Below are 57,671 nucleotides of genomic sequence, written 5' to 3' on the forward strand. Positions count from 1 at the left end.
GTCAGAGTAAAAACCCTGACCACCTGTCTTCAATTATGAATAAACCTTAAGCACCGGCCTTTTTAAGGGCAGCATCAACAATCTCAGTAGCCTCCTTCTCAATAGCCTCAAGATGCTCAGGATCTTTGAATGATTCCATATAAATCTTGTATATGTTCTCAGTGCCAGATGGACGGGCAGCAAACCAGCCGTTTTTGGTTACAACCTTAAGACCGCCAATCTCAGCACCGTTGCCAGAGGCGCAAGTCAGCTTCTCTACAATCTCCTCGCCGGCTAAGGTTGAGGCCTCAACTGCCTTTGGATCAAGCTTCTTGAGCACAGCCTTCTGCTTGGCATTGGCAGGGGCATCTACTCTGTTATATAAAGGTGCGCCATATTTATCTGTAAGTGCCTTATAGTGCTCGGCAGGATCCTTGCCAGTTACTGCAAGAATCTCGGCTGATAATAAAGCTGCAATAATACCGTCTTTATCAGTTGTCCAGACAGAACCATCCTTGCGCAGGAAGGAGGCACCGGCACTCTCCTCACAGCCAAAGGCCAGAGAGCCGTCAAACAGACCAGGTACAAACCACTTAAAGCCTACAGGTACTTCATAGGCTTTGCGGCCTAAACCTTCAGCCACCCTGTTCATCATGGAGGATGACACTACAGTCTTGCCGACCATGGCGCCTGCAGGCCAGTTGTCACGATGGGTATAGATATAGTTGATGGCAGCAGACAGATAATGATTTGGATTCATAAGACCTGAGTGGCAGACAATACCGTGACGGTCATAGTCAGGATCATTGCCAAAGGCAATATCAAAATTATCCTTAAGGGCAATAAGGCCTGCCATGGCATACGGACTTGAGCAGTCCATACGGATCTTGCCATCTTTATCAAGACACATGAAGGAGAAGGTTGGATCAACCTTGTAATTTACTACCTTGATATTAAGTTTGTACTTGTCGGCAATTCTGTCCCAGTAGAAAAGACCTGAGCCGCCAAGAGGATCAACTCCAATGCTTATGCCAGACTTACTTATAGCCTCAAGATCAAGTACGCTGCCAAGATCGTCAATATACTCACCTAGCATGTCATGTTCTTTGACATTGGAGAGTTTTACAGCCTTAGCATATGGAATTCTTTTTACGCCGTTTAAATTGTTTTTAATAAGCTCATTGGCTCTGTCCTGTACCCATGATGTAATCTCGGTACCGGCAGGACCGCCGTCGGTTGGATTGTATTTAAAGCCGCCGTCACATGGTGGATTGTGTGATGGGGTGATAACAATACCATCGGCAAGGCCAGCAGTACGGCCCCTGTTATAGGTTAAAATGGCATGGGAGATAGATGGGGTTGGGGTATAGCCATGATCCTTTTCAACGCGCAGCTCCACACCATTGGCACCTAAAACCTCGATGGCTGTGGCTAAGGCCGCCTCTGAGAGGGCGTGGGTATCCATACCGATAAATAAAGGACCTGTAATACCCTCTTTGGTTCTGTACTCGGCTATGGCCTGAGATATGGCAAGAATGTGGGTTTCAGTAAATGAGCCATTTAGTGAGGTACCACGGTGACCCGATGTACCAAAGCTTACCTGCTCTTCAGGATTTTCCATATCAGGACAATTTAAATAATAGGCAGCCATCAGACGTGGGATATTGGTCAGATCCTCATCACGGGCCTTTTTACCTGCAAATTCATGAAGTGCCATATGAAACCTCTAAAATTTTGTTTAAGTAATTTAAATTCAGATCTTTAATACCTAGATTGTACAAAATTTATCACTAAAAAATTATCTATTTTCATATCTTTTAAAAGATATGTGAACTGCCACTCTCAAAATGAAGGACACAGGATAGCCATGGATGTGGCTACTGTATTTAAAATGACTGGTCTTAGTAAGAATTTAGAGCGGTTTGACTGTAAAGCCTATTCTGAACAAAGGTGAAAAAAAAAAGATCCAGCAGACAGCTGGATCAGTTTAACTTAAAAGTGGCAGTTTATCTCAACTGCGCCTTTAATTTAAGTCAGGCTTAGCGGCCGTTTACAACCTTCTTTAATTCAGCGCCTGCTGTGAATGAAGGAGTCTTAGAGGCTGGAATCTGAATTACGTCACCGGTCTTAGGGTTACGGCCTTCACGTGACTTACGTTCTGTAACCTTGAAAGTACCAAAGCCAACTAATTGTACACGATCACCCTCGGTTAAAGCCTCGCCAATAGTCTCTAACAGCGCATCTAAAGCACGACGTGAGCCGGCCTGAGTTAAACCAGAACGCTTTGCGATCTCTTCAATTAACTGTGACTTATTCATAAAAATTTTCCTTTATTTTTGCAAATAACAAAACTGAAATTTTATAACTTATTGATTGCTGTAAATTTCATCACAACTTACCGTATTAATCAATACTTTAATGACAAAAGCGATTAAAAAAACTAACAGGAGCAGATTGTACAGAAAATTGTTATATTTTTACACCTAAAAACCAGCAAACTTGCAACAAATACCAATCTTATGCGCTTTATTATCGTGTTTACCGGACAAATATTATCTTTATTAAACTTTTTTTAAAAATCAGATGTGGATAAATATAGGCAAAAGGCTTAAAAAGTAGTCTTAATATAGTAAAATATAGGCCATCTTTTTTTATCGACTATCTACAGGAGAAAACCGGTCATGGTTGAGCCTCGCCCAATTAAAAGAGCTTTAATCAGTGTTTCAGACAAAACTGGCGTACTTGAATTTGCTAGAGCTTTAGCAGAACGCAATGTTGAGATTCTCTCAACAGGCGGTACTGCAAAACTGCTTGAAGAAAATGGCGTTGCTGTAACAGAGGTTTCAGATTACACCACATTCCCAGAGATGATGGATGGCAGATTAAAGACTCTGCATCCTATGATTCACGGTGGCATTCTTGGGCGTCGCGGTACAGATGAGGCCATTATGGCCGAGCATGGAATCAAGCCAATTGATCTGGTCTGCGTCAATCTCTATCCATTTGTAAAGACTGTTTCAGATCCTAACTGCTCACTTGAAAAGGCCATTGAGAATATTGATATTGGCGGTCCTACAATGGTCAGAGCCGCTGCCAAAAACCACAAGGATGTAGCTATTGTGGTCAATGCAGCAGATTATGGCAGCATCATTGAGTGCATGGATAAGAACAATATGTCCCTTACCTATGAGATGCGTTTTGATCTTGCCATCAAGGCCTATGAGCACACTGCAGCCTATGACGGTGCCATTGCCAACTACTTTGGTCTTAAAGCTCCTGATTATGGTATTGACGATGGTGCACAGCGTCACTTCCCACGTACTATAAATATGCAGTTTGTCAAACTGCAGAATATGCGCTATGGTGAAAACCCTCATCAGAATGCAGCCTTCTACAGGGATGTCAATGCCTCAGAGGCCTCCATTGCCACAGCCGTACAGCTGCAGGGCAAAGAGCTCTCTTACAACAATATTGCAGATACAGATGCTGCCATTGAGTGCGTCCGCGAATTTGACGCCCCATGCTGTGTTATTGTAAAACACGCCAATCCTTGCGGTGTAGCTATTGATAATGATCTGACCACTGCCTACAAAAAGGCATTTGCCTGTGACAGCGAGTCAGCCTTTGGCGGTATTATTGCCTTTAACAGAACCCTTGATGGCGCTACAGCCAAGGCCATTGTTGACAATCAGTTCTGTGAGGTTATTGTAGCTCCTGATGTAACAGATGAGGCCATTGAGGCTGTTGCTGTCAAAAAGAATATACGTCTTTTAAAGACAGGTTCACTTGATGAGCATCACAAGCGCATGGATATGAAGCGCGTCAACGGCGGTCTTTTGGTGCAGGATGCTGACATTGCCACTGTAGCCCTTGATGATCTTGAGGTAGTGACTGAGTGCAAACCTTCAAAGGATGAGCTTGATGAGCTGCTCTTTGCCTGGAAGGTATGCAAGTACACCAAATCCAATGCCATTGTCTACACCAAGGACAAGATGACTGTAGGTATTGGCTGCGGTCAGACCTCACGTGTCTTCTCTGCCCGTATTGCCAAGCTAAGAGCTGCAGATGCCTCCCTATCACTTGAGGGCGCCTGCCTGGCCTCTGATGCCTTCTTCCCGTTCAGAGACAGTATTGATGAGGCAGCCAAGGCCGGTATCAAGTGCATTATTCAGCCAGGCGGTTCAATACGCGATCAGGAAGTAATTGATGCTGCCAATGAGCATGGCATTGCCATGGTCTTTACCAGAATGCGTCACTTCCGCCACTAAATATTAATTAAAAACCTCTGATCTGTCAGAGGTTTTTACACTTTTTTAATATGCAGACACGTATATTGATTTATCCACCAGAGCTTTGGCTCTTGTCTTGATTTTAAAAGGAGATGGGCTGTATCTTGTGTAGTTTATATAAGATAGGCCTTATACAGATATGAAAGTTTTAGTAATCGGTAACGGCGGTCGCGAGCATGCTCTTGCCTACAGAGCCTCCATGTCAGAGCTTGCAGATATTGTATATGTAGCCCCTGGCAATCCAGGTACAGCACTTGAGAACAAGGTTGTAAATGTACCTATCAAGGCTACTGATATTGATGCCCTGCTTAAATTTGCCCTTGATGAGAAAATCGATCTTACCATTGTAGGCCCTGAGGCTCCTTTAGTTTTAGGTGTGGTTGATGCCTTTAAAGCCCATGGTCTTAAGATTTTCGGCCCATCCAAGGCTGCAGCTCAGCTTGAGGGGTCAAAATCCTTTACCAAGGACTTTTTAGCCCGTCACAATATCCCAACTGCAGCCTACAAGGTCTTTAATGACTGCAATGAGGCCAAGGAGTATATAAAGCAGCAGGGTGCCCCTATTGTCATCAAAGCTGACGGTCTTGCAGCAGGCAAAGGCGTTGTTGTAGCCATGAGCGAGCAGGAGGCACTTGATGCTGTTGAGCATATGCTTGAGGATAATGCCTTTGGTGATGCCGGCGCCTCTGTGGTGATTGAGGAGTTTATGGAAGGTGAGGAGGCATCATTTATTGTCATGTCAGACTCTATAAATGCCCTGCCAATGGCCACCTCACAGGATCACAAACGTGTAGGCGACAATGATACAGGTCCAAATACTGGAGGCATGGGAGCCTACTCACCTGCCCCATGTGTCACAGATGAGGTTTACAAGAAGGTAATGGAGCGCATCATCAACCCTACATTAAAGGGCATGAGAGATGATGGCATTCCATACTTTGGTTTCCTCTATGCGGGTTTAATGATTGACAAGAACGGCGATCCTAGAGTAGTTGAGTTTAACTGCCGCTTTGGCGATCCTGAGACACAGCCTATTATGCTGCGTATGCAATCAGATCTGGTCAAACTCTGTCTGTGCGGTACACAGGAGGGCGGTCTTGCCAATGAGGAAGTTAAATACGACCCACGCTTTGCCTTAGGTGTAGTACTTGCAGCCCAAAACTATCCTGAGTCTCCAAAGACAGGTGATGTAATCACAGGTCTTGATACTGTTGAGAGTGACACCAAGATCTTCCAGGCCGGTACTGCTCTAAAGGACAATCAGATTGTAACCTCAGGCGGCCGTGTGCTGTGTGTAACCGCCCTTGGCGAGAGTGTACAGCAGGCCCGTGACAGAGCCTACAGCCTTATTAACAAGGTTAAATTTGACGGTATGTTCTATAGAAGCGACATTGCCCACAGAGCCTTGAACAGAAAATAGGGCATAGCCAGTAAAGATACTCAAGATCCTGATTTTATCAGGATCTTTTTTTACCTGTACTTATATACTCGTCACACAGAGAGTGCAGCTCATCTGCAAGCTCAATACCAATATTTGACACAAAGCCATTGATACCAAGACGGATTAGGTTGTGCACCAGCTCACTGTCTCTTTTAGCCGCGGCAATTAGTTCAAACATGGCCACCTGAAAGTTGACCTCATTGTCAACACGCTCATCCTCGCGCAGTGTATCTTCATCCACATCATCCTCATAATCCATCTGCACCAGGCGCAGTACACCTGACATAGAGGTACGTGAGGCAATTTCAGCTTCATTGCCCTCGTGCATAATAATGGCATCAAAGGCGGCAGTTAGAGTCAGAGCGCTATCTAGAGCATACATATCGCCAAGTGAATAGTCATCATCATTTATATCTGGCGTAAAAGGTGTAAAGACATCAAGAGTCTGCTCTAAATCAATGTGATTGAATTTTTCCTGATGAAAGTGCCAGAGAGTTTTTAAACAGTAGTTGAACTCACTAAGGCCCCCCACGTTTTTCTGCTGGGCATACAGAGCAAAATTTGGCAGCATACGCTGGCAGAGCACCAGGGCAAAAAGAGACTGACGCCATGGACTCATTTTTTTTAATTTTGGATAGAACTTTTCCCCGAATATCACACTAATTTCCTCAATTAAAATTTTTTCGTAAATTTTACTTGAAAATTTTATCAAAAACGTTGATTATGTAACTAAAAATATTAATTATAATTCAGGCCAACCTGATAACTTTTAAAGATTACATTCTATGATGGAGCTTTCTTAACCTTGGGAAGGGCTATCGTGGTTTTTGTGCGCAATTTATACAGCAAAGATAATAAAAACTCCTATAATTCAATGAAATTTGAAGATTATATTTCAGGCCAGCATATTCAAAGCTCATCTCAGGCCTGGCTGATGCCAATCTCAAAAAAGCATACCTATGCTATCTTATCTACAGCTGTACTTGCCATCTGCTCATCTTTTTTTGTATCTAAAACTCAAAATTACAATCTTGCCTCACAGCAGAGTTATGAAGAGATTTTTGTCAATGAAAATGGTGAGATTGTAGAGCCTTCATCTGTAGACATTATCAATCCAACACAGTCGTTAGCCGAGGTGCTGTCAAGTCACTACACCAAGGATATAGATGGTCAGAGCAAGCACGCAATAAGCGAGATTGACAATCAGATTGTTATTGACACCAAGGGCGACGCTCTTGACAACTATGATGACAATATCTCAGATCAGCTTTTAGCCGATGCTGACACTGAGCTTGATAAAAAGATACGTGATAAGACAGGACGCTCGCAGAGCAGCTGGTTTGTCGAGGATATTGCCAGCGGCGATACACTCTCCTCTGTCTTTTCAGATTTGAACATACCTTATGCCACCCTTGAGGCTATAACCTCCAACAAGGATGCAGGAAAGGCTCTGTCCAATCTGCGTACAGGCTACTCACTGTCCTTCCTGCTTGATGAAAAGAACAATCTTTTAGCCTTTGTAAAGCAGATTGACAAGGACACACAGATTCGCTTTTACAGAGATAATATAAACTCCAGTGACTTTACAGCGGTAAAGGAAAGTATTGGGGCCCATCTTAAGAGCAAGACCTCAGATGTACAAGAGAGCGGTGGCGACATTGTAGCTCAGTCTGCAACTGGCAAGGACAGTATGGCCCCTGCCACACAGACAGAGGAAATTCCACTGTATAAAAAGCGTGGCCGTCTGGTGCTTGTCACCTTAGGCCCGGGTCAGGCCTTCTCCACTGCTGCCCATGAGAGCGGTCTTACCTACAATGAGATTGCCAAAATTACAGATCTGTTTAAAGGCCGCATACAGTTTACCCGCCACCTGCAGCCAGGTGACACCATGCGTGTGCTCTTTTCAGATGACAAAGGCGAGGGCAAGATCAATGCCATTGAGTTTAATCTGGCCCGTCTTGGCAAGCTTGCTACCTTCAGACATCTTGGCGATGACAAGTATTATGACGAAAAAGGCTATAACTCAGCCTCAGGTACCTTTAGACGTTTCCCTATCAACGGTAAGGTTATTATTTCATCACACTTTAATCCAAACCGCAGACATCCTGTAACAGGACAGTATCGTCCGCACAATGGCACTGACTTTGCCGTGCGCATAGGTACCCCAATTGTGGCTCCGGCCGATGGTGTGGTGGATATTGCCCGCTACAGCAAGGGTGCAGGCTACTATATTGTGCTGCGACACAGAGGCAATTACTCAACTGTGTATATGCATCTGTCCAAGATGAATGTCAAACCAGGACAGAGAGTCAAGGCTGGCAGCATCATAGCCCGCTCTGGCAATACAGGTATGTCCACAGGTCCGCATCTACACTATGAGCTGCGTATCAACAACAAGCCTGTCAATGCCATGCGCGTCAAATTACCAAGCAATTCAGATGCTACAGTGGTGGCCAAACAAAGACAACGTTTTGAGAGCAATGTGGCAACCTTTAAAAAGGATCTGCACAATGAAAAGCTCATAGCCAAACTTGAATAATTTATCTGCAGTGCCGGTCTGAGCCGGCACTTCTATCTGTGTCGACAAAATATTTACTTACGCATTATCACTTCCGTACTATATAACTTTTACAATTAAATTCTCATTAAAATAAAGTATTTATGATTTAAATAACACTTTTTTTATCACTCTTGCTTTATGCTAGGATCAGTTTCTATCCTCTGTAAAGGAGATCTTTTATGAGTGATAAAGAGCTTTGCGGCTTTAATACAACACTGCAACAAGTTGACAAGAACTATTCCTGGATCAATGACATGATTAAGCAGAGACAGGAGCTTGTTGTCTTGTATATGAAGCTTTTAAATCTCCCTTTACACAAAGAGATGAACGAGCTTGAGTATATTCCTTCCTATGAGCAGATAACCGAGTTCTGTGAGCATTTGATTGATTATGTCTCCCACGGTCATTTCGATCTCTATCCTAAAATAATTGAGCTTATGGAAAATGCCTCAGGGCGCTCCTTATCCATTGCCAACAGGGTTATGCCAAAAATTGAAGGCACAACTGAATATCTTATGCGTTTTAATGATAAATACGCAGAGGATCTTAATGAGCTTAAAATGGCCACACTCAAAAAAGATCTGTCACAGGTAGGTAAATGTCTTGAGCTTAGATTTAAAAGTGAAGACAGACTTATTATAGGTCTGAGACTGATTAACACCATTGTATCTTCAAGCTGACGTATATTAATAAATTAAGGGGTAACATGGAAAACAGAAGAAAATACTCACGCGTTTCAATGATGTTGCACGGAGTGTTAATTTCTGACTTCGTAGATACGCGTACTGAAATAAAGATAATTGATGTGTCTTTAAATGGTGCCCTTATAAAGCTTGTTCATGACTTTGATGTCTTTATAGCCCACAAGTATGACATCGAGTTCCGTCTTGGCGGCAGTAACAAAATACGCATGCAGTGCATCTGCCGTCATAAGCGTGGCAAAATGGTCGGTCTGCAGTGTCTGCATATAGATCTTGAGTCTATATCATCACTGCGCAGACTTATAGAGCTGAATATAGGCGAGAGTAGAATGCTGCACCGCGAGCTTGATGAGCTCATGCACTTTGATGTGGAGTCATAATACACGCTTAGTAAAGGCTGCAGTTACGTAAGCCTTTGCTGCAGTTAAGCTGTTGCTTTTAGCTTTGCAGTTTATGCCTGCCTATGCAGGATATTTTATATGTCCTGTCTTATCACAAATGACAATATAAGAAACGCGATATATCGTGATCTTTAATAATTAGTATATGGATCCCTGAGATCGCAGGTTAAAAATACCTAGTTTTTTTTATTTTTCTTTATCCTACCAAAAATTCCTTGTTATCAATCAAATTTTTTTTGAATTATTTTTCTAAATGCCTTGACTTTTTTCTTGTTTTATGGTACGATTTACCCAATAGGAGGACATCATGGCCAGTAAAGATAAGAATCAAAATCACCCAGTTTTCAAGAACGTTGTTGCCAGCAAGAGAACCTATGCCTATGCTCTCTTGCAGGGGAAATCTGTATGGAATGCTGAAAAAGGCTATTCAACCCGTGTGGCACCAACTCAGATTGGATCTATCAAAAGCAAAGATGGTATTGGTGAGTGTGTTTTTAGTATTAACTTTCTCTCTGAAAATCCTGAGTTTATTCCATGGAAGGTTATACGTGTGGGACAGGGAAAGTTTGAGTACGAAAGACGCTCAGAAGCTGAAATCAAGGAAATAAAACAAAAACTTGCCGACTCTCAGGATATTTTGGATGATATTAAAGCAAATCCATCTAAACCCGGCATACGCACCAAGGCCTCTGTTGCTAGAAATTCTGGCTCTGCCACCCACAAGACCTGCGGCACTGCTCGTAAGTTTGGCGATTATTATCTGCTCAAATCCTTTATGGATAAGATGCCATCATTTAATATCCTTAAAAAGATTATGCCTGATGACAAATACATCCTGCTGGTATACATGATAATGACCTGTCTGTCCAAGGGTATTAAATCTATATCTTATGAGATTGAGGCTTTTGTCAGAGAGCACGCTCTTGATTTAGATATAAACTCTTATAAAGATCATATACAGAGACTGTATAAATACATAGATGAAAACGGCGTTATAAATGAGTTTGCCAAATTTAAAACTCAGTATCATAAAAAGAAAAATGGCAATAAGCACATGCAGTTTCTGGCTCTTGATGGTACTAATGGAAAATCCGGTCTAAAATCTCATCTGATCCGGTAGTGCCTCAGTATTAGATCTTGAAAACGGACGACACCAATTCCTATTAAATCTCATCTGATCTTGAGCTAAAATTTGTCCTAAACTCTAGCAGTAGTTCCTGCCTACTTTTGTTCAATACTGTTTTTATACATCTGATCCTGACCTAAATCAGTATTTCCGCTCTTCTTACACATGATCTTTTGTCTATTAAATCCTTCTGGTAATCATGCCATCTTTAAAGGCATCGTCAGATCCTGAGGGTTATCAGAAGTTCCTATTGCACCAAAACAGTACTTCCGTTACATCATCTATTGATCTTGTATAGCACGTCAGATCTTTAGGCAGTTACTCTGTAAACTGACGCCATAAATATAGCTTTTATATAGGCTTATTAGAGATAAAACCCTGACACTAGGCCAGGGTTTTTGTGTTATAAAATGATATCGATTTTAACAACTCTGCCAAGATGAAGTTGCGGCCTCATTGGTTTACCTCCTAGAAACCATTCATGGCTGTTTAAATTAAAATCGACCATATGGGAGATCCATTTTGATTTGCCATGTCTATCCTTTTTTTTCAGATAGATGGTATCTCCTATATTTATTTCATAGTCATCAATATAAAGACAGTTACTGTCATTATTAAATGCAAGACGGCCTAATATTTTTAACTTATACACGACAAGCTCCTAGACAAAGTCATATGGCAGAAGTGTAATATCCTGTACACACTGATTAATGCGCCTAGTTACAGCATCTGTTATGGCTGCATCAATATTTACAAACCTTTTAGCCATACCTACAGATGTAAGCTGTGTTGCTATCAGTGTAGACGCAGTATTAATACGATCATTTAAAATATCATTAAGATATTTAGCATACCTGGCTTCATAAAAGTCGGTCAAAAATAAATCATCTATTATCAGCAGGTGCACCTTTTTAAGCTTTTCTCTGAATTTAAGTCTTTGCTCTACGTTAAATATAGAGAATTGCTCTAGGAGATCATTGGCTATTGTATATTGTACACTCATGCCTCTGAGGCAAGCTCTTCTACCGATATTGCATATGAGCTCTGTCTTACCTGTTCCAGATGCTCCTCGTACTATGACATTTTGTTTTTTAACTACAAAACTCAGCGAGGCAAGCTCTGCCATAGTTGTATTACTAAGCCCTCTCTTTTCACTCCTTAAAATAAAATCTAAATCTTGATTTCCTCTGAGTTTACTGCGCTTTAACAGCGTCTGACCTTTAACCTCATTAGCATAATCAATATGCTCTTGAAGCGCCATCAGCAGTCTTTCATTAAATGTCAAACCGCTAAATATGTCTGGCGTTGTAAACTGGCGATGAAAGGCCAGAGCAAGGCCTTTTAAACGAATGTCTTTAAAAGCTTTTATTATACGGCTTTCATCTTCAGTTAGAGTGTAAGTTTGTTCATTTGACATTATTTATTCTCCTGTGCTTTACCCAATTTTCTGGCCATAGCCACATCTCTAGAGTTGCGCAGAACACCATCGTCATCAACACTAAATGTTAAATTACCTTGCTCACTGGCTTTGTCAGATCTGGGCTCATTGATGACGGGATCTTCTGCAGTACAGGCTATATCGGCAATATCATCCTCACGCGGTTTTAAAGACTCTGATACCATCTGCTTATAAATTTGGACTAAATTTGTTATGTTTCTAACAGCTGGTTCCATCTGCATTATTTTCATGAATGTCTTATCAGCAAGCTCTGTGTTGGCAGATCCTTTATAGAAATTAATGGCCGCAACACATGCTTTGAGGGCATGTCCGTTTTTTTGCTTATTTTTCCATGAACAGTATGAGTGCAGATTTTTACTGAGATTAAAAGCTTCATCCAGCGCCTGTTCAATCTTTAAATACTTCCTTTCATCTTGAACGGCCTTGTGGTTCTCAGGCATATGTGCTCTAATCGTATTGACGCTGTTATTTTGTGCAAAATTAATAGGATGCGTGGCAATAAGGCGATCATCGCATGATATTGTTAATATATTTTCATACACTCTGACTGTTACCACCTGACCTATATAGGTATATGGGACAGAATATTTATTTGTACCAAATGTTATATGGTAGTTACGAGGCACTTTGAGGATATAGATATGGGCAAATTGAGGTATGGTAGAGATCATGGCGCGGGCTTTAGGTTTTTCACAATGCTCAAACAGATAGGCTCTGTTTTGCTCTAAATCTCCACGCAGCTGGGCCTGATTAATACGCTTTTCAATCAGATCCTGTAATAGGTGGTTATGTTCCTCCAGTGATCTTGGTGTGTCACTGTCATAATTGTTGATAACACGTTCAGTTATTAACCTTACAGCGTATTCAACCCTGGATTTATGAGTTGGCGCACGTGGTGATGTTGGATGTACAAATACATCAAAACGCGACATAAAGTCTTCAAATGATTTATTTATGATAGGCTCTGATATAATAGAGTGATCTTCTACCCATGCTTTGGCATTGTCAGGTATTATTTCCTGGGGTAGACAGTTAAAGTGCTTAAATGCAGCGCTTATAGCTATGCATGTAGCCTCTGTGGTCTGTCTTTCTACGAATCTTGCAAAAACGTAACAACTGGCAGACCACACAATTACAAATACATTAAAATCTGTCTTAACGCCTCCAGGAAGTGTCAGAGCACACTTTTTTCCGGCAAAATCAATTTCGCAGCTTAGTCCATATGTCTTGTCCATGATAAATACTGGATCAGCCGTTTTTGCAAAAAGCTCATCTTCTGCCTTTTTTAAATAATGATAAAACTGACTGCGAGATAAGTAGTGCCATTTATTGGCAATACAGTTTTCCATGTAATTAAAATAATAAAATTGCTTGCTCATATGCCTTTCCAGGCGGTCTACAGCCATCTCCAAAAAATCTGGCATAAACTCTGAGCGGGAGACATGCTCCTCCTGAGTACCATTATCTGTACCTGATGCCAGATAGCATATATCTACAAGTTGCTGATTACTAAGAAGCTCAAGAGAGTATCGGGAGCAGATGTCTGCTTTAAACAGCCTCTCTTTTATGTGCGATACAGTAAAACGGGAGACACCAACTCTAGCTCCAATCTGGGTATTATTCAGCCCTCCAAGAATAAGCTTGGCTATGTCTTTGAGCTTGTCTGCGCTCAAATGCTGTCTTTTTGTCATTAAAAGTTCCTTAAAAAAATATGACAAACCCCATGTTTGTCTTCAACAAAGGGTATTTTAAGGACTTTTAAAAATTAGTCGTTATTTGCTGTACGAAAGCGCATAAGTATGGCATTTTGTATATTTTCACTATTATGGAGCAACAGGCAGAACCTAGGGGCCGTCAGGCATGAAACCGTAATATCAAAAAATTTAAATACTCTATGCTTGAGAGAGTTAAACTGTTTTATATGATATTTCCATCTTTGTATCAGCTTTAATACTTTCTTACATTCTTGTTTAAATAGACTGAGATCACCGCAGCGAGCTTCTAAATCTTTATTTTGTACATTTTCTGATTCTGCTGCTATATAGTCTTCAATAACTTGTTTTAAATGACTTTGGCCAGGCTCAAAAATATCTGGCTGTACAAGATGGTAACGTGACACCTTATGCTTCTTGCAAGCACCACAATTACAATCTTTGTTTTCGCAAAACATCTGAGGAATAAGCACTGTAATTTTCACTCCATAGATCAGGCGTTTGGCCTTGCTAATATAAGCTTTAAATTTGAGTTTCTTATTACAGAGTGGACAGATTAAATATTGAAAAGCATCTTTATGTAAAAGCAATCTTATAGGCTTTGAAAGGCCATTATTGATGGCTTCATTGAGCTCATCAATATTAGAAAATAAATTTTGTGTTAAAATAAACATTCAAGTAGTGTGAGCTCTTTATTCTTGGCGGAAGTGAGCTCACCTCTCCTTCTAATATCCTAGCAAAACAACTTTTTAGTTGATTCTAACAATGTTCAATAGTTTACATAAAGTAGCCATAAAAAGAGCTGCGTTGTAGACGAGTGCATTAAAATAATGCAATAAGATCTGATGTATATGCTTAAGAATAAAGGTTTGCATAACATAAGATATGTGCAAAAGGCAGAACTGCGATTACAAGATCAGGATCAGGCGAGAAGATTAGGAATTCAAGAGCAAATTTAGGAATGATATAAAACGTCCCGGATCTATAGTTAAAACCAAGATTTAAAGATTAAAGATCAGATTCATTGATTGATATATATAGGATTTGGTGTTGGTTATTAATAAGATCAACCGAGATTGAAACCCGGAAATTTCATACTAACGTAGATAATGCCGGCAACTGCCTGACTAAGGCACAGTACGGCAAATCTAAAAGCGGTACAGACAACAAGGTTATTAATTTTATAACACTGGTTGACCAGAGCACACATGAGCTGTTTTCCACTGTTACATATGCAGGCAATATTACAGATGTGCTGACTGTGGAGTCAGTATGCAGGCAGCTTGTGGACAGAGGCGCCGGCGACAATATATCTTTAGTCTGTGACAGGGGATTCTGGTCTATCAACAATATCTCGGCCATGCTTGAGCATAATATATCCTTTGTGTGCAACTGTAATATAGCCAAGAGCAAACTTATCAAAGAGCAGGTAGATGCCATATCACGCGATCTGCTAAGAGACAGGGGTCTGGTTTTTAGCAGTAGCGCAGATATTACAGACACTGCTCCTAAACTGCTTGCAGGAAAGACTATACAGCTCCCATGGTCTTATACACAGAAGATTCTAAGTAAAATGGCAAGAGAAAATAATGAGTCTTACAAGCCTGTAAGGCAAAAGGAGAAAACTCTGTATGTACACTTTATTTTCTCCCGCGAGATATATGAAGAGAGCATGAATAAATATCGTGTTTTAGTAAAAGAGCTCAATGATGCCTATGATATAGCCAGCAACTGGCAGGAGGTTATTGCAGGTAAGGAGCCATCTGAGCTTACTGCCGCTCATACCAATCTTTTAAAAGACAAGCTCGTTGATTTATTTCAATATAGTGATGAGGTTGCAGACACTGACTCCTCTTTTGACAAAAAGGAGCAGCCTCAACAACGCTATTACCCAAGGTACTATGCCATATCAAGGCTATGCAGACAAATAGCCACCAGAGTTCTGGTTTCTGACTGTGTGGATAATGTTATTGAGGCAAATGAAATATATGCGCAGAGAAATAATGTAGAGGTGGGCTATAGTATAATTAAAGGCGAGCTTGGAGGCTCTACACTCAATGCCTCCACCGATAAGACAGTAAATGCCAAAGTATTCATACTGTCTCTTGCATCAGAGGTGCAAAGACAAATGCTCGAGGCTAATAAAGTCTTTAATAAAGAGCAGATTAAAAACAATCTGCATCCTGTAAAGCTTTGTCATAACTCATTTAGAGGCACACTGCGCTCTCTGGAGGCTATAGAGGCCACTATTGATAAAGAAAATGGATCTATAATATTCTCTGGAGGAATATTAAAAAGGCAGTCTGAGTTAATACGCTCATTTGGCATTGAGCCATTAGATACGCTGACACGTGCAGCATATGCCAAAGAAGAGGGTTTTAGCTTTAAACGATAGTTAAAAAAAGAAGATCTGGTCGCGTCCGGCGACCGGCTTCTGGTCATGAAATTAAGATTGATTCTCGGTATGTTTGGTGTGCGATCTTAGGGATGGATTTATTATTCAGAACTGAGGGATTGATGGGTATTTATCTTGGTGCCCAGGGCGGGACTCGAACCCGCACTCTCGCGAACTACCCCCTCAAAGTAGCGTGTCTACCAATTTCACCACCTGGGCAACGGTTGATATAATAGCAAATTTTTATTATTTGTAAAGAGTTTTTTTAAAATTTTTCAGGGAGTGTTAAAACTACACTCCCTGCATCATTTTAGTACCTGTAATTTAGCTCATGCTTCCTGAGCAGATGGCCTTTTTTACCTGTAAGAAGATAATTGTAGATAGCATCATATAAGATTACATTCTGCACATATTTTCTGGTCTCTAAAAAAGGAATACTTTCAACAAAGACATCGACACTGCGTTTTTTGCCATCCTTTGACAGCCACTGTGGCACACGGCCTGGACCGGCATTGTAGGCACAGGCAGCCAGCACCCTATTGTTATCAAATTTGCCAAGCATATCCTTTATATAGTAGCTACCATATTTGATATTAACCTCAGGATTGGTAAGTGATGAGACTCCTTTATATTTCCACTTGTTCTTTTTTGCAACAAATTTGGCTGTACCTGGCATTAGCTGCATCAGACCTACAGCGCCAACTGGCGATCTTATAGTTGCATTTAGCATACTCTCCTGACGGGAAATACCATAGAGAAAGGAGAGCGCTACATTATTGCTGCGCGCCTCTTTTTTGTAGATCTCAAGATAAGGGATTGGGAAGCGATAAGAGAGAGCATCCCAGCGGCCTGATTTGACCACCATATCTATAGCATAGCGTATATTGCCTGTCTGCAAGGCCCACTGCCCCATAAGCAGGGCATCATTGTTACTTGAGCTTTTAGCAAGCTCACTCCACTCTACAGAGGCATTGCTGTCGCCTATGGCCTCAAGCTCAAAAAAACGTCTTACAGCCATATTGTTTTTAACAAGAGCCGCCCATGAGGCATTGTTATCAAGCTTTAAATGATTATAGGCATAAGACAGATTTAGTTTCTGTGCAGCTAAAAAGCCAAAGAAATCTCTTTGTTTTGCTACCTTCTTTAAAATCTCAAGGCCCTGCTTTTTATAACCAAGCTTTTGAGCTGATATGCCCTTCCAGTACTGCCAGTTGATCTGTTCCTGGAAATTTGATGGCATATGCTCAAGCAGCTGATAGACAATATCCCACTGTGAAAAATACACAGCACGTCTTAATCTCTGCTCCTTTAGCTCATTGCTCCAGGCCACAGCAGGTAGATTGGCATCAACCCATTTGACATCATCAAGAGGACGTGAGCGGGCGAGGCAGTTGTTGGCTATGGTCTTTTTAATGGCAACAAGCTCTACCTGTGTTGGACTGAATTTTTTGATAAAACGCTCAAGATAGTCACGCGCATCATCTTTGCCTACATTGGCATAGCGCTGAAAGGCAAGTACGGCCACACGTCTGTCATCGGCATTTTTATTATCAAGATCTGTAAAAATACTCAGAGGATCATCATAAAAGGCCATATGCTTGCTGATACGCTGTGCATACTTTGTCTGCATCAAAGACTCAGACAGTTCTTTGGTAATACTCTCATATCTGCGCTCAACATAGGCTCTTTCAAATTTCTCAAGAGCAATTTTATCTGTAATATAACCCTTGCTTTTAATAAGTCCCATAAAGGCAGAGCAGCCATAAGGCATCTCACGCAGTGACAGATATAAAGAGCGGCCATAGGCAAGAGCATCCTCTGTTGCCTGACTTAAATGCCACTTTGATTCATAAAAACGGCACAGCTTTGACTTCTGGAAATTATAGATGGCATCCTTTTCCAAAAAAGGCTTGGTTGGCATGAGTACATTTACTTTTTTATACTCACCCTTAACAGAGAGATATTCAATATACTTATCCTGCAAAATGCGCGAGAGCTCGGTATGTTTTTTATCATTTATAAATTTAATTACAGATTTGAATTTACTGGTATCAGGATTTACTGAAAGGCTGTAGTAGTCAAGCCATATATTTAAAGGATAGTCTTTGGATATACCCTTTCTTATCTGTCTAGCCCTGTCATCATCGCCGCGTCTTATAGCATCGCGCGCCTGTACAAAGGCCTCACGGTCAGTCTTGTATTTTGCATCTGAGGCACTTACAAGCGAAACATCGACAGTTGTGGCAACAGCGCTGCCGTACACAAGCGCAGCTGCTACAAGGCAGGTTAATTTAATCCACATTGCATTAAATCCTTTGTATATGAAATGTATTGGCCTTGGGCTTTTGATGAATTTTTTTTACTTCATTAAAAAAGAGCGCAATCTGCTCTTTATCCTCTGGCCATATATCTCTTATATGATACGGGCAGTGGTGTATGCACGAGGTGCAGTGCATGCACTGCTCTTTTTTTGACTCTGGCACCTCAAATGTGTATGCATCTATTATACCGCATGGACAGAATTTTACACACAATGAGCATTTTTCACACAATGAGGCATCACCTACAATGGCAGGCACTGCAAAATTCACGCGCTCTTCACTATAAGGTCCTGTATCAAAAGGATAAGGCATCTTAAGCATACAATCCTTAATAAGATTGTAGATCTTAAAGATATTATCTTTTATATACGCAATATCACTGTCATCAGGGCGCATGGCACCTAGGACATCATCAAGGCAGTGACGCACGACAATCTGCGCATAGCCTGCCACCACAAAACCTTTTTGTGTGAGCATAGCAGCAATCTCGCGCGGCTGATCGCCACAGGTGCGGTTGCCATAGGTTGATATGATAAAGGCTTTAGCATTACGCGAGCGCAGACCTGAAAAGTCATTAAGACAGCTTGGCATACGCCCAAAATAGGTGGGACAGATAAAAATAAGCAGCTCATCGGCTTTGAACTGATGCACTACAGAGCGCGAGCGTGGCTTTAGGTAATCATACATGACAGGATATATGCGCTGCTCAGAAAATGCCTCATATACTGCCTGTGCCACACGCTCTGTGCCACCTGTAGGTGACATGTAGGCTATGGTTATTTTATTAATGCTCAAGCTTATACAATCCTGTTTTAAATATGATAATTTTTTTTAATTTTAATGTAGTCACAGGTAAAAAATCTATTTTTTTATATAGATCTTTGTTCTTTTTGTGCTTTTTTCAATAAATCTTTTACATGGCACCACTCTGGCGCAAAAAATGCGACTGCCAGAACAAGAGCCTCTTTCTTTTGCATTAGCTTTACACACAAAGCCTGTGAAGGTTTACAATAAGTTATTGCTTTTAGGAGACTTACAATGAGCGAATTTAGAGTTTTATGTTTTGGTGACTCAAATACCTGGGGCTTTGTGCCCGTAAAGCTTGGGCAGATGACCAGACGCTATGATAAAAACACCCGCTGGAGCGGTATTTTACAAAAGCTTTTAGGTGATAACTCAACTGTTGTCAATGCAGGTCTTAACTCACGCACCACCTCATCATTTAAAGGCTCTGCCTATCAGGGGGTAAATTTAAATGCCCTTGAGACTTTTTTAGATACCTATACACAGTCATTGCCTTTAAATCTTGTCATCATTATGCTCGGCACCAATGATGTCAAAGAAAGTATTGCCCAGAGAGCCGAACACAGTGCCAGACGCATTGGCCTTTTAATTGATATGGTACGTGAGAAAACCTATGTCGGAGATGTGCCAAAGGTGCTTGTTATCTCACCTGTGCCTGTAAGATATATAGAAGATGAGTCCTATAACCTTGAGTACAATGCTGGAGTTGATGAGAGTAAAAAACAGGCAGAGTATTACAAACAGATGTGTTTACAAAAAGATGTTGAGTTTTTAGATGCCTCAAAGCTTGTGCCGCAGGCTGATGGTGATGATGGTGTACATCTGTCAGCTACAGCTCATGCAAAACTTGCTGATGCAGTATATCAGAAGATTTTAAAAATGTTTTAATAACAAGACAAAGGGCCTTATATAACACAGACCCTTTTTATTTTGTACTTTAAAACCTCTGCAGTGCAGAGGTTTTTACATTTTACTTGCCAAAGATATTTACATAACCTGTAATAAGCAGAATTATGATAACAACTGGCAGTACATAGCGATAGTACCAGAACAGGAAGGCTGGAATCTTAGGGCCTGATCCTGTATTACATTCAGCCAGATAGTTCTTAAAGCCCATACCTGTCTTTGAGGTTACAAAAAGAACAAAGAACAGTGAGCCCAGAGGCAGGATATTATTGGAGATAATAAAATCCTGGAAATCAAGAATAGTTGATCCTTCACCTAAAGGCTGTATGAAGCTTAGATAGTTAAAACCTAACAGACATGGTATTGACATACACATGATGATCACAAAGTTTATAATAACAGATCTGACACGTGATATGGCAAAGAGATCCATGGTCATGGCAATAATACTCTCAAATACAGCAATAAGAGTTGAGAGAGCGGCAAAGAGCATGAACAGGAAGAACAGACCTCCCCAGAAGGCGCCCATCTCCATATTAGCAAATACTGTAGTTAAAGTAATAAAGAGCAGACTTGGACCAGCATCTGGCTGTACACCATAGGAGAAGCAGGCAGGGAAGATCACAAGACCTGCAAGCAGAGCTACAGTAGTATCAAGACCACAGATATAGGTAGCCTCGGATGCCAGAGAGTAACGCTTGTCCATATAGGTACCAAAGATCTGAATTGAGCCCTGTCCTACTGATAAGGTAAAGAAGGCCTGACCCATGGCAGCCCAGAGGATCTCAAGAAGTCCCACATCAGAAATACGCTCGGTATTAGGAGCCAGATAATACTCAATACCCTCAACAAAGCCTGGCAGAGTAAATGATCTTATAGCCATAAATACAAGCAGTATAAAGAGCAATATCATAAGAGGCTTAGTGATTCTCTCAATGCCCTTGACCACACCTAAAGCCACTACAGCAAATGACACTACAACAACTGTTGTCATGCACACAAACATGTATAGAGGATTGGAGAGCAGCTGTTCAAACTGCATCTGAGCTGCAGCCTTGTCCACACCGCCTGCAAAACCGCCGGTAAAGGACTTGTAGCAGTAGAATAACAGCCAGCCGGTTAAAAGGCCATAGAAGGACATCAGCACATATGAGCCCGGGATTAACCAGAATTTGTTATAGTGCCACTTGCTCTTTGGCTGCTCTAAAATTTCAAAGGCGCGAGCAATTGAGCGGCGTGAAGCACGACCCACAGCCAGCTCCATAGTCAGCAGTGGCATACCTACACCCAGCAAAAAAGCCAGATAAATAAGCACAAAGATGGCGCCGCCATACTGGCCGGTAATGTAAGGGAAACGCCACACATTGCCAAGACCAATGGCACAGCCTGCTGCAATGAGCAGAAAACCCAGTCTTGTTTTAAACTGTTCACGTTCTGACATAGTCAACTACCTTTATCCGAAGATTTCAACATAACCCTGTATAAACAGAGCGAATACAATTACTGGAAGAACTATTAAGAAATAGTACTTCATGAAATATGGGAATTTAATGCCCTTGCCGGTGTTGATCTCGGCAAGATAATTATCAAAGCCCCAGCCGCGTTTGAGACTTACATACAATATGTAACACATAGCACCAAATGGCAGAATATTCTTGCTCAGCACAAAGTCATACATATCAAGTATGGTACTGCCCTCGCCAAGCGGCTGTACTGATGACCACAGATTGTAGCCAAGCAGACATGGTACGGATAAAAGCAAAATGGCAATGCAGTTGATAATTACTGATTTGACACGCTTTATCTCAAAGACTTCCATTGTGATGGCAATAATATTTTCAAATACGGCAATCAATGTGGATATAGCAGCAAAGAGCATGAATAAAAAGAAGATTCCGCCCCAGACTGAGCCATATTCCATATTGGAGAACACAGAGACCAAAGTTACGAAAATAAGACCTGGGCCTGAGCCTGGCTCTACAGCATAGGAGAAGCAGGCTGGGAAGATAATAAAGCCTGCAAGCACAGCAACTGTAGTATCTAAAAGTGTAATAGTTACAGCCTCATAGCCTATGGTGTAGTTACGTGACATATATGATCCGAAGATCTGAATTGAGCCCACACCAAGACCTAGGGTAAAGAAGGCCTGTCCCATGGCTGCTGAAATGGCATTTAAAATACCCTTTTCCTGCAGGTTTTCAAGATTTGGGCTTAAATAATAGGACATGCCAGCCTCAAAACCTGGCAGAGTAAAGGATCTGGCGGCCAGAAAAATAAGCAGACCAAAGAGCATAAGCATAATAGGCTTGGTAATACGCTCCACACCGCGGCGCAGACCAAAGGCGCACACACTAAAGGACAGCAGTACTACAAATAAAGTACATAAAAACTGCACTGAAGGAGTGGCAAGCATCTTAGCAAAAGCCTCTCCTGCCAGACTTTGCTCTGTGTTTGAGGCAAGAGTACCTGAGAACATGCCAACTGTATAGTAGAGCATCCAGCCTGTAACCAGCGAGTAAAAACCCATTAATATATAGTTGCCAGGTATCATCCAGAACTTGTTGGCGCGCCAGGCACTGCCTGGTGTGAGTTTTTCAAATGATCTGCCAAGGCTCTGACGAGAGGCTCTGCCTACTGCAAGCTCCATGGTCAGAATAGGCATACCGACACATAACAGGAAAAGAATATAGATAATTACAAAGACAGCGCCGCCATACTGACCTGTGATGTATGGAAAGCGCCATACATTGCCAAGTCCTATGGCACATCCTGCTGCTATAAGTAAAAACCCAATGCGAGAGGCAAACTGTTCGCGATCTGACATGATTATATCCTTTTTGTAATTGTCTGCCCCTCCTTGCAGGGCAGACAGGTGCTATTTGCCAAAAACACTCATATAACTATTAACGATGAGGAAAATAATTACTACAGGCAGTAAGAAGCGGTAATAATTAATACCCCAGGCAGGAATCTTAAAACCATTGCCGGTATTGGCCTCTTTTCTATAGTTTTCAAAACCCCAGCCACCTCTCCAGGTTATGTAGGCTACATAACACAGAGCGCCAAGAGGTAGTATGTTATTGGATATGATAAAGTCCTCAAGATCAAGGAAGGTTGAATTTCCGCCCAAAGGATGAACATCACTTAAAAGATTAAAGCCAAACAGACATGGCAGAGCCAGTACCAGTATCACAGCAAAGTTGACCATAACAGAGCGTCTGCGTGATGTGGTAAAGAGTTCCATGGTAATGGCAATAATATTTTCAAATACGGCAATCAAAGTAGACAGTGCAGCAAAGAGCATAAACATAAAGAAGAAGCCTCCCCATATGGAGCCGTTTTCCATATTGGAGAAAATAGATACCAATGTTACAAAGATAAGACCTGGACCTTCATTTGGCTGCACGCCATAGGTAAAGCAGGCAGGGAAAATAATAAGACCTGAGAGCAGAGCCACAGTGGTATCAAGCAGAGTAATAGTTACAGCCTCTGTTGCCAGACTGTAGCGTGAGTCCATATAGGTACCAAAAATCTGAATGGCACCAATACCAATAGACAGGGTAAAGAAGGCCTGAGCCATAGCTGCAGATAAAATCTGCAGAATGCCGTATTTCTCAATGCTCTCAAAATTTGGATACAGATAGTACTCAATACCCTCTTTAAAACCATCTAGGGTAAATGATCTTAATGATAAAAAGATAAGCAAAGCAAAAAGCAGCAACATTAAAGGTTTGGTGACACGCTCCACACCCTTGCGCAAACCTAAGGCACAGATACCAAAACCTACAGAGACTACAGCTATCATGTTGATGAGCATAGATGATGGAGAGGCTAACATATCGCCAAAGGCTTTGCCTGCATCTGCAGCTGAGGTATTTACTCCAAACTCACCTGTAAAGCCTTTGATACAGTAAAAGAGCATCCAGCCTGTAACTACTGAATAAAATGACATCAGTACATAGTTACCTGCTATCATCCAGAATTTATTTAAACGCCAGATTTTAGATTTTGGTGTTAAAACCTCAAATGACTGAGCAAGTGAACGTCTGGAGGCACGGCCTATAGCCAGCTCCATTGACAGCAAAGGCACACCAAAGGCTAAAAGAAAGAATACATAGATTAAAACAAATAAGGCACCGCCATACTGACCTGTAATAAAAGGAAAGCGCCAGACGTTACCCAAACCGATGGCGCATCCGGCCGCAATCAGCAAGAAGCCCAGTCGGGATGAAAAGTGCTCTCTTGTCGGCATTTTTCTACACTCCAAAAAAAGGCCTAGATATTATCTAGGCCTGTACTGAATATCTGATTTAGCTATTATAATGTAGGATTGTCGCTTTTTGACTCAGTTGCACTATTTTCATGCGCTGTTTGCGAATTTTCTGCAACTTCTTCACAAGATTGTGCAGAATTTTCACCCTCACATGCACAATCCTGAACCTCATTTTGAGACTCGTTCTGATCCTGTGCAACATTGTTTTCATTCAGAGCCTTGATAGACAGGCTGATCTTGCCCTGATTGTCAACGCTCAGTACGCGCACTTTAATGGTGTCGCCCTTGTGCAGATAATCCTCAACATTCTCCACATGCTCATCTGCAATCTGAGAAATGTGCACCAGACCGTCACGGCCAGGAAGAATGCTGACGAAGGCGCCAAACTTGGAGAGACTTACTACCTTGCCCTCATAGTCCTTGCCTACTTCTACATCAACTAAAAGTTCATTGATACGATCTGTGGCTGCGCAGGCAGCGGCAGCTGTTGGAGCTGAGATCTTAACTGTACCGTTGTCAGAGATATCAATTGAGGTATTGGTGTCTGACTGAATATTACGTATATTAAAGCCACCCTTGCCGATAATGTCCTTTATCTTATCGGTTGGAACCTGCATGGTTACAATGCGTGGAGCGTAAGGGGAAAGCTCGGTACGTGGCTCAGGCAGAGCACGTGACATAACCTCAAGTAAGTGTAATCTTGCAGAGTGGGCATCAGTTAATGCCTGCTGCATGATCTCACGGGTAATACCGTCAGTCTTGATATCCATCTGCAGAGCTGTTACACCCTCTTTGGTACCTGCAACCTTAAAGTCCATATCACCAAGATGATCCTCATCACCCATGATGTCAGTTAAAATGGCAACTCTGTCATCCTCTTTAACCAGACCCATGGCAATACCTGCAACAGCAGCCTTACATGGAACACCTGCATCAAACAGTGCCAGTGAGCCGCCACACACAGAAGCCATTGATGATGAGCCGTTGGACTCGGTAATCTCTGATACTATGCGCACTGTGTATGGGAAATTGTCCATATCTGGCAGAACTGCACGCAAGGCGCGCTTTGCAAGACGGCCGTGACCGATTTCACGACGCTTTGGTGAACCGATAAGGCCGGTCTCACCTACACAGTATGGTGGGAAGTTGTAGTGCAGAATAAATCTGTCTGATCTGGTACCGGTCATATCCTCAAAGGTCTGGGCATCACGCTCAGAGCCAAGAGTTGCTGTAGCAATAGACTGAGTTTCACCGCGGGTGAAAAGAGCACTGCCGTGCACACGTGGCAGAAGACCTGTAGCTACAGTAATTGGGCGTATCATGCGCAGTGTACGGCCGTCGATGCGGTTCTCGCCTGCTAAAATACGCTGACGGACAATATCGCGCTCAAGCTCAAAGAAAATCTTGGAAATTTCCTGATCTTTTTCAGCCCACTCTTCTTTTTGAGCCTTAACCTTTTCAATGACGCTCTCTTCAATCTCAGATAATCTGTTCTGACGCTCAAGCTTATCAACAATTAAGAAGGCATTGCCTACACTCTCTTTAGCCTCTGAGTGTACTGCAGCAATAAGCTCCTCATCTTTAGCAGGAGCCTGCCAGTCCCATACAGGGCGGGCTACATCTTTGGCAAAAGCCTCAATCTCATCGATGACTACCTGCTGCTGCTCGTGACCGTACATTACAGCGCCAAGCATTACGTCCTCAGGCAGGATGTTGGCCTCAGACTCAACCATAACTACAGCTTTCTTTGAGCCTGCAACCACTAAATCAAGATCTGATTTTTCAATCTCAGAGGTAATTGGGTTTAGTACAAACTGACCGTCAATAAAACCTACTCTTGCAGCTCCCAAAGGACCATTCCATGGCAGTCCTGAGCTTGCAAGGGCGGCAGATGCGGCAATAATGGAAATAATATCGGTTGGAACTTCCTGATTGGCTGACATTACAGTTACAACAACCTGTACTTCGTTTACAAAGCCATCAGGGAATAATGGGCGCAGAGGTCTGTCGATAAGACGTGAAATCAGTGTCTCGCCCTCTGATGCACGACCTTCTCTTCTAAAGAAGCTTACTGGTATCTTGCCTACAGCGTAGGAGCGCTCCTGATAATTTACGGTAAGAGGGAAGAAATCGCGGCCTTCAACCTGCTCACGACGGTTGCAGACTACAGTTGCAAGAACAGTTGTATCATCCATTGAAGCCAAAACGGCTGAGTCTGCCTGACGACCAATTGCACCAGTTTCTAATGTTATTGTATGACGTCCGTATTTAAAGGTGCGGGTGATAGGCTTTAAATTCATTAAAAATTCTCCACTTAAGATCCACTAAATTCTTTGCACCATGGATCTATATACAAATTGGGCGGTTTACACCGCCCTCGCCAGTCGCTCTTAGCGACGGAGCTTTAACTTCTCAACAATGGCGCTGTAACGCTCAATGTCTGAAGCTTTTAAGTAGTCAAGAAGCTTACGACGCTGTGCTACCATACGCAGGAGACCACGACGGCTGTGGTGATCTTTCTTATTGGCCTGGAAGTGTGGCTGCAGGTCAGCAATTCTATAGGTTAAAAGTGCAATCTGCACTTCTGTGCAACCTGTATCATTCTCATTGCGACCAAACTCTGCGACGATTTTTGCTTTCTGTTCTACGGTAAGTGACATATTATGCTCCTTTGTGATTTACCATACGCCCCTTCCAATCACAAATTCAGGAGGGGTATCTACATAATTTTAACACAATTCTTATAAATGATGAATATAGTTATAAATCAAAAGACTGTGATCAAGCATACCCATGAACTTAAGCCTTGATTGTAACATCAATTTTGTGCGGTATTAAAAAGTCTTTCGTCATATGGTGTGTATTGTAAATTTTATCGACCAGGAGGCTTACGTCCTTTTTAAGATCTATATCCCTTTGTGATGGTTTAGTTCGCATCATAGAATCTAAAAGACCTTCAAACTTGCTGATCTCATTGTATATTGTAGACTTAGCGCCTTTGACCATGGCTTTTAACAATGGTCCTATATCTCTGATAGAGGAAGCCATCTTTAACAGAGATATTTCCCGTTTTTTACGTTGGTCATCTCTTTTCTTTTTCTGAAGCTGTTTTGCTATAAGCTTTTTGATGAGGTATGAGCCAATACTTGCATAAATAAAGAGCAGGATAATTTCTTTGATGGACGAATTGATAGAGCAGAGGCTGTTGCTACTTTTAAGTGCTTTAAACATGATCTCGCAGGACCAGCGCGTCCTGTAAGTATCAGCTATAACTGATGCTGCTACACGGCTTGCATCTATGTTGGTGATGAAATAATTAAATTTATCATCAACAGGATTATAGATACGAATCATCCTTAAAACGGTATCATCGTTAACCTGCACAGCCATATCAACCAGAGGATATTTGCTGCCATTTAAGTGCTGACATGGTTTGCATCCTTCAAATTCATGTAACGTGGCTCCGTTGCCATCCATTGCATGAATAATCTTATAGGCGCAATTCTCCTTGCCTCTGAATATAAAATAATGCCCCTTGGATATAAGTAGCAAATATAAAGCTTCAGATACATATCCCCTGTCGCACAGATATAACACCTGCTCATAGATATCTGGTGACAGGTGCTCTCTTTCATTGGCTACAGCCTCCGTAATATCAATATGTGTAGGCATATTATTTACAATAGAAAACCCCGTATGCAGTTTAATAGCGGCAGATTTTTTATCAGGGTTGGTCTTGTCAGGATTACGTGTTTTAGCCTTGCAGCTAAAGTTGTCATAGGCTGAGTATCTAAGGGAGATTTCAGAGCCATCCACCATGATAATATCATTAACACCGACACTCTGCCTGTAAGCCTCAAGCAGTTTCAGACCAGTTTCATTAGTATCGTCTTTAACAAGCATAGAGAGGTTTTCTATAGTATTCTTCATAACTTCAAGCAGTCCCTCTGAACGCAGACGGTTGTGAAGAGCCTTTGAAGATATATCAATGCCAAACATGTCAGAATAGCACTTATGAAATCCATTTAAAGTAAAGGTTATATTGTTAGAGTTTTGGTTAGTAGAGGCATATGTTAAAAGAGCTGAGAGAAGTTCAGCTATTGTAACTTTTCTTTGCCTTTTGAGTGTGCCATTTTTTCTGGCAAAATTATTAATAAGCTCTTTGCTGAAGACGGTTAAAATATTTAAGAGTTCAGCTCTTTGAATATAGAGATTAATTTGAGATAATAAAGACATAGCAAGTTTTCCTTTGTTTGGTTTGGTTTGGTATATTATACCATGGAAACTTGCTATACCCCATAAAAATCCTTTATAAAACAATCTGTTAGATCGTTTTTAATACTTCTAACAACCTCTTTTTGTATCAGAATTGTATGTTTCCAAAAAAATCAAACAAAAAACCCGCATCGAGGTCTTTTGCACTAATTTTTAGCACGATAGAATGCGGGTTTGCGGAATGATTTTAAGCCAAAAACTTCTGGATTTTAATAAATGCTTAAAAATCAAGACTTTACTAAGATCCTAGGTATGGTGATCAAGATAAACTATAAAGAAAAAAGACTATAGCCAAAAGCGCCTTTGCACCTAGCTGAAGATAAAGCGCACAAGCATCATTGAGCCTGAAAGCCAATACAAAATTTTTATCAACAAGGCATATACCAGGGATTTAATCTAAACACAGGCATGCTCTTGAGGCCAACATTGATTGCTCTATTGCTGTTACCTTGAGGATCTTTGCCTGATGTTATGTCACGGCATTTTTCTTTATTGGGACAGGTTAGAATCTGCAGGTGAAAGATCTTTGTAGGAGTTCTGTTGCGAATGTCTTCAATATGCTTTTTATAACCGGTTATACCATAACGTATCATAGGCTGACCGCAATACCGGCATTTGACCACAACGCCCGGCTTTAGCGTAAGCACTGGTACTAGCTCACGCTTCCCGGTTTTATTTGATTTTCTGTATACCTCTTTAACAAGAGTATCTTCTTCTGCTACAATTATTGCCATGAAGACGCCTTGTGCGTTTTTGGGCGGGACACTATTTTTAGGGCGTTAATCTAAAGGGTAGTGTCCCGCGGCATTTCTAAAACTGTCTTTTCCTAAATCATAGCAAAGCATCTGTACCTTTTTCTGCATTTTTCAACGTAAGGTAACCTCTATTTCCAAATTTTTAACAAAAAATAGGCCCAGACTGGGTTTTGACAAAAAGTGAGCAGAATGTGGTGACTTTAAAGAAGAGCAAGAGGAATCAATAAAAGATAGGCAGAAAATTCGACAAAGATATGAGCTAAATTAATGACAGATTAATAGAGCACTGACAAATATAAATGACCTAGCAAACTACTATATATTGCATGGAAAATTTAGGCCGCAAGTGATCCACTCTTTAATTTCTTGATTTGAATAGCAAAAATCATTGTGTATCGTCTCTGAGGTGATCATGCAATCGTGAACACTGGGTAAAATGATCACTTTTTCCAAAAAACGGTAATCATAGGTTACCACTCGTCTGCATAGCAAAAAAGTCAATTGACATAGGTTGCAATAGGTTGGAACGGCAAAACGCTGATTTTACAAGGGTTTGATTTAATATTTTGAGTGGAGTTGAATGGGGTTGACATAGGTTGAAAGGGCTTTGTGGTGGAGATGGAGGGGTTCGAACCCTCGTCCCAAAAGACTTCATCTTCAGTACTACATGTTTAGGCTTGTCTTTGATCTCGATACCATGCTGCGGACGGCCACGCCACACGATACCCAGCCTGATAATTTATTTAGTGCTTCATCCTCAGACAAAGACTCCACACGATCTAGTGAAAAACTGACCCCAGTAAGACCAGGCGTCACTAGAAAGGCCTGGAACTGAGGGCTATGCGCAGGTTATTAAGCTGCCAGAGCGTAGTTTTCGTCGTTTGCGACTATTTGTTTGCGGCTTATTAACGAGGCCAACCGCACCTCGACATGCACTTAGGACTCCATGCTTCCGGTCGAATCCAAAATCATCCCCAAGTTGAAACATTATAACATATACATAGTATCTTATAACAGTATTTTAAAGAGCTCTAAATTAATATTTTTATTTAAAAGCTCTTTTTCATAATACGGCTCTTCTCTCGCTGCCAGTCACGCTCTTTGATTGAATCGCGCTTGTCATGATCCTGTTTACCTTTTGCCACACCTATCTCAAGTTTAGCCCAGGAGCCTTTAAAGTACATGCGCAGAGGAATAATGGTATAGCCCTGACGCTGTGACTGACCTATGAGCTTGGCTATCTCTCTTTTATTGAGTAAAAGCTCGCGTGTTCTTGTAGGATCGGAAAATACAAAGGCGCAGGTGCTTTTTAAAGGATGAATGGTGGCACCTATGAGCAATACTCTTTCATCCTTGACCATAACATAGGCCTCGGCAATATTAGCCTTGCCGGCGCGCAGAGATTTTACCTCCCAGCCCTGCAGTGACAATCCGGCCTCAATTTTTTCCTCAATAAAATAATCATGCGTTGCACGTCTGTTGACTGCAATAATATTATCTGAATTTTTCTTTTTTGAACTGCTTTTTGCCATGTTGCTGTCTCTTTAATCTTAAGTTTTTTATTATTTATAAACAGCCCTGATTAATCTGTTATTTAGTGCCTGTCACAAACAATACAGGACTTTGCTGTATGACTATTTATAAAATGTCTGTAGCATCATTTTTATCTGTAAGGACGCATTGTACCTTATATTGTCAGCCTTGTTTTATTTTTAATTAAAATTCGGTATTTTTTACGCATTGCGCTCTAAAACACCACTGCCGTAGCTTTAATAAATGTAGCAGTATAAATTATATAGGCATAAACGCATTTACTAGATCTTGGATAAAGATAAACAAAGCCATACGCCTTTACATTTATTTTTGTTACGATTTAAAGGTATAATAAAAGTGCATCTTTTTATAAAAAATTTTATGGCGTTGAGGCTTGAATGAGCAGTGTGGAAGCAAAGTCTACAGCACAGGTAGATAGTAAACAGGTAGCAGACAACAACAAATCAAGCACAGGCAGGGCACATGATGATCGCCCAAGCTTTTTTAAATCTCTTTTAAAACTGCGTTTTAAGGATATGTCCATTATGCACCGTGTCACTATGATACAGTGTATAACCCTTTTTCTCTTTGCTATTGCCACAGGCATAGTAATCTATCTAAATCACAGTCAAAAAGGCATTAATGATCCGCAGCAGGTAGCTTTAGTTCAGAAAATAGATTCTCTGTCCTTTAAAGCAACCGACAATCTTTTCTCCCTGACACAGATAAGCTACAGTCTGGCCCACAATAAAGACGCCAGAAATAATATAGAGCAGCTGCGCACTGCACTGCAGCAGCTTGAAAATGATATTAACAGCATTGAACAGGCTGTTACCTCATTAAATGCTTCACGACTTAAAAATCATCTTGCCAACGATCTGCTGCCTGAGCTTAAAAATTCCAGTTCAAACTATATACAGCAGATGTACAAAATGCCAGAGAGCTTAAAACTCGGTCAGCAGCAGGTTGCAAGACTGTATGAGGAAACATCACAAAAATTTCTGCACCCTATGCTTATTGTACTTTTAGATGTACAGACAGCCTCATCTAAAACTGCATTCAGGCAAAATGCCATTGCCAATACCACACTTGCCAATGCCCAGACCTATCTTGTAATAGGCTTTTTAATAGTTATTGTTGTCTCTGTACTCTCTTTAATCTCAATACGCAAGTCACTGCGCAACTACACCTATGAGCTTTTAGATGCACTAAGACTTATAGCCTCAGGTAAATTAAACGGCAAAATAACTGTAAGAACCAAGGATGAAATCGGCACTATTGCCACTCTTGTCAACTCCTTCGTGACAAGCTCCAACAATACTCTAAGTCTTATCAAAAAGGATATTGATAAACTGCATTTAATGGTTGAGAGTAATTCACAGGCCATTTCAGTCACCAATGATGCCATATCCAATCAGCGCAACAAAGCCCAGGATGTTGCCTCATCCACAGCTCTTATGGAAAAGTCTGTTGAAAAGGTAGCTGACTTTGCCAAGGCCACATTAGATGAGGTCAAGATTGCAGAGGAAGCCTCTGATACCTGCCGCTGCACCATGCAGGATAATATTACCACCACACACTCTCTGTCAGACCGTCTGCGTGCCACCTCCAATGCTATTTTACGCGTCAATCAGATGGGTGATCAGATTGACTCTATTGTAAAAACCATTGCCACTATTGCCGATCAGACCAATCTTTTAGCACTAAATGCCAATATCGAGGCAGCCCGCTCAGGTGAGTACGGCCGCGGCTTTGCCATTGTAGCCGATGAAATACGCGATCTTGCCATTAAGACAGCTCAGTCTACAAAAGAGGTTAACAAGACCATAAAAGAGCTCTCTGCTGCCGTGCAAAACTGCGTTGAGGTCATGGCAAGCTGTGAAGATCAGATGGAAAACTCACTGCAGCAAAGCTCAAGGGCCAACTCCTCAATTGAGGAGATTATGGGCATTATTGCCACTATCTCTGATATGTCAGAGCAGATTGTACAGTCATGTCAGCAGCAGGCCAATTCAGCCTCGGAGATTAATCTTTCCATTGCCAATATTCTAAAACTCACCGAGGACAGCTATGAGACCATGACCAATATGCACGGCTCTATGTCAGCTTTAGATGCTCTTGCCTATGAACAATCAGCTCTGCTTGAAAAATTTGAACTAAGCTCAAAAACTTAGAGCAATTTTAGTGATAGGATAATAGCTAAACAGATATCTTCGTCTGTTTTATTTATTAAAAAATGATTTTATAATCAAGGCCTAACAAAAGGCCCCGGTATTAATCGGGGCCTTTTTCATCTAAAAATTAGTCAGTTACCTTCTTAAAGCGCATGCGATGAGGTTTAGCCTCCTCGCCAAGCTCTTTCTTCTTCCAGGCCTCATACTCTGTATAGTTGCCTTCAAAGAAGCGTACCTTGCCCTCATCACCATAATCTAGAATGTGAGTTGCAATACGATCAAGGAACCAGCGATCGTGAGAGATAACCATGGCAGAGCCCGGGAACTCTAAAAGAGCATTTTCAAGCGCACGCAGAGTCTCAACATCAAGATCGTTGGTAGGCTCGTCTAAAAGCAGCAGATTACCGCCAACCTGCAGCAGCTTGGCCAGCTGCAGACGACCGCGCTCACCGCCTGAGAGGTCGCCCACTCTCTTTTGCTGATCGGTGCTCTTGAAGTTGAATCTGCCTATATAGGCACGTGATGGAATTTCGTAGGTGCCAATGCGCAGTATATCCTGACCATGAGAGATTTCCTCATAGACAGTGTTCTCATCATTCATCTCATCTCTAAACTGCTCAACATAGGCAGTAACTACAGTATCACCAAGACGCACACTGCCGCTGTCTGGCTGTTCCATACCTGTAATCATTCTAAAGAGAGTAGATTTACCGGCACCGTTTGGACCAATGATACCTACAATGGCACCCTTTGGCACACTAAAGGAAAGATCATCGATTAAAACCTGTGAGTCATAGGCTTTGGATAAATGCTCAACCTCAAGCACTGTATCACCAAGTCTAGGCCCTGGTGGAATATACAGCTCATTGGTTTCATTACGGCGCTGATACTCAACATTGGACAGCTCCTCAAAGCGTGACAGACGGGCTTTGGATTTGGCATGACGGCCCTTGGCACCCTGACGTACCCACTCAAGCTCGCGCTCAATGGATTTACGGCGGGCTGATTCTGTGCTCTCTTCAATCTGCAGACGCTTGTCTTTCTGATCAAGCCATGATGAGTAATTACCCTGCCAAGGAATACCCTCGCCACGGTCAAGCTCTAAAATCCAGCCTGCCACATTATCAAGGAAGTAACGATCGTGGGTTACGGCCACTACTGTACCTGGATACTGATGCAAGAACTGCTCAAGCCAGTCTACAGACTCAGCATCGAGGTGGTTGGTAGGCTCATCTAAAAGCAGCATGTCTGGCTTTTCAAGCAGCAGACGGCACAAAGCCACACGACGTCTTTCACCACCTGAGAGCACCTTGATCTGACGCTCAAAATCAGGCAGACGCAGTGCATCGGCAGCTCTTTCTATCTGATTATCAAGATTGTGACCATCGCAGGCCTGAATAATAGCCTCAAGCTTACCCTGCTCTTTGGCCAGGGCATCAAAGTCGGCATTTTCATCGGCATAGGCGGCATAAACTTCATCAAGGCGTGACAGAGCTGCCTTGACCTCGCCAAAGGCCTCTTCAACAGTCTCTTTTACAGTCTTTTCAGGATCGAGTTTTGGCTCCTGCGGCAGATAGCCAATCTTAATGCCAGGCTGTGGTCTGGCCTCGCCCTCATAGTCATTGTCAATACCGGCCATAATCTTGATAAGAGTAGATTTGCCGGCACCGTTTAAACCCAGAACACCTATTTTGGCACCAGGAAAGAACGATAATGAAATATCTTTTAAAATCTGTCGCTTTGGCGGAACAATTTTGCCAACGCGATTCATGGTAAAAATAAATTGGGCCATGAGACATCCTCTTTAATGATTATGTTCATGATTTTATCATGAATGGCCACAATTGCCTATATTGGCAGGAAGACGGCAGAATCTGCCGTTCTATCCTTATTTATTTCTGTAGAAGTGACAGGGCTATCTGAGGTCTGGTATTGGCCTGGGTCAGCACTGAAGTTGATGACTGCTGCAGAATCTGCATGGCAGTAAGGTTGGCAGTTTCCTCAGCCCAGTCTGTATCACGGATCTGAGCTCTTGCTGCATGTACGTTTTCAGAAACGTTGGCCTGATTGCGTATTGTGGCCTCAACACGGTTCTGAATAGCACCAAGTTCTGCACGCTTGGTATCAATGGCATTGATAAGACCGTCAATACCGCCAAGCACCTTCTGAGCCTCCTCAGGAGTGGAGATATTGATACCACCGCCCTGTGGATCGTATTTAAATACATCCTTGTACTTGAAGGTACCGCCAGCCCAGCTCTCTGAAGGAGGAATAGTAAATTCGTCACCTGAGAGCTCTACTGTCAGATCGGTTAGCTGATCTGTATCAAAACCACAGGTTAAATCAATTTTGATAATGGAGCTTGGGTTTGGACCCACCTGGAATGGCAGCACACCTGCTTTGCCGTTTAGAAGATCCTGACCTGCAAAAGAGGTATTTTTTGCCACACGGACAATTTCTTTATTTAAGTGATCAACCTCCTGCTGCAGAGCGGCTCTGTCAGTTGGAGAATAGGTGCCGTTGGCAGCCTGCAGTGATAAGGTACGTATACGCTGCAGCATATTGGTAATCTCATCAAGAGCACCTTCAGCTGTCTGTGCATATGAAATACAGTCCTGAGCATTTCTGTTGCCCATGGACAGGCCGTCAATCTGTGTAGACAGACGATTTGAAATCTGCAGACCGGCCGCATCGTCTTTGGCTGAGTTGATGCGCTGACCTGATGACAGTCTTTCAAAGGCTGTATCAAGACCGTTGGTGGCACGGTTGACCTGGCGTCTTGCATTTAAAGATGCTAAATTTGAATTAACATATAAAGGCATATTTCTCTCCTACTCTTTTAAAAGAGTTATATATTGAGATTTTGTTTAAATCTGCAAATATTTATGAAAAATCTATGCCAGCTTTTAAATTATTTTTATGTAAGGATAAAAAAATACAGCTCTGAATTCTAAGCTGCATTTTTTTAATTTAGCGGTAGGTGGTAAGATTGTACACAAGATAATGAGCCCTTGGTTTGGCTGACATCTTGGTTATATAAAATCCAGCCTTCTGCGCCGAACGCAGGGCTTTTATATCATCAACCTTGGCCAGAGTGGATATGGCCCTGACACTGCCTCTGTCATAGCAGTCAAGTGAATAACGGCGCAGTTTTACAGACAGTGACTGTCCCTGACATGATGGATCTATACCTATATACTGCTCATGCAGATAATCATCCTTTATCTCACCTTCGTTGAACATAAAGAGATCATAACCTACAATTTTGCCTGTGCTTTTTTCCTCAATCACAGACATAAGCTCATTGGCTTTGAATTTATACAGCCAGTTTAGCCAGTTGACCACGCCCTGACGAAATAACATATAGTGCAGATTCTGTATAGCCTTGTAATCAGCGGCACTGCCTCTTCTGTAAATATAGGTGCCATCATCAACCCTAAGATCCTGTCTTAGATTGATGGCCCTGTCCATATTCATTTTCCACAGACTAAAGTCGCGCTTTAAGTGCTCCATATAGTGACTTACAGACATGAAAAACTCCTATACCAATTTGTTTTTTTTCAAGAGTATAGCAATTTTAAGGCCATGAAAAGTTAAAATTTCGATCTAAATCAGCAGTGAAAATTAAAAAAAGTTTGCAGAAAAATAAGTTTTTTATAAAAAATGTGAAAAAAAATATCTGACTTTATTTTAATTTTTATAAACAGGACCTTATACGCTATTTTACTTATAAATCAGATATATATGCTCTTTATAGCTCTTAAAATTAAACAAAAGAAAATACAGATAAACTTTTGTAAAGAACTAAAAATAAAAAGCCAGGATCCGTCTTTTTTGATAATTATTGTTAGGCACTTTTTAAAAATGGCGCCCAAACAGAGGCACTGTGCCTGCATAAAATGTCAAATGCACAGCCTAAGCTGTGCATTTTTATGTATAAATTAATATATAGGATCTTTAGTCTATAGTAACCTGTCTGCCATCTACAGCCTCAACTACGCTGCCAAGCAGCCAAGCTTTCTCGCCCTGAGCATTTAAAATCTCAATGGCCTTATCGGCATACTGCTGTGGTACCACAGCTATTATACCTACACCGCAGTTAAAGGTTCTGAACATCTCATGCTCTGTTACATTGCCATTGTCCATTAAGAATTTAAAGACCTCTGGCAGCTGCCATGAATCCTTTTTAACAGCGGCACACAGATTATCTGGCAGTACACGTGGAATATTCTCCCAGAAACCACCGCCTGTGATATGAGCCAGTGCATGTACCTCAACTTCATTGATAAGCTTTAATACAGGCTTTACATAAATCTTTGTAGGCTCAAGCAGAGCATCGGCAAGATTCTTGCCAGATGGCAGTGTCTCATTTAAAGCATCAACACTGGCATGCTTTAAAATATGGCGTATAAGTGAGTAGCCGTTGGAGTGAGGACCTGATGAGGCCATGGCAATAAGCGCATCACCCTTGCTTACACCTTTGCCATCTAGAATCTTGCTCTCTTCAACCACACCTACGCTAAAGCCTGCCAGATCATAGTCACCCTCATGATACATACCAGGCATTTCAGCAGTCTCGCCTCCGACTAGGGCACAGCCTGCCATCTGACAGCCTTTGGCAATACCGCCTACAACATCGGCAGCCACATCAACATCAAGCTTGCCTGTTGCATAATAATCAAGGAATAAAAGAGGCTCGGCACCCTGTACAATAAGATCGTTGACACACATGGCCACAAGATCGATACCTACAGTTTTATGTCTCTTAAAATCGATGGCCAGGCGTAATTTGGTACCTACACCATCTGTACCTGAAACCAAAACAGGTCTGGTGTAGCCCTCAGGAATACGGGTTAAAGCTCCAAAACCGCCAAGACCGCCGATGACCTCTTTGCGGCTTGTGGCCTTGACCGGAGCCTTGATACGCTCTACAAGCTCCTCGCCTGCATCAATATCCACACCAGCATCTTTATAAGTTAAGTTTGTAGACATAAAAATCTCCTCAATTAATCAGGCTTTATTATAAAGGAAAGTTAGCAAAGATAAAAGCAAAAGACCCTACTCTTTAGGCCCTGTGTGCCATGATGTATGCGCACATAAGTAAGATAATGGCTGTGCACCTGAATAGATGGCTTGGGGTGCATCGCATTTAATAATTTTGTGTATTTTGTTAAAATAGATTACTCATTTTTTTAAAAGCAGTATATAAGGTAGTAGCATCATGTCTGACAAAAGCTTTAAAAGAGCAGCCTTCTGTGGCCTTACATTATGTGTGTCACTTTCATGCAGTGCAGCTGATATATCAGCACCTCTTGAGGGCAGCCTTGATGACACACTGATCAAAGCTTTTAACTCCTATCTTGCTCAAAATACCTCACTTAGAACCGACATAAAGGACAGCAGCATAGCCGACGGCCTTATTGAAAGTGCTCTTATAGATGCAGGACAGCTACATGTCAACTTTGACAGAGCAGGCCTTGAGCTTTTTGTCAAAAGTCGCAATGCCACAGTGCTTGGCGCCATTGAAGATCCTGTTCTTGTCTACATGGTAGATATGTCTCCTACCTCTCAGGCAATATTGACTGACGGTGCAGGAGGCGATCTGGCTTCAGCCTTTTTACAAAGCTCTGATCTTAACAGCATCAGAATTATGTTTCCTTTAATGGATCTTGATGATATTCAAAAGTTCAGTGCACAGACAATACTCTCACACAATGACAGCGCCCTGTCACAGGCTGCGCAGCGTTATGGCTCTGATTTTTATATTGCAGGTGCCATAGAGAGCGATGGCACAAATGAACAGAGCTCACTTAAATTTAATGTCTGCACCAAAGATGGTGTCAATATACACAGCGGCAGTCTGTCTGGCAGCGCCGCCTCTGTCATCAATGCCCTTATGCATGAGTGCCGTACTGCCATCTCATCCTTTAAAAACTCAACTGCAGATGATAAAGATAAGACACACAGCGCTTTGAATGAAAACACAAAGCTAAGTGCCGCCGATCTTGATGTCAATACCTTAGGCCCGGGTCAGGATTTTGTTCGTATTGCCCTATATAACGTCAATTCACTTGAGGATATCAAGGCTATAAAAGATGCTTTTATCACCTATGGCTATGATGATAATGTCAATGTGGTGCGCATTGAGCCTGATCATTTTATTGTTGAGATAAAAACCAGTGCCAAGCCTACCATTCTTGACAGCACTATGCGCCGCGCCGGTGATTTTAGCTATGTTGGAGCCTGGAGCTATTCATATTTAAAATCTGTGCCCCATGCTGTAACGCACTTTAACACCATGGGTAAAAGACAGTCTGTCAATGCAGTCTTTGGCAGTGATGTAACTGTATCTGCAGCTACTGATGCAAAGCAGGATGTACCTGATTCAGATAAGGGTCAGGCTGCTGTTGCAATCACAAATGGGGATGAATAGTCCTGATGAGTACCACACCTTATCAGGATGCGCTGCACTTTGGGGCTAATGATAGTATTACGCTCTCAAGTTTTTATGAAGGACAGAATACTCTTTTGCTTGAGACCTGTAAAAAGGCCATTGCCACAATGCGCCATGAGAGTTATTTTATTTTTGCCCCGCCTGGCAGTGGTAAAACCCATTTGATTACAGCACTGTTTAACAGCATAGAAAACAGAGCCGAAAAAGCTTTTTTCATGGATCTGTCAATTGCCGTTAAATTAAGTCCGGCACTACTTAATATAAATCCCTATCCTGTAATGTTTGTGGACAATGTGGATGCCATCTGTGCAAAGAGTGAGTTTGAAGATGCCTTTTTTGCCCTGTACAACCGCTGGTTTGATTATGGCACAGGCCCTTTGTTTATAACAGCAGTAGAGTCAGCCGACTCCATTGCCTTTTTGCGCAGGGATTTAAACACAAGACTTGGCAATGGTCTTACCTTTCCTCTGCTGCGTTTAAATGAAGAGGACTGCGCCAGAGCCTTAGAGCTTAAGGCTATAATGCGTGGCTTTACACTTGCCCCCAAGGTAGCTCAGTATCTTGTGCGCCATAAAAACGCCTATATGCCGGCTCTTGTAGATATTCTAGACAGGCTTGATCTGGCCTCTTTGCAAAGACAAAGGGAGATAACCATACCTTTTATCAAAGAGATTTTAGGCCCAGATCTTTAAGATATAATAAAACTAAAGCCTGTTACATCAAAACAGGCTTTAACATTATAGGTAAAGAGCTTTTTATTCAAGGGCTTTGTATTTTTGCAAAAGCTTAATAAGATCTTCTTCGCTTAAAATCTCAATACCAAGCTCTGTGGCTTTGCGCAGCTTGTCTCCAGCCTCGGCGCCTGCTATAACAGCTGTAGTCTTTTTAGACACAGAGCCTGAGACTGTGGCACCTAAGGATAAAAGCAGGGCCTTTACCTTAGAGCGTGGCATAGATAAAGTACCTGTAAGCACGTAGGTTTTAGAGGCAAGAGGCAGATTGTCCATAGCCTCTTTATCAATCTTGCACGATTTGGTCTTAATGCCTGCTGAGAATAAAAAACCGCTGTTGCTTTCAACCAGGCGCTCAATGACCTCAAGATTGTGTTTTTCAGCAAAGAAATCAACAATATGTGTGGCCACCACCGCGCCAATATCTTTGAGCTTTATCAGATCATCAAATGTCGCATCACAAAGCTCATGTATATTTTCATACTCATGGGCCAGAGTCAAAGCTGTGGCCTCACCCACCTCACGTATGCCAAGGGCATAGACAAAGCGGTTAAAATCAATGCTGCGTGATTTATCAATAGCTGCCACAAGCTTTGTGCCAATGACCTTGCCAATAAGTCTGACCTTGCCATCTTCCTTGCCGCTCTCGAGCATGGTTGAGGCAATATCATCAACAGACAGTGTATAGATATCGGCTATGGTTTTGACCTTGCCGCTATCAACGAGGGCCTGTACAATTTTATCGCCAAAGCCTTCAATATCCATGGCATTGCGCGAGACAAAGTGGCGTATGGCTTCTTTTTGCTGTGCAGGGCATACAAGACCTCCGCTGCAGCGTGCGACAGCCTCGCCTGCAACCTTCTCCACAAGTGAGCCACACACAGGACAGTGCGTTGGAAAGACAATATCTTTAACATCGCTGCCACGTCTGTCTTTGACTACAGCTGTAATCTGCGGAATCACATCGCCGGCGCGTCTTATGACCACATAATCGCCTATTTTTATATCAAGGCGTTTTATCTCATCGGCATTGTGCAAGGTGGCATTGGAGATGCATGCTCCGCCTACCACGACGCTCTTAAGACGGGCTACAGGGGTCAGCGCACCAGTTCTGCCCACCTGAAACTCAACATCTAAAAGCCTGGTAATCTCCTCCTGCGGCGGGAATTTATAGGCCACAGCAAAGCGCGGAGTTCTTGCTGTATAGCCCATGCTCTCCTGCAGCTCAATACTGTCAAGCTTTAGCACTACACCGTCTATATCATAATTTAAACTGTCGCGCAGATTATTTATCTTTTTGTAAAACTCACGCAGTCCCTCAAGACCTCTGGCCCGTGTGACATGCTCATTTACAGGCACTCCTAGCTCTTTGACATACATAAGTCTGTCATATTGCGTATCAGGCAGCTCTACACCCTCAGCCCTTGCAATAAAATAGGCATTAAAGGTTAAAGGTCGACGAGCCGTCTCTTTTGGATCAAGCTGGCGTAAACTGCCAGCTGCTGCATTGCGCGGATTGGCAAAGACCTTTAGATTGTGGGCTCTTGCATTTTCATTCCAGGCATTAAAGCCGTCGCGGGGCATAAAGACCTCGCCGCGTATTTCAATAAGAGAGGGAATATTAGCAGAGCGCAGTTTCAAAGGAATAGCCTTGATGGTTCTTACATTTTCTGTAATATCCTCACCTGTACGGCCATCACCACGTGTGGCTGCCTGCACCAGCTCTCCGTCTATATATAAAAGCGATACAGCAAGACCGTCAAGCTTTACCTCGGCGCAAAAAGGAGCGTTTGATGGGGCACCTGAGGCAAGACATCTGCTGCTAAAATCCACAAGCTCGTCATCTTCAAAGATATCGGCAAGAGAGAGCATGGGAATAACATGCTCAATCTGTTTAAAGCTGTCTTTGACTGCACCGCCTACACGCTGTGTAGGTGAGTTTTTATCTATAAATTGCGGATACTTTTGTTCTAAATCTAAAAGTTCATGATAGAGCCTGTCATATTCACTGTCAGGCACTAAAGGATCATCATCTACATAATAGGCTTTGGCATAGCTGTCTAAGGTGGCACTCAAAGCCCTGATTTTTTCTTGTATCTCATCCATGAGCTTTAAGCCTGCTCATCATATTTGCGCAGACCATCGGCCATGGCATCAAGACGCTCTTCTGTAAGCTCATTGTGGTAGTTATCCTCAAGATGACCGCCAAGACGCTGAATAAAGATATTGGCACACATGCGTATAGATTTAAAATATGGATAACCCTTGCCCTTGTGTGGCAGATTCATATACAAGGCCAGAGCTCTGGTCTTGTAGTTTTTCATATCCTGCGGGAATGAGTAAGGAGGCTCTAGGGAGCAGATCCTAAAGACTTCATCGGCTCTGGTGTTTGGATCTTCATAGACATAGAAAATATCCATATTGCCGCGCAATATGCCATAGGCGGCACAGATCTCCTCAATATCGGCACCAATATAGGACTTGCCCTCAGGAGCCACGAGATTAATCTCATAGCTTTGTGACCAGGCACAAGGCTCAATGGCGCTGACAGGAGTAGCTATATTTTCAATCTTACTGTCATTTATAGTCTGAATATTGCAGTTGATAGCCTCTTTGGCACTGTTATCAAAGTTTACAGTAGCATTATGCGTACCTCTTTTAGGTCCTGCCTCTACTATTCTGACCTTGGCAACATTTTCATTCATGCTGTCAGATAATTTATGCTTATTCTCTGATGATAGTTTTACATTATTCGAACGGCCGGAGAAATACAGACCGTGAATTAAAAAGGCGAAAATAGAGATGGCGCCTACAACTAAGATTATGGCTACAGGATCGTTAAAAGACATGGTGCGCTCCTTTATATTTATAGACAAAAGATTATCATAAAACACAGAGCTTTTTGCAAGTATTGAAAATATATTGTACTAAGTACACTTAGGCTGTGACTTGTGGCAATGGGAAATTTCAGAGGGGCAAAAACAAAAAAAACTTACCATTTGCGGTAAGTTTCTTTATTGGTTGCGGGGGCAGGATTTGAACCTACGACCTTCGGGTTATGAGCCCGACGAGCTACCGGGCTGCTCCACCCCGCGACTGTCTTGATGTGATATATTATATAGGTCAAAGTGTGATCGGTCAAGAACTTTTTTGAAAAATTTTGTGTATACGATCTTGGAATTTTAAAAAACACTTTAATAATAAGAACTTAAGTATAAATAATATTAAATTTAAAGCTAAAATAAAGCTTATAAATTTTTAAAATGTTTAAATTTGCCAAGTTTGTTAAGTGTTTATTTAGCCGCCAGATCTATGAGGTTTTATCCAAAGGGAATTGATAAGAGACTTTAGTCAATGACTTGCGCATATAGGGGAAAGATAAATGATATAAGATTAAGGGTTTAAGATTAAAAACTGTAGATGTTATTGTGAAGATTAGACGGTAAATAAATATAGAAGATAATATAAAGACCTGTTACAACTGATGCCAGATATGACTGGCATCAGCATAGATCCGTTAAACCTTCTCGCGGATACGAGCGGCCTTACCGGTGCGGCTGCGTAAGTAGTACAGCTTGGCACGGCGTACATCACCACGACGAGTTACCTTAACAGAGGCAATCATTGGTGAATGAGTCTGGAATACACGCTCTACACCCTCACCTGATGACATCTTACGTACAGTGAATGATGAGTTTAAGCCACGGTTGCGCTTGGCAATAACGTTACCCTCAAAAGCCTGCAGACGTGTCTTGTCACCTTCAACAACGCGAACCTCTACACGTACGGTATCACCAGGATTGAACTCTGGGATATCAGTGCGGATCTGCTCTTTCTCGAGTTGATCAATAATTGGATGGCTGGCCATATTAATTACCTACCCTGAATATTAAATAAAATTGTTTTTGCCTCTACCTCAAGACCTTTATCCCTGAGATAGTCGACGATAAGCATAAGCTCATCATCTGAAAATGTTCTGGACCTTAGCAGATCAGGTCTGCGCTCATAGGTGCGACCTAAAGCCTGCTGTAATCTCCAGCGTCGGATCTTTGCGTGATCACCGCATAAAACAATATCAGGAACTTTATCTCCATCAACCGCCTCAGGACGTGTGTACTGAGGAAAATGCAGCAGACCTTTTGCAAAAGAGTCCTCTTGAGCATTCTGAATGTCGCCTAAAACTCCAGGCACCATTCTTGATACTGCATCGATGACACACATGGCGGGTAATTCGCCTCCCGACAGCACGTAGTCACCAATTGAAACCTCCAGATCGACCTGCTTCTGAAGGACGCGTTCATCAATACCCTCATAGCGTCCTGCTACAAGAATAATCGAACCCCATTCATGGAATTTCGTGACCAGCGAGTGATCGAGACGCGCTCCCTGAGGAGACATGCATACGACCTTGGTTCCTACAGGTGCTTCGCGACGGGCCTGACTTATAGCATCCGTCAGAGGCTGTACCTTCATAAGCATGCCAGGACCGCCGCCGTACGGCTTGTCGTCCACAGTCTTATACTTGTCATAGGTATAATCGCGCGGATTGTAGGTGTGTACCTCAATCAGGCCTTTTTCACAGGCCCTGCGCGTTACGCCATATGCAGTTACAGCGCTGAACATCTGCGGGAATAGCGAAACTATACCAAACCACATGTCTAGTAATCTTCGCCCCACTCTACCCTGATTATGCCAGATTCGAGATCAACATCTGTCACAATAGGGCCTTTAACAAAAGGAATCAATCGCTCTTTGCGATCACCTTTTGTCCGGTCAGAGGGAGACACCACAAGTAAAGGAGCGGCTCCTTGATCCATAACTCTTGACACTGTGCCAAGACATACATCATTGATGCCTATTACTGTGCAGCCTTCAAGATCGCACAGATAAAACTCACCATCTGATGCAGGGGGTAGGCTTGAACGCCTGATCCCTATATCCATTCCGGTCAGAAGCGCTGCCTCTTCGCGGACGTCAACCCCATGAAGCTTTACAATGAAAGTATCTCCATGCGGTTTAAAAGCTTCGACCTGAACCTCACGCCAATCATCCCCACGCCTTGAAATGTACCATGGCGAGTAGTCAAAAAGGTTTTCAGGTTGCTCTGTAAAGGACTGTACCTTAAGGTAGCCCTTTATTCCAAAGGTAGACCCAAGTCTGCCCATGGAGCGTGGTTCATCTCCTTGCATAGAGGAGAAGTATTAAGCCTGAGCCTCTTGAGCTGCGGCAGCAGCCTCAGCCTCAGCCTTTGCCTGGCGACGGGCAACAGCAGCGGCATGCTTTTCTTCACGATACTTGGCAACAGCCTCAGGTCCCATCTCGTTCTCTTTGATTAAACGAGCTACACGATCTGATGGCTGAGCACCTGTACCGATCCAGTACTGAATACGATCTGCATCAAGACGCAGACGAACTTCTTTACCGGTGGCAATTGGGTTGAAAATACCAACCTGCTCAATAAAACGACCTGTTGCAGCAAAACGTGAATCAGCTACAACAACGTGATAGAAAGGACGCTTCTTAGCGCCTACACGACGTAAACGAATGACTACCATTTCGTATTGTACCTACAAATAAATGACGATCCCACATGAGACCGTCTTGTTACTAATATACAGTGGAGCGATTTTACCTAAATCTAGGAAAAAATCAAGATCTAAATCAAAGTATTTTCATACCCATGAACTTAAGCCTTGATTGTAACATCAATTTTGTGCGGTATTAAAAAGTCTTTCGTCATATGGTGTGTATTGTAAATTTTATCGACCAGGAGGCTTACGTCCTTTTTAAGATCTATATCCCTTTGTGATGGTTTAGTTCGCATCATAGAATCTAAAAGACCTTCAAACTTGCTGATCTCATTGTATATTGTAGACTTAGCGCCTTTGACCATGGCTTTTAACAATGGTCCTATATCTCTGATAGAGGAAGCCATCTTTAACAGAGATATTTCCCGTTTTTTACGTTGGTCATCTCTTTTCTTTTTCTGAAGCTGTTTTGCTATAAGCTTTTTGATGAGGTATGAGCCAATACTTGCATAAATAAAGAGCAGGATAATTTCTTTGATGGACGAATTGATAGAGCAGAGGCTGTTGCTACTTTTAAGTGCTTTAAACATGATCTCGCAGGACCAGCGCGTCCTGTAAGTATCAGCTATAACTGATGCTGCTACACGGCTTGCATCTATGTTGGTGATGAAATAATTAAATTTATCATCAACAGGATTATAGATACGAATCATCCTTAAAACGGTATCATCGTTAACCTGCACAGCCATATCAACCAGAGGATATTTGCTGCCATTTAAGTGCTGACATGGTTTGCATCCTTCAAATTCATGTAACGTGGCTCCGTTGCCATCCATTGCATGAATAATCTTATAGGCGCAATTCTCCTTGCCTCTGAATATAAAATAATGCCCCTTGGATATAAGTAGCAAATATAAAGCTTCAGATACATATCCCCTGTCGCACAGATATAACACCTGCTCATAGATATCTGGTGACAGGTGCTCTCTTTCATTGGCTACAGCCTCCGTAATATCAATATGTGTAGGCATATTATTTACAATAGAAAACCCCGTATGCAGTTTAATAGCGGCAGATTTTTTATCAGGGTTGGTCTTGTCAGGATTACGTGTTTTAGCCTTGCAGCTAAAGTTGTCATAGGCTGAGTATCTAAGGGAGATTTCAGAGCCATCCACCATGATAATATCATTAACACCGACACTCTGCCTGTAAGCCTCAAGCAGTTTCAGACCAGTTTCATTAGTATCGTCTTTAACAAGCATAGAGAGGTTTTCTATAGTATTCTTCATAACTTCAAGCAGTCCCTCTGAACGCAGACGGTTGTGAAGAGCCTTTGAAGATATATCAATGCCAAACATGTCAGAATAGCACTTATGAAATCCATTTAAAGTAAAGGTTATATTGTTAGAGTTTTGGTTAGTAGAGGCATATGTTAAAAGAGCTGAGAGAAGTTCAGCTATTGTAACTTTTCTTTGCCTTTTGAGTGTGCCATTTTTTCTGGCAAAATTATTAATAAGCTCTTTGCTGAAGACGGTTAAAATATTTAAGAGTTCAGCTCTTTGAATATAGAGATTAATTTGAGATAATAAAGACATAGCAAGTTTTCCTTTGTTTGGTTTGGTTTGGTATATTATACCATGGAAACTTGCTATACCCCATAAAAATCCTTTATAAAACAATCTGTTAGATCGTTTTTAATACTTCTAACAACCTCTTTTTGTATCAGAATTGTATGTTTCCAAAAAAATCAAACAAAAAACCCGCATCGAGGTCTTTTGCACTAATTTTTAGCACGATAGAATGCGGGTTTGCGGAATGATTTTAAGCCAAAAACTTCTGGATTTTAATAAATGCTTAAAAATCAAGACTTTACTAAGATCCTAGGTATGAAGTATTTTTATAAAGTCATGACATTAGAGCACTTTTAAGTAGCTGTCATGACTTTATAAATTTATTGCATTTAGCGCTTAAAGAAATTACCGCCGCCAAAGCCACCAAGATTTGGCATGCCGCCACCCATAGCGCCCATCATGCCACGCATGGCACCGGCCATTTTACGTACACCGCCCTTACCCATTTTCTTCATCATGCGCTGCATGGTATCAAACTGCTTTAACAGCTGATTGACCTCATAGATCTGCACACCGGCACCGGCAGCAATACGTCTTTTGCGTGAACCCTTGATAATCTCAGGTTTGCGCCTCTCCTTTGGGGTCATGGAGTTGATAATAGCCTCAAGATGCACAAGAGATTTGTCATTGACCTGATCTTTAATCTTGTCAGCCATACCGCCCATACCAGGCATCTTTTCTAGCAGTGAGGTCATGCCACCCATCTTTTTCATCTCGCGCAGCTGCTCGGCAAAATCCTCAAGAGTAAAGCCCTTGCCCGATTTAATCTTATCGGCCATGGCCTTGGTTTTGGTCTCATCGGTATTTCTCTGCAGCTCTTCAATAAGAGAGAGCAGATCTCCCATATCTAAAATACGTGAAGCAATTCTGTCAGGGTGGAATGGCTCAAGGGCAGCTACCTTCTCGCCCATACCTATAAATTTAATGCTCTTGCCTGTAATCTCACGCACAGACAGGGCAGCACCGCCTCTGGCATCACCATCGGCCTTGGTAAGGATAACACCGGTAAGAGGTAGAGCCTCGGAAAAGGCTTTGGCTGTATTGGCAGCATCCTGACCTGTCATGGCGTCAACCACAAACAAAGTCTCTATAGGATCTAAAATACCATGCAGGCTTTTGACCTCCTGCATCATATACTCATCTACTGCAAGACGACCTGCTGTATCGACAATAAGTACATCAAAAACCTTCTTTTTAGCATAATCAAGCGCAATTGCTGCAATATCCTCAGGTTTTTGTGTAGCATCTGAAGGTATAACCTCAACTCCGACATCGCGACCTAAAGTGGCAAGCTGCTCAATAGCTGCAGGTCTGTAGGTATCAACAGAGACCATGGCCACTGACTTTTTAAGTCTTTCTTTTATATAAAGTGCAAGTTTGGCTGCAGATGTGGTTTTACCGGCACCCTGCAGACCTGCAAGAAGAATTACTGCAGGCGGCTGATGGGCCAGATTGAGCTCTTCTGTCTGACCACCCATGGTCTGCACCAGCTCATCATAAACGCCCTTGATAAACTCCTGACCTGGGGTAAGACTTAAACTTACCTCCTGTCCCAAGGCTCTTTCCTTGACTCTTGCTGTAAAACTTTTAACAACAGGCAGTGCCACATCTGCCTCAAGCAGAGCTGTTCTGACCTCGCGCAGGGTATCTTTGATATTATCTTCTGTAATACGGCCCTGGCCCTTGATATTCTTTAAGGTACGATTAAGTCGCTGTGTTAGATTGTCAAACATGTAAAACCCTCTTATATAACCGTTGAGATTATAGCAGTATTTTAAAATATGGGCAGTAGCACGTGTTTAAAAATGAGGCAGGCACAAAAAGATAAGGCATCATATACATGATGCCCCATAATCTTATTTTCCAAGAAGATCGTATTCTATAGCTACGGCTCTGGCAATGATGTTTGGCGGCATCTTCTTGCCAAGCTGTGAGATAAGATAGTCACTTTTAGCCTTGTGATAGCTATCATTGAAGGTGGTATGATACAGCCAGCTGTAGGCCTGTTCATACATGGCAGGAGAGCCGAAACCACGCACCAGCATATCCACCCAGCCAAGGCGTCCTGTGTCAGAGCCTAATGAGGCTGCAACACGCATATAGGTTTCAGATTTAACCAGATCCTCACCTACATATATACCCTTTTCATAGTACTGTGACATTCTCTCAAAGGCAGGAGCATAGGCATGTTCAATAGCTCTGTTCATAAAATCAAGACCTAACTTGACATCCTGCTGTACACATACACCGTTTATGAGCATATCACCCCAGGCAAATTCAAATGCAGGTACACCCACCACTCTGGCACGGGCTTCAATGTCAGGAGTAAACTGACATTTATCATTGTCTTTTATAACACTAAGATGTCTATGCTGAGCAATTAACTTATCCATCTGTGCATTGGTATACATGCTGACAGTTGCTGTTTCCTCCTGATATTTTTTCAGTGAGTACTCAAGAGCACTGTGAGCTACTTTAACCTTGGTATCTGTAAGCACAGTTTCCATGGATGCAAAAGCCGGAGACTGCATCAAAAAGGCACAGGATAAAACACCTGCAGCACATTTTGTAAGTTTACATTTCATAATCACACCTCGATAAACTTACTTCGTAAAAATAATAACGGCAGGGTTTAAAATTTCTTCAATAAAAAAAGCCACTTTTTTTAAAGTGGCTTTGTACAACAAAAAAAGAGGTTAATCTTTAATTATTTGTTCTCTTCGATCCAGGTCTTGGCAAAGTCAACACCCTTCTTGATGTTGCCATCAAGCTCAGGAACTAAGGCATCAAGGCACTGCTGCTCGTAGGCGCTTAAAGTGCCGATGTCAAGAGTTCTCTCCCAGCCGTTCTTGCCAAATACAAGACCCTGGGCAAAGAATGTATTGTACTTTGAACCACCCTCGGTGTAGCCATACTCAACCACACCAGGCTCGCCCATAAGACCACGCAGAACCTTAAGAGCAAAACGGGCACCGGCTGCTGCCATTGACAGAGTGGCAGAACCTGCACCGGCCTTGGCCTCAACAACTGCAGTACCAGCATTCTGAATGTCTGCTGTTAACTGTGGGATCTTGTCCTGGCAGATAACCTCTGAGCCTATAACCTGTGAAATCAGTGGCAGAATGGTGGTGCCTGAGTGACCGCCGATTACTGGCACAACAACGCGCTCGTTAGATACGCCCATCTCCTGGGCAATCATGGTCTCTGAACGCAGAACGTCAAGCACGGTAACACCAAACAGACGGTGCTTGTCGTATACACCCTCAGCCTTTAATACTTCAGCTGCAAGAGGTACAGTTGAGTTGACTGGGTTGGTGATAATGCAGATACAGGCCTTTGGACATGCCTTGGCACAGTTCTTGACCAGGTTGGCAACGATACTGGCATTAACCTTGAATAAATCATCACGGGTCATGCCAGGCTTTCTGGCAACGCCAGCTGGGATAACAACAACGTCGGCACCAGCAAGAGCCTTCTGCAGATCATCGCCGGTAAAACCCTCAACCTTTACATCTGTAGGGATGTGGCTTAAATCCTTGGCAACACCTGGAGTAAATGGTGCTACGTCAAATAAGCTCAGCTCTGAACCTGCTGGTAACTGATTCTTTAAAATCATTGATAGTGGCTGACCGATACCACCTGCTGCACCTAAAACGGCAACTTTCATGTGAGACTCCTTAGAGTAAATCTATTTTAGAGTAAATCTTAAGTTATGCCCAATTGACATCTTTCCTATTCTAGCAAAAAAAAACCACTTCAAAACGTTACTGAAGTGGCTTTTTTATAATTTTTTAAATTTTACAGTGCTGCAAAATCAAGCAGTCGGTAAATTTCGCTCTCTTTGCCATCAAGAGCAGCCATAGCCTCAAAGTACTCATCAGTACTAGGTATGCGGCCTAATCTTGCGCACACTGCAGCAAGCTCTGCCGATGACAGATAGACCTTGGCACCTGTACCTAGACGGTTAGGGAAGTTGCGGGTTGAGGTTGAAACCACAGTGGCATTGTCCTCAACACGGGCCTGATTACCCATGCACAGTGAACAGCCTGGCACCTCAATACGGGCACCTGCCTTGCCAAAGGTTGAATAGGCTCCCTCTTCTATAAGCTCATCCTTATCCATACGGGTAGGTGGGGCTATCCACAGACGTACAGGTACCTGACCTTTGACATCGGATAAAAGCTCGGATACGGCACGATAATGACCTATATTGGTCATACAGGAGCCCACAAAGACCTCATCAATCTTGGTATTGCTAAACTCGCTTAAAAGATGCACATCATCAGGATCGTTCGGAGCACACAGTATTGGCTCTTTAATCTCTGACATATCAATCTCAATTGTGGCAGCATAGGTGCAGTCTGGATCGGCCTCAATTAAAGTGCCGCTCTCACACCATTTGTCCATAAGATCGGCTCTGTCATTTAAAGCCTTGGCTGACTCATAGCCGTCTTTGGCCATATTGCGCAGCATCATGGCATTGGATTTTAGATATTTGACTACACTCTCACGGCCAAGACGTATAGAACAGGCTGCAGCCGATCTTTCTGCTGAGGCATCGGTAAGCTCAAAGGCATGCTCCACCTCAAGATCCTCAAGACCTTCAATCTCTAAAATACGGCCTGAGAAAATATTTTTCTTACCCTTTTTCTCAACAGTCAAAAGACCCTGCTTTATAGCATAGTAAGGAATGGCATGCACCAGATCACGCAATGTAATACCCTTGTTTCTTGTACCTTTAAAGCGTACAAGTACAGACTCAGGCATATCAAGCGGCATCATACCTGTAGCTGCGGCAAAAGCTACAAGACCAGAGCCTGCTGCAAAGGAGATACCAATTGGCATACGGGTATGACTGTCACCGCCTGTGCCTAAAGTATCTGGCAGTGCCATACGGTTTAAGAAGCAGTGAATTACACCATCACCAGGTTTGAGTGCAATACCGCCGCGCTCTTCAATAAATTTTGGCAGTGTCTTGTGAGTTTTAACATCAACACTCTTTGGATAGGCTGCAGTGTGGCAGAATGACTGCATGACAACAGGAGCCTGAAATTTAAGACAGGCCAGATCCTTTAGCTCATCGCGTGTCATAGGACCTGTAGTATCCTGTGAGCCAACAGTTGCCACCTTGACCTCACAGTACTCATGTGGGCGTACACCCTCTTTGCCACAGGCAAGACCTACAATCTTCTGTGCGCGGGTAAAGCCGCCGCTCACTTTAACATCAGCTGCCTTGTGTGAAAGGCACTCTGGCATATCCTTCTTAAGATAATCACAGGCCTTTTTAGTCAGATCGCGGCCAATGATAAGAGCAATACGGCCACCTGCTCTGACCTCATCTAAAAGAGTATCGGTCTTTAGGCTGAAGGTTGCTAAAGTTTCATCGCCGCCATGCTTTACAATACGGCCCTCATGCACTTTAAGATCGATAACATCGCCCATGTTAAGAGCACAGACATCCATCTCAACTGGCAGAGCACCTGAGTCCTCAAGAGTATTGTAGAAAATAGGAGCTATCTTGCCGCCAAAGACAAAGCCGCCTTCTCTTTTGTTAGGTACACCGTCAATATCACGGCCCATGTGCCAGAGCACTGAGTTTGTGGCACTCTTGCGTGATGAGCCAGTACCTACCACATCACCCACATAGACAAGTGGATAGCCTTTTTTCTTAAGACTTTCAATCAAGGTCACAGGACCGCGCACACCTTCAATATCAGCCTTTAAACCATCACGTGAGTTTTTAAACATGGCAAGAGCATGCAGTGGAATATCAGGACGTGACCAGGCATCTGTTGCAGGTGAGAGATCATCGGTATTAACCTCGCCTGAGACTTTAAATACAGTTAAGGTAATGGTGTCATCAAGATCTTTTTTATTTAAAAACCAGGTGGCAGCAGCCCAGCTTTGTATTAATGACAGAGCATATTTATTGCCCTTATCAGCAAGAGCTGCCACATCATCAAAGGCATCATAGATTAAAAGTGTAGACTCTAAGGCCTCTTTGGCAGATTGAGCAAGCTCATCATTGTCTAAAAGCGAGATAAGAGGTTTTACATTATAGCCGCCGCGCATCAGACCTAAAAACTCTACAGCCTTTTTACCGTCAATAAGCGGACTTACCTTCTGCTTTGTAGCTATGGCATATAAAAACTCAGCCTTGATTTTAGCTGCATCATCCACACCTGGCAGCACACGGTTTCTTAACAGAGTGACTAAAGTTTCCTCGGCACCGACAGGAGGGTTTTGCAGTAAGGAGCACAGCTCCTCTACCTCAGTGACACTAAGCGGCAGAGCTTCAACCCCAAGGCGGGCTCTTTCTGCGGCACTTTCAAAATATGATTTAAGATATGCACTGTTATTCATACAGAATCCTTGAAAAAAATTTATCTAACTTGTGAAAAATCAAAGGCAGGACCCGGATCGGTCTTGCGTAGCGGAGCTATTTCATTGTGGCCTGCTATATTGTTGCCAATGGCGCTGTAATTATCCTTAAGCGCAGCTATAACTTCCTTAAGCGTGCTGTACTGCTCTATAGTGTAGGGACAATCATCATAACCTTCAAGCTCAATGCCCACAGAGTAATCATTGCACTCTTTTTTACCATTGTAGCATGAGCGGCCGGCATGATAGGCCCTGTCTAAAAAGGATACATACTGTGTAATACGCCCGTGTCTGTCTATAAAGACATGGGTTGAGAGCTCAAGATCTGCAATATCCACAAAATATGGATGATCATTTTTGTTTAATGTGCCGCAAAAGAGCTGATCCACGTATGGTGTGCCAAAAGTTTTAGGCGGCAGAGCTATACAGTGTATGACAATAAGAGATATATCAAGAGGGCAAGGTCGGCGATTGAAAAAAGGAGTAGGCACCTGCCTTACTCCTTCAAGCCATCCGGCTTTGATGCGCATCGTTACTATACGCTTAAAAATACGCCTTTGTGCTCTTTGGTATCGATAAACTCAAAGGTACTTGACTCCTCCTCCTGAGCAAAAGATACCAGCTCAAAATTCAAAGGATTATCAAGCAGGGCACGTAAAAGCTTGTTGTTTAAAGCATGACCGGTCTTGTAGGCGCTAAAGGCTCCTAAAATGCTGTGGCCTGCCATATACAGATCGCCAATGGCATCTAGCATCTTGTGCTTTACAAACTCATTTGGATAACGCAGACCGTCTGGATTTATCACTCTGTAGTCATCAAGCACAATGGCATTTTCAAGTGAGCCGCCTAAGGCTAACTGATGGGCATGCATATATTCCACATCGCGCATGAAGCAGAAGGTTCTGGCACGTGAGAGCTCTTTGGCAAAGCCATTGCCTGAAAAATCAAAGACAAATCTCTGATGCTCCTTCTCCATAGCAGGATGGGTAAAATCAATGGTCAGATCCAGTGAAAAACCATTGTCACTTGGATTTAATTCAGCCCATTTGTCTCCATCTTCCACGCGCACCTTACGCAGCACTCTAAAATACTGCTTAGGGGCATTGAGATCTACAACACCTGTAGCTTCAAACAGATAGATAAAAGGCTGTGCTGAGCCGTCCATTACAGGGATCTCAGGGGCGTTGACATCAATATACAGATTGTCAATGCCTAAAGCTGACAGAGCCGCTGTCAGATGCTCAACTGTAGAAATTCTTACTCCGTCAAGATTTACAAGTGCAGTACACAGCTGTGTATCACGTACTGAAGTGGCATCGCACTTCATCTCTACAGGAGGATTTAAATCGGTTCTGGTGTAAACAATACCAGTATTTGCAGGAGCCGGGCGAAAAGTTACCTTTACGGCCTTGCCTGAGTGCAGTCCAATACCGGTAGCTGATACTGTTTCTCTGACTGTGCGCTGTGCTATCATGCAAATTACCTGCTAAAAATTTATTTCTTCAACTAATTTTACTCTATTTCTTGACCTTAGACTACTTTTTAAAAAAAAAGTTCAGCTAAAAAGACCTTAAATATGTACTCAATTGATTAAAATGACATCTTTGATTTTTTTTAGCTCCCATATACCCATAAAAAGCCTGGGATGACCATACCCTGCCCATACATATTGCATGAGCTTGTAAGGCAGATAATAGACTCAGCTTTCCATGTGTAAGATACCCATGACCCCATAATTTATCAAAAATCAGATCAGGATGCGCAATATCCCTTGGGAGGTGGGTATCAGGTAGATGCGGGCAGTATCTTGCCTACCTACGGTGATAGATTAGTTCTTGAATATGTCAAACTCGGTATAGTCAAAATCTTGTAGCTGCTTGACCATATCCTATGATTTGATCTGACCTTTAGGTAGTTCGCCGTTATCCACGTAGTACTGCGTCATGGCCTTGTTAATGCAATGGGCATACATGCTGTTATTAAGCCTTCTCAGATATGACTCAGTATCAATACCATTGAGCTCAAGTGTCTTATAAACAGTCACTATCTTGCACAAATCCTGCATATTATGCGCACTGACCTTCTGTTTCACAGAGGAGCGTATCATGGTCATGCGACGTATCATATTCTCCACATGATTAGAGTCAGGTGGCACCTCCACATTCTCTATGAATGTTGTAAAACTGTCCTTGTGGTTTAAGTAATAAATCAGAGGTTTGGCATACAGGCTTGATTTGGATTTAGCTCTGTATTTTCCAGTTCTCGTCAGCTCCACGTAGCGATCTTTTATAGATTCTACAGCTGCATCTATGCTTTCAAACAAGTCTTTCATTTGCTCTCTGTTTTCCTGCTTGCACTTTATATATGTGTTGCGATCTATAGAGCCATCATTCTGATAGGCAATTTCAAGCTCATAGATTTTAGCTATGGCATAGAATATCTTGAGCAGAGCGGCAGGTACCTTGATATGCTCAGGATTAAAGTCCTCCAGCAGCTTTTGTGTAAGCTCCTGCTCTGTAAGCTTTTCCAAGTCCTGTGCATAAATCCTTGGGTTACAGGCTTTTATAATCTCGCGTCTGAAATGTGTAATACAGGTCTGCCATTTTCTGCTCTCCATATCTGGCACTGTTGTGCAAAGACAGGGTGGTTTCTGCTATAAGCTTTGGCGCATTGTCAAAGTTGACCTCAAAGGCTACCTTGCCATAGCTTATATTAACAACGGCAGCTTCACCTTTTAAATTTTTATTTGCAATTGGTTTTGCTTTGACGGCGGCAAGATCAGCGTTAATCAACTCTACTACACATACGCTGGCGCAGAGTACGGTAATGAAGAGGCTTTTCGTCTTGATCTGAGTATGGATGTAATGAAAGACTTTAGTTTGACACAGCCAAGCCTTTCAATATTCTTATGGTAGTAAGTAGTGACATTAACGCCAAGAGATAAAATCTCCTCATTCTGTCATATTCAGCCTGTGTAAAAATCCTTTTCTTATTGGACCACTCCTTGCTCTGTTTGGCGTCGGCCCATTATTGCAATTTCAAAGCTGTCATCTAAAGGGTTATGGGTATCTTACTTCTAGAGGTTTTGAATTGAGAATATTAAATTTTAAATGATCTTGCACCACTGATGACTGCAGGCCCTGTTAGGGCCTGCTGCGTGGAGGTTAATTTTTTATATTATTTTTCAATAATATCAAGGCTTCTGCCTTTTTGTATAACACTTGAGATATCAGATGCAATAGACAGACCGCAGGTTGTAAGCATATCGCCTGTAATCATGGCATTGATACCATAATCATAAAGATCTGGTGTTATATCATTAAATAAGATACGCCCTCCTGCCAGGCGCAGCACTGATCGTGGCAGAATGTGCCTGAAAATGGCTACAGTCTTTTTAATCTCAGTATCATCAAGTCTTTGTAAATGCTCAAAAGGTGTACCCTTGATTGGATTTAATACATTGACAGGCACAGAGACAATGCCAAGCTCTCTAAGATCAAGTGCCATATCCACTCTATCCTCAAGACTCTCGCCCATTCCAATAATACCACCTGAACACACATCAAGACCTGCCTTTTGTGCAGCCTTTATAGCCTCAATTTTCTGATCATAGGTATGGGTTGTGCACACATTTTTAAAAAAGTTGCGTGAGGTTTCTAAATTGTTGTGAATACGGGTAACGCCACTGTGCTTTAACTTTACAAAATCCTCATAGTCTAAAAGTCCATGTGAGGCACACAGGGCAATATTATAGGTATCAGCTATGGCCTTATAGGCAAGACAGACTTTATCCACCTCTTCTTTTGGCAGTCTGCGGCCTGAGGTTACAATAGAAAAGCGGT

At 42.3% G+C, this 57,671-nt stretch carries 47 protein-coding genes, 2 tRNA genes, 1 other RNA gene and 1 pseudogene (1 of these 51 only partly in view); 11 read left to right on the forward strand and 40 right to left on the reverse strand.

Features of this window, described 5'->3' with window-relative positions:
• Positions 1-46 precede the first annotated feature (46 nt).
• Together pgm and DRZ93_RS05240 are read right to left on the reverse strand one after the other, a co-directional pair.
• Positions 47-1,696 carry a phosphoglucomutase (alpha-D-glucose-1,6-bisphosphate-dependent) gene (gene pgm / locus DRZ93_RS05235; RefSeq protein WP_113742971.1) on the reverse strand — a complete coding sequence of 550 codons (1,650 nt, stop codon included), beginning with the start codon at positions 1,694-1,696 and terminating at the stop codon, positions 47-49.
• A gap of 322 nt (positions 1,697-2,018) precedes the next feature.
• Positions 2,019-2,297, reverse strand: a complete 279-nt coding sequence (locus tag DRZ93_RS05240) for an HU family DNA-binding protein (protein ID WP_113742972.1) — start codon at positions 2,295-2,297, stop codon at positions 2,019-2,021.
• A 363-nt stretch (positions 2,298-2,660) separates the two neighbouring features.
• Here DRZ93_RS05240 and purH point away from each other — a divergent pair, with 363 nt between their 5' ends.
• Positions 2,661-4,247 (forward strand): bifunctional phosphoribosylaminoimidazolecarboxamide formyltransferase/IMP cyclohydrolase, encoded by a 1,587-nt coding sequence (gene purH / locus DRZ93_RS05245; protein WP_113742973.1) that lies wholly within the window; start codon positions 2,661-2,663, stop codon positions 4,245-4,247.
• A 160-nt stretch (positions 4,248-4,407) separates the two neighbouring features.
• On the forward strand, positions 4,408-5,688 hold the full coding sequence (gene purD / locus DRZ93_RS05250) for a phosphoribosylamine--glycine ligase (protein ID WP_113742974.1): 1,281 nt from the start codon (positions 4,408-4,410) through the stop codon (positions 5,686-5,688).
• A gap of 37 nt (positions 5,689-5,725) precedes the next feature.
• Here the strand turns inward: purD and DRZ93_RS05255 are convergent, their stop codons facing one another.
• On the reverse strand, positions 5,726-6,367 hold the full coding sequence (locus DRZ93_RS05255) for a DUF416 family protein (protein ID WP_113742975.1): 642 nt from the start codon (positions 6,365-6,367) through the stop codon (positions 5,726-5,728).
• Between the two features lie 147 nt (positions 6,368-6,514).
• Here DRZ93_RS05255 and DRZ93_RS05260 point away from each other — a divergent pair, with 147 nt between their 5' ends.
• The 4 genes from DRZ93_RS05260 (at position 6,515) to DRZ93_RS05275 (ending at position 10,491) form a co-directional block, all read left to right on the forward strand.
• Positions 6,515-8,248, forward strand: a complete 1,734-nt coding sequence (locus tag DRZ93_RS05260) for a peptidoglycan DD-metalloendopeptidase family protein (RefSeq protein WP_146741096.1) — start codon at positions 6,515-6,517, stop codon at positions 8,246-8,248.
• A 200-nt stretch (positions 8,249-8,448) separates the two neighbouring features.
• Positions 8,449-8,949 carry an Rsd/AlgQ family anti-sigma factor gene (locus tag DRZ93_RS05265; RefSeq protein WP_113742977.1) on the forward strand — a complete coding sequence of 167 codons (501 nt, stop codon included), beginning with the start codon at positions 8,449-8,451 and terminating at the stop codon, positions 8,947-8,949.
• A gap of 26 nt (positions 8,950-8,975) precedes the next feature.
• The gene (locus DRZ93_RS05270) at positions 8,976-9,350 is read left to right on the forward strand and encodes a PilZ domain-containing protein (RefSeq protein WP_113742978.1); all 375 of its coding nucleotides are present in this window, start codon (positions 8,976-8,978) and stop codon (positions 9,348-9,350) included.
• A gap of 328 nt (positions 9,351-9,678) precedes the next feature.
• Positions 9,679-10,491 carry a hypothetical protein gene (locus DRZ93_RS05275; RefSeq protein ID WP_113746019.1) on the forward strand — a complete coding sequence of 271 codons (813 nt, stop codon included), beginning with the start codon at positions 9,679-9,681 and terminating at the stop codon, positions 10,489-10,491.
• A 409-nt stretch (positions 10,492-10,900) separates the two neighbouring features.
• On the opposite strand, the gene DRZ93_RS05280 is transcribed toward DRZ93_RS05275, so the two are convergent.
• The 4 genes from DRZ93_RS05280 to DRZ93_RS05295 all read right to left on the reverse strand — a co-directional run bounded on the left by DRZ93_RS05280 (position 10,901) and on the right by DRZ93_RS05295 (position 14,342).
• The gene (locus tag DRZ93_RS05280) at positions 10,901-11,149 is read right to left on the reverse strand and encodes a hypothetical protein (RefSeq protein WP_113745863.1); all 249 of its coding nucleotides are present in this window, start codon (positions 11,147-11,149) and stop codon (positions 10,901-10,903) included.
• A gap of 9 nt (positions 11,150-11,158) precedes the next feature.
• On the reverse strand, positions 11,159-11,914 hold the full coding sequence (locus DRZ93_RS05285) for an ATP-binding protein (RefSeq protein ID WP_113745864.1): 756 nt from the start codon (positions 11,912-11,914) through the stop codon (positions 11,159-11,161).
• Positions 11,914-13,647, reverse strand: coding sequence for a Mu transposase domain-containing protein (locus tag DRZ93_RS05290; RefSeq protein ID WP_113746020.1), 1,734 nt, complete (start codon positions 13,645-13,647; stop codon positions 11,914-11,916). Before DRZ93_RS05290 ends, DRZ93_RS05285 begins: the two co-directional genes overlap by 1 nt.
• A gap of 74 nt (positions 13,648-13,721) precedes the next feature.
• Positions 13,722-14,342: a hypothetical protein gene (locus tag DRZ93_RS05295; RefSeq protein WP_113745870.1), complete on the reverse strand. Its 621-nt coding sequence runs from the start codon at positions 14,340-14,342 to the stop codon at positions 13,722-13,724.
• A 350-nt stretch (positions 14,343-14,692) separates the two neighbouring features.
• Here DRZ93_RS05295 and DRZ93_RS05300 point away from each other — a divergent pair, with 350 nt between their 5' ends.
• Positions 14,693-16,063, forward strand: a complete 1,371-nt coding sequence (locus DRZ93_RS05300; protein ID WP_113746021.1) for a transposase — start codon at positions 14,693-14,695, stop codon at positions 16,061-16,063.
• A 136-nt stretch (positions 16,064-16,199) separates the two neighbouring features.
• On the opposite strand, the gene DRZ93_RS05305 is transcribed toward DRZ93_RS05300, so the two are convergent.
• The 3 genes from DRZ93_RS05305 to DRZ93_RS05315 all read right to left on the reverse strand — a co-directional run bounded on the left by DRZ93_RS05305 (position 16,200) and on the right by DRZ93_RS05315 (position 19,179).
• Positions 16,200-16,282, reverse strand: a tRNA-Leu gene (locus DRZ93_RS05305).
• A 91-nt stretch (positions 16,283-16,373) separates the two neighbouring features.
• Positions 16,374-18,365 (reverse strand): transglycosylase SLT domain-containing protein, encoded by a 1,992-nt coding sequence (locus DRZ93_RS05310; RefSeq protein ID WP_113746022.1) that lies wholly within the window; start codon positions 18,363-18,365, stop codon positions 16,374-16,376.
• Between the two features lie 4 nt (positions 18,366-18,369).
• The gene (locus DRZ93_RS05315) at positions 18,370-19,179 is read right to left on the reverse strand and encodes a 4Fe-4S dicluster domain-containing protein (RefSeq protein ID WP_113746023.1); all 810 of its coding nucleotides are present in this window, start codon (positions 19,177-19,179) and stop codon (positions 18,370-18,372) included.
• A gap of 243 nt (positions 19,180-19,422) precedes the next feature.
• On the opposite strand from DRZ93_RS05315, the gene DRZ93_RS05320 reads away from it, so the two are divergent.
• Positions 19,423-20,076 carry a GDSL-type esterase/lipase family protein gene (locus tag DRZ93_RS05320; RefSeq protein WP_113746024.1) on the forward strand — a complete coding sequence of 218 codons (654 nt, stop codon included), beginning with the start codon at positions 19,423-19,425 and terminating at the stop codon, positions 20,074-20,076.
• Positions 20,077-20,158: 82 nt separating this feature from the next.
• On the opposite strand, the gene DRZ93_RS05325 is transcribed toward DRZ93_RS05320, so the two are convergent.
• The 9 genes from DRZ93_RS05325 to smpB all read right to left on the reverse strand — a co-directional run bounded on the left by DRZ93_RS05325 (position 20,159) and on the right by smpB (position 30,929).
• Positions 20,159-21,535 carry a sodium-dependent transporter gene (locus DRZ93_RS05325; protein WP_113742993.1) on the reverse strand — a complete coding sequence of 459 codons (1,377 nt, stop codon included), beginning with the start codon at positions 21,533-21,535 and terminating at the stop codon, positions 20,159-20,161.
• Between the two features lie 12 nt (positions 21,536-21,547).
• A complete protein-coding gene (locus tag DRZ93_RS05330; protein WP_113742994.1) occupies positions 21,548-22,918 on the reverse strand; it encodes a sodium-dependent transporter in 1,371 nt (456 codons plus the stop codon).
• A 51-nt stretch (positions 22,919-22,969) separates the two neighbouring features.
• Positions 22,970-24,346 carry a sodium-dependent transporter gene (locus DRZ93_RS05335; RefSeq protein WP_113742995.1) on the reverse strand — a complete coding sequence of 459 codons (1,377 nt, stop codon included), beginning with the start codon at positions 24,344-24,346 and terminating at the stop codon, positions 22,970-22,972.
• A 65-nt stretch (positions 24,347-24,411) separates the two neighbouring features.
• Entirely contained in the window at positions 24,412-26,667 is a 2,256-nt protein-coding gene (gene pnp, locus DRZ93_RS05340) for a polyribonucleotide nucleotidyltransferase (protein WP_113746025.1), read from the reverse strand.
• Positions 26,668-26,757: 90 nt separating this feature from the next.
• Positions 26,758-27,027 carry a 30S ribosomal protein S15 gene (rpsO, locus tag DRZ93_RS05345; protein WP_113742997.1) on the reverse strand — a complete coding sequence of 90 codons (270 nt, stop codon included), beginning with the start codon at positions 27,025-27,027 and terminating at the stop codon, positions 26,758-26,760.
• 139 nt (positions 27,028-27,166) lie between these two features.
• Positions 27,167-28,603, reverse strand: a complete 1,437-nt coding sequence (locus DRZ93_RS05350) for an IS4 family transposase (RefSeq protein WP_113745805.1) — start codon at positions 28,601-28,603, stop codon at positions 27,167-27,169.
• A 407-nt stretch (positions 28,604-29,010) separates the two neighbouring features.
• Entirely contained in the window at positions 29,011-29,376 is a 366-nt protein-coding gene (locus DRZ93_RS05355; protein ID WP_113746026.1) for a hypothetical protein, read from the reverse strand.
• 631 nt (positions 29,377-30,007) lie between these two features.
• Positions 30,008-30,373, reverse strand: a transfer-messenger RNA (tmRNA) gene (gene ssrA / locus DRZ93_RS05360).
• A 73-nt stretch (positions 30,374-30,446) separates the two neighbouring features.
• The gene (smpB, locus tag DRZ93_RS05365) at positions 30,447-30,929 is read right to left on the reverse strand and encodes an SsrA-binding protein SmpB (RefSeq protein WP_113746027.1); all 483 of its coding nucleotides are present in this window, start codon (positions 30,927-30,929) and stop codon (positions 30,447-30,449) included.
• 399 nt (positions 30,930-31,328) lie between these two features.
• On the opposite strand from smpB, the gene DRZ93_RS05370 reads away from it, so the two are divergent.
• Positions 31,329-33,104 carry a methyl-accepting chemotaxis protein gene (locus DRZ93_RS05370; protein ID WP_113746028.1) on the forward strand — a complete coding sequence of 592 codons (1,776 nt, stop codon included), beginning with the start codon at positions 31,329-31,331 and terminating at the stop codon, positions 33,102-33,104.
• 127 nt (positions 33,105-33,231) lie between these two features.
• On the opposite strand, the gene ettA is transcribed toward DRZ93_RS05370, so the two are convergent.
• The 4 genes from ettA to purM form a co-directional block, all read right to left on the reverse strand.
• Positions 33,232-34,896 carry an energy-dependent translational throttle protein EttA gene (gene ettA / locus DRZ93_RS05375; RefSeq protein WP_113743003.1) on the reverse strand — a complete coding sequence of 555 codons (1,665 nt, stop codon included), beginning with the start codon at positions 34,894-34,896 and terminating at the stop codon, positions 33,232-33,234.
• 100 nt (positions 34,897-34,996) lie between these two features.
• Complete coding sequence (locus DRZ93_RS05380; protein WP_113743004.1) at positions 34,997-35,926, reverse strand: flagellin N-terminal helical domain-containing protein; 930 nt, start codon at positions 35,924-35,926, stop codon at positions 34,997-34,999.
• A gap of 148 nt (positions 35,927-36,074) precedes the next feature.
• The gene (locus tag DRZ93_RS05385; RefSeq protein ID WP_113743005.1) at positions 36,075-36,635 is read right to left on the reverse strand and encodes a hypothetical protein; all 561 of its coding nucleotides are present in this window, start codon (positions 36,633-36,635) and stop codon (positions 36,075-36,077) included.
• 426 nt (positions 36,636-37,061) lie between these two features.
• Complete coding sequence (gene purM, locus DRZ93_RS05390; RefSeq protein WP_113746029.1) at positions 37,062-38,096, reverse strand: phosphoribosylformylglycinamidine cyclo-ligase; 1,035 nt, start codon at positions 38,094-38,096, stop codon at positions 37,062-37,064.
• A gap of 229 nt (positions 38,097-38,325) precedes the next feature.
• On the opposite strand from purM, the gene DRZ93_RS05395 reads away from it, so the two are divergent.
• Positions 38,326-39,537: a DUF2066 domain-containing protein gene (locus DRZ93_RS05395; RefSeq protein WP_113746030.1), complete on the forward strand. Its 1,212-nt coding sequence runs from the start codon at positions 38,326-38,328 to the stop codon at positions 39,535-39,537.
• Positions 39,538-39,542: 5 nt separating this feature from the next.
• Positions 39,543-40,250: an HdaA/DnaA family protein gene (locus tag DRZ93_RS05400; protein WP_113746031.1), complete on the forward strand. Its 708-nt coding sequence runs from the start codon at positions 39,543-39,545 to the stop codon at positions 40,248-40,250.
• A 63-nt stretch (positions 40,251-40,313) separates the two neighbouring features.
• Here DRZ93_RS05400 and ligA read toward each other — a convergent pair whose 3' ends face one another.
• From ligA to bioB, 17 genes and pseudogenes are all read right to left on the reverse strand, one after another.
• Positions 40,314-42,395, reverse strand: a complete 2,082-nt coding sequence (gene ligA, locus DRZ93_RS05405; RefSeq protein ID WP_113746032.1) for an NAD-dependent DNA ligase LigA — start codon at positions 42,393-42,395, stop codon at positions 40,314-40,316.
• Positions 42,396-42,400: 5 nt separating this feature from the next.
• Positions 42,401-43,138 (reverse strand): cell division protein ZipA C-terminal FtsZ-binding domain-containing protein, encoded by a 738-nt coding sequence (locus DRZ93_RS05410; RefSeq protein ID WP_113743010.1) that lies wholly within the window; start codon positions 43,136-43,138, stop codon positions 42,401-42,403.
• Between the two features lie 169 nt (positions 43,139-43,307).
• A tRNA-Met gene (locus DRZ93_RS05415) sits at positions 43,308-43,384 on the reverse strand.
• Between the two features lie 422 nt (positions 43,385-43,806).
• Complete coding sequence (gene rplS, locus DRZ93_RS05420; protein WP_113743011.1) at positions 43,807-44,157, reverse strand: 50S ribosomal protein L19; 351 nt, start codon at positions 44,155-44,157, stop codon at positions 43,807-43,809.
• Between the two features lie 5 nt (positions 44,158-44,162).
• A complete protein-coding gene (trmD, locus tag DRZ93_RS05425; protein WP_113743012.1) occupies positions 44,163-44,945 on the reverse strand; it encodes a tRNA (guanosine(37)-N1)-methyltransferase TrmD in 783 nt (260 codons plus the stop codon).
• Positions 44,946-44,947: 2 nt separating this feature from the next.
• Positions 44,948-45,454, reverse strand: a complete 507-nt coding sequence (gene rimM / locus DRZ93_RS05430) for a ribosome maturation factor RimM (RefSeq protein WP_172458061.1) — start codon at positions 45,452-45,454, stop codon at positions 44,948-44,950.
• 159 nt (positions 45,455-45,613) lie between these two features.
• A pseudogene (rpsP, locus tag DRZ93_RS05435) lies at positions 45,614-45,844 on the reverse strand (30S ribosomal protein S16); the annotation flags it as partial.
• A 131-nt stretch (positions 45,845-45,975) separates the two neighbouring features.
• Positions 45,976-47,412, reverse strand: a complete 1,437-nt coding sequence (locus tag DRZ93_RS05440) for an IS4 family transposase (protein ID WP_113745805.1) — start codon at positions 47,410-47,412, stop codon at positions 45,976-45,978.
• A gap of 365 nt (positions 47,413-47,777) precedes the next feature.
• Positions 47,778-49,181 carry a signal recognition particle protein gene (gene ffh / locus DRZ93_RS05445; protein WP_113746033.1) on the reverse strand — a complete coding sequence of 468 codons (1,404 nt, stop codon included), beginning with the start codon at positions 49,179-49,181 and terminating at the stop codon, positions 47,778-47,780.
• A gap of 123 nt (positions 49,182-49,304) precedes the next feature.
• The gene (locus DRZ93_RS05450; protein ID WP_113743016.1) at positions 49,305-50,033 is read right to left on the reverse strand and encodes a tetratricopeptide repeat protein; all 729 of its coding nucleotides are present in this window, start codon (positions 50,031-50,033) and stop codon (positions 49,305-49,307) included.
• 122 nt (positions 50,034-50,155) lie between these two features.
• On the reverse strand, positions 50,156-51,115 hold the full coding sequence (mdh, locus tag DRZ93_RS05455; protein ID WP_113743017.1) for a malate dehydrogenase: 960 nt from the start codon (positions 51,113-51,115) through the stop codon (positions 50,156-50,158).
• A 131-nt stretch (positions 51,116-51,246) separates the two neighbouring features.
• Positions 51,247-53,811, reverse strand: a complete 2,565-nt coding sequence (locus DRZ93_RS05460) for a bifunctional aconitate hydratase 2/2-methylisocitrate dehydratase (protein ID WP_113746034.1) — start codon at positions 53,809-53,811, stop codon at positions 51,247-51,249.
• A 20-nt stretch (positions 53,812-53,831) separates the two neighbouring features.
• A complete protein-coding gene (gene ampD, locus DRZ93_RS05465; protein ID WP_113743019.1) occupies positions 53,832-54,359 on the reverse strand; it encodes a 1,6-anhydro-N-acetylmuramyl-L-alanine amidase AmpD in 528 nt (175 codons plus the stop codon).
• Positions 54,360-54,364: 5 nt separating this feature from the next.
• Complete coding sequence (lpxC, locus tag DRZ93_RS05470) at positions 54,365-55,303, reverse strand: UDP-3-O-acyl-N-acetylglucosamine deacetylase (protein ID WP_113746035.1); 939 nt, start codon at positions 55,301-55,303, stop codon at positions 54,365-54,367.
• Positions 55,304-55,717: 414 nt separating this feature from the next.
• Positions 55,718-56,446 (reverse strand): IS66 family transposase, encoded by a 729-nt coding sequence (locus DRZ93_RS05475; RefSeq protein WP_113746036.1) that lies wholly within the window; start codon positions 56,444-56,446, stop codon positions 55,718-55,720.
• Entirely contained in the window at positions 56,382-56,621 is a 240-nt protein-coding gene (locus DRZ93_RS13520; RefSeq protein WP_113743022.1) for a hypothetical protein, read from the reverse strand. Before DRZ93_RS13520 ends, DRZ93_RS05475 begins: the two co-directional genes overlap by 65 nt.
• Before the next feature lie 385 nt (positions 56,622-57,006).
• On the reverse strand, positions 57,007-57,671 hold the 3' portion of the coding sequence (gene bioB / locus DRZ93_RS05480; RefSeq protein ID WP_113746037.1) for a biotin synthase BioB. It continues 304 nt past the right edge of the window; the window shows 665 of its 969 coding nt (coding positions 305-969); its start codon lies off the right edge, out of view — the gene reads right to left on this strand; it ends in the stop codon at positions 57,007-57,009.

It is taken from the genome of Anaerobiospirillum thomasii (assembly GCF_900445255.1).
In the GTDB taxonomy this organism is placed as follows: domain Bacteria; phylum Pseudomonadota; class Gammaproteobacteria; order Enterobacterales; family Succinivibrionaceae; genus Anaerobiospirillum_A; species Anaerobiospirillum_A thomasii.

Coding starts and splice junctions, on each gene's coding strand:
- DRZ93_RS05310 (WP_113746022.1), bottom strand. CDS start 18,365: ATGTGGATTAAATTAACCTGCCTTGTAGCAGCTGCGCTTGTGTACGGC.
- DRZ93_RS05295 (WP_113745870.1), bottom strand. CDS start 14,342: ATGTTTATTTTAACACAAAATTTATTTTCTAATATTGATGAGCTCAAT.
- DRZ93_RS05350 (WP_113745805.1), bottom strand. CDS start 28,603: ATGTCTTTATTATCTCAAATTAATCTCTATATTCAAAGAGCTGAACTC.
- ampD (WP_113743019.1), bottom strand. CDS start 54,359: ATGCGCATCAAAGCCGGATGGCTTGAAGGAGTAAGGCAGGTGCCTACT.
- DRZ93_RS05380 (WP_113743004.1), bottom strand. CDS start 35,926: ATGCCTTTATATGTTAATTCAAATTTAGCATCTTTAAATGCAAGACGC.
- DRZ93_RS05270 (WP_113742978.1), top strand. CDS start 8,976: ATGGAAAACAGAAGAAAATACTCACGCGTTTCAATGATGTTGCACGGA.
- DRZ93_RS05275 (WP_113746019.1), top strand. CDS start 9,679: ATGGCCAGTAAAGATAAGAATCAAAATCACCCAGTTTTCAAGAACGTT.
- lpxC (WP_113746035.1), bottom strand. CDS start 55,303: ATGATAGCACAGCGCACAGTCAGAGAAACAGTATCAGCTACCGGTATT.
- DRZ93_RS05410 (WP_113743010.1), bottom strand. CDS start 43,138: ATGTCTTTTAACGATCCTGTAGCCATAATCTTAGTTGTAGGCGCCATC.
- ffh (WP_113746033.1), bottom strand. CDS start 49,181: ATGTTTGACAATCTAACACAGCGACTTAATCGTACCTTAAAGAATATC.
- ettA (WP_113743003.1), bottom strand. CDS start 34,896: ATGGCCCAATTTATTTTTACCATGAATCGCGTTGGCAAAATTGTTCCG.
- DRZ93_RS05355 (WP_113746026.1), bottom strand. CDS start 29,376: ATGGCAATAATTGTAGCAGAAGAAGATACTCTTGTTAAAGAGGTATAC.
- rpsO (WP_113742997.1), bottom strand. CDS start 27,027: ATGTCACTTACCGTAGAACAGAAAGCAAAAATCGTCGCAGAGTTTGGT.
- DRZ93_RS05320 (WP_113746024.1), top strand. CDS start 19,423: ATGAGCGAATTTAGAGTTTTATGTTTTGGTGACTCAAATACCTGGGGC.
- DRZ93_RS05265 (WP_113742977.1), top strand. CDS start 8,449: ATGAGTGATAAAGAGCTTTGCGGCTTTAATACAACACTGCAACAAGTT.
- DRZ93_RS05385 (WP_113743005.1), bottom strand. CDS start 36,635: ATGTCTGTAAGTCACTATATGGAGCACTTAAAGCGCGACTTTAGTCTG.
- DRZ93_RS05440 (WP_113745805.1), bottom strand. CDS start 47,412: ATGTCTTTATTATCTCAAATTAATCTCTATATTCAAAGAGCTGAACTC.
- DRZ93_RS05395 (WP_113746030.1), top strand. CDS start 38,326: ATGTCTGACAAAAGCTTTAAAAGAGCAGCCTTCTGTGGCCTTACATTA.
- DRZ93_RS05240 (WP_113742972.1), bottom strand. CDS start 2,297: ATGAATAAGTCACAGTTAATTGAAGAGATCGCAAAGCGTTCTGGTTTA.
- ligA (WP_113746032.1), bottom strand. CDS start 42,395: ATGGATGAGATACAAGAAAAAATCAGGGCTTTGAGTGCCACCTTAGAC.
- DRZ93_RS05325 (WP_113742993.1), bottom strand. CDS start 21,535: ATGTCAGAACGTGAACAGTTTAAAACAAGACTGGGTTTTCTGCTCATT.
- smpB (WP_113746027.1), bottom strand. CDS start 30,929: ATGGCAAAAAGCAGTTCAAAAAAGAAAAATTCAGATAATATTATTGCA.
- rimM (WP_172458061.1), bottom strand. CDS start 45,454: ATGGGCAGACTTGGGTCTACCTTTGGAATAAAGGGCTACCTTAAGGTA.
- purH (WP_113742973.1), top strand. CDS start 2,661: ATGGTTGAGCCTCGCCCAATTAAAAGAGCTTTAATCAGTGTTTCAGAC.
- DRZ93_RS05290 (WP_113746020.1), bottom strand. CDS start 13,647: ATGACAAAAAGACAGCATTTGAGCGCAGACAAGCTCAAAGACATAGCC.
- DRZ93_RS05450 (WP_113743016.1), bottom strand. CDS start 50,033: ATGAAATGTAAACTTACAAAATGTGCTGCAGGTGTTTTATCCTGTGCC.
- DRZ93_RS05460 (WP_113746034.1), bottom strand. CDS start 53,811: ATGAATAACAGTGCATATCTTAAATCATATTTTGAAAGTGCCGCAGAA.
- purD (WP_113742974.1), top strand. CDS start 4,408: ATGAAAGTTTTAGTAATCGGTAACGGCGGTCGCGAGCATGCTCTTGCC.
- DRZ93_RS05330 (WP_113742994.1), bottom strand. CDS start 22,918: ATGTCAGATCGCGAACAGTTTGCCTCTCGCATTGGGTTTTTACTTATA.
- purM (WP_113746029.1), bottom strand. CDS start 38,096: ATGTCTACAAACTTAACTTATAAAGATGCTGGTGTGGATATTGATGCA.
- pnp (WP_113746025.1), bottom strand. CDS start 26,667: ATGAATTTAAAGCCTATCACCCGCACCTTTAAATACGGACGTCATACA.
- mdh (WP_113743017.1), bottom strand. CDS start 51,115: ATGAAAGTTGCCGTTTTAGGTGCAGCAGGTGGTATCGGTCAGCCACTA.
- rplS (WP_113743011.1), bottom strand. CDS start 44,157: ATGGCCAGCCATCCAATTATTGATCAACTCGAGAAAGAGCAGATCCGC.
- DRZ93_RS05370 (WP_113746028.1), top strand. CDS start 31,329: ATGAGCAGTGTGGAAGCAAAGTCTACAGCACAGGTAGATAGTAAACAG.
- DRZ93_RS05400 (WP_113746031.1), top strand. CDS start 39,543: ATGAGTACCACACCTTATCAGGATGCGCTGCACTTTGGGGCTAATGAT.
- DRZ93_RS05475 (WP_113746036.1), bottom strand. CDS start 56,446: ATGGAGAGCAGAAAATGGCAGACCTGTATTACACATTTCAGACGCGAG.
- DRZ93_RS05285 (WP_113745864.1), bottom strand. CDS start 11,914: ATGTCAAATGAACAAACTTACACTCTAACTGAAGATGAAAGCCGTATA.
- pgm (WP_113742971.1), bottom strand. CDS start 1,696: ATGGCACTTCATGAATTTGCAGGTAAAAAGGCCCGTGATGAGGATCTG.
- trmD (WP_113743012.1), bottom strand. CDS start 44,945: ATGTGGTTTGGTATAGTTTCGCTATTCCCGCAGATGTTCAGCGCTGTA.
- DRZ93_RS05335 (WP_113742995.1), bottom strand. CDS start 24,346: ATGCCGACAAGAGAGCACTTTTCATCCCGACTGGGCTTCTTGCTGATT.